General features: G+C 60.1%; 53 protein-coding genes and 1 tRNA gene (2 of these 54 only partly in view). 21 read left to right on the top strand and 33 right to left on the bottom strand.

Going from position 1 to position 57,671, the window contains the following annotated elements:
- On the bottom strand, positions 1-1,910 hold the 5' portion of the coding sequence (locus CHB87_RS11075; RefSeq protein WP_089408483.1) for a TonB-dependent receptor. 1,720 nt of this gene lie to the left of the window's left edge; the window shows 1,910 of its 3,630 coding nt (coding positions 1-1,910); its start codon is at positions 1,908-1,910; its stop codon lies beyond the left edge, outside the window.
- 425 nt (positions 1,911-2,335) lie between these two features.
- Here CHB87_RS11075 and CHB87_RS11070 point away from each other — a divergent pair, with 425 nt between their 5' ends.
- From CHB87_RS11070 to CHB87_RS11060, 3 genes are all read left to right on the top strand, one after another.
- Positions 2,336-3,529 (top strand): hypothetical protein, encoded by a 1,194-nt coding sequence (locus CHB87_RS11070; RefSeq protein ID WP_089408482.1) that lies wholly within the window; start codon positions 2,336-2,338, stop codon positions 3,527-3,529.
- Between the two features lie 104 nt (positions 3,530-3,633).
- Entirely contained in the window at positions 3,634-3,894 is a 261-nt protein-coding gene (locus CHB87_RS11065) for a DUF2277 domain-containing protein (protein WP_089408481.1), read from the top strand.
- Between the two features lie 197 nt (positions 3,895-4,091).
- On the top strand, positions 4,092-5,357 hold the full coding sequence (locus tag CHB87_RS11060) for a glycoside hydrolase family 28 protein (protein WP_176441700.1): 1,266 nt from the start codon (positions 4,092-4,094) through the stop codon (positions 5,355-5,357).
- Between the two features lie 25 nt (positions 5,358-5,382).
- On the opposite strand, the gene CHB87_RS11055 is transcribed toward CHB87_RS11060, so the two are convergent.
- Together CHB87_RS11055 and CHB87_RS11050 are read right to left on the bottom strand one after the other, a co-directional pair.
- Positions 5,383-5,700, bottom strand: coding sequence for a hypothetical protein (locus CHB87_RS11055; RefSeq protein WP_089408479.1), 318 nt, complete (start codon positions 5,698-5,700; stop codon positions 5,383-5,385).
- Positions 5,701-5,787: 87 nt separating this feature from the next.
- Positions 5,788-6,297: a 2'-5' RNA ligase family protein gene (locus tag CHB87_RS11050; RefSeq protein ID WP_176441699.1), complete on the bottom strand. Its 510-nt coding sequence runs from the start codon at positions 6,295-6,297 to the stop codon at positions 5,788-5,790.
- A 308-nt stretch (positions 6,298-6,605) separates the two neighbouring features.
- Between CHB87_RS11050 and CHB87_RS22255 the strand changes: the two genes are divergently transcribed.
- A complete protein-coding gene (locus CHB87_RS22255; protein WP_176441698.1) occupies positions 6,606-6,752 on the top strand; it encodes a hypothetical protein in 147 nt (48 codons plus the stop codon).
- A 16-nt stretch (positions 6,753-6,768) separates the two neighbouring features.
- Here CHB87_RS22255 and CHB87_RS11040 read toward each other — a convergent pair whose 3' ends face one another.
- The 3 genes from CHB87_RS11040 to CHB87_RS11030 all read right to left on the bottom strand — a co-directional run bounded on the left by CHB87_RS11040 (position 6,769) and on the right by CHB87_RS11030 (position 9,725).
- The gene (locus tag CHB87_RS11040) at positions 6,769-8,235 is read right to left on the bottom strand and encodes a PAS domain S-box protein (RefSeq protein ID WP_089408477.1); all 1,467 of its coding nucleotides are present in this window, start codon (positions 8,233-8,235) and stop codon (positions 6,769-6,771) included.
- A complete protein-coding gene (locus tag CHB87_RS11035; protein WP_245817935.1) occupies positions 8,232-9,056 on the bottom strand; it encodes an alpha/beta fold hydrolase in 825 nt (274 codons plus the stop codon). The genes CHB87_RS11040 and CHB87_RS11035 overlap by 4 nt, the downstream gene beginning before the upstream one ends.
- Positions 9,057-9,179: 123 nt before the next feature.
- Positions 9,180-9,725, bottom strand: coding sequence for a TetR/AcrR family transcriptional regulator (locus CHB87_RS11030; protein WP_089408659.1), 546 nt, complete (start codon positions 9,723-9,725; stop codon positions 9,180-9,182).
- 138 nt (positions 9,726-9,863) lie between these two features.
- Between CHB87_RS11030 and CHB87_RS11025 the strand changes: the two genes are divergently transcribed.
- Positions 9,864-10,616, top strand: coding sequence for an SDR family NAD(P)-dependent oxidoreductase (locus CHB87_RS11025; RefSeq protein WP_089408476.1), 753 nt, complete (start codon positions 9,864-9,866; stop codon positions 10,614-10,616).
- 87 nt (positions 10,617-10,703) lie between these two features.
- Here CHB87_RS11025 and CHB87_RS11020 read toward each other — a convergent pair whose 3' ends face one another.
- The gene (locus CHB87_RS11020; RefSeq protein ID WP_245817955.1) at positions 10,704-11,675 is read right to left on the bottom strand and encodes an AraC family transcriptional regulator; all 972 of its coding nucleotides are present in this window, start codon (positions 11,673-11,675) and stop codon (positions 10,704-10,706) included.
- A 150-nt stretch (positions 11,676-11,825) separates the two neighbouring features.
- Between CHB87_RS11020 and CHB87_RS11015 the strand changes: the two genes are divergently transcribed.
- The 4 genes from CHB87_RS11015 to CHB87_RS11000 all read left to right on the top strand — a co-directional run bounded on the left by CHB87_RS11015 (position 11,826) and on the right by CHB87_RS11000 (position 14,709).
- Complete coding sequence (locus CHB87_RS11015) at positions 11,826-12,560, top strand: SDR family NAD(P)-dependent oxidoreductase (protein ID WP_089408474.1); 735 nt, start codon at positions 11,826-11,828, stop codon at positions 12,558-12,560.
- A gap of 121 nt (positions 12,561-12,681) precedes the next feature.
- Complete coding sequence (locus CHB87_RS11010) at positions 12,682-13,284, top strand: NADPH-dependent F420 reductase (protein ID WP_089408473.1); 603 nt, start codon at positions 12,682-12,684, stop codon at positions 13,282-13,284.
- Positions 13,285-13,380: 96 nt separating this feature from the next.
- Complete coding sequence (locus CHB87_RS11005) at positions 13,381-13,797, top strand: nuclear transport factor 2 family protein (RefSeq protein WP_089408472.1); 417 nt, start codon at positions 13,381-13,383, stop codon at positions 13,795-13,797.
- A 138-nt stretch (positions 13,798-13,935) separates the two neighbouring features.
- Complete coding sequence (locus CHB87_RS11000) at positions 13,936-14,709, top strand: hypothetical protein (RefSeq protein ID WP_089408471.1); 774 nt, start codon at positions 13,936-13,938, stop codon at positions 14,707-14,709.
- 297 nt (positions 14,710-15,006) lie between these two features.
- Here the strand turns inward: CHB87_RS11000 and CHB87_RS10995 are convergent, their stop codons facing one another.
- From CHB87_RS10995 to CHB87_RS10980, 4 genes are all read right to left on the bottom strand, one after another.
- On the bottom strand, positions 15,007-15,282 hold the full coding sequence (locus tag CHB87_RS10995) for an Arm DNA-binding domain-containing protein (RefSeq protein WP_089408470.1): 276 nt from the start codon (positions 15,280-15,282) through the stop codon (positions 15,007-15,009).
- Positions 15,283-15,797: 515 nt separating this feature from the next.
- Positions 15,798-16,190 carry a hypothetical protein gene (locus CHB87_RS10990; protein ID WP_217897032.1) on the bottom strand — a complete coding sequence of 131 codons (393 nt, stop codon included), beginning with the start codon at positions 16,188-16,190 and terminating at the stop codon, positions 15,798-15,800.
- 53 nt (positions 16,191-16,243) lie between these two features.
- The gene (locus CHB87_RS10985) at positions 16,244-17,155 is read right to left on the bottom strand and encodes a hypothetical protein (RefSeq protein ID WP_089408468.1); all 912 of its coding nucleotides are present in this window, start codon (positions 17,153-17,155) and stop codon (positions 16,244-16,246) included.
- A gap of 79 nt (positions 17,156-17,234) precedes the next feature.
- Positions 17,235-18,782, bottom strand: a complete 1,548-nt coding sequence (locus CHB87_RS10980) for a Fic family protein (protein WP_217897031.1) — start codon at positions 18,780-18,782, stop codon at positions 17,235-17,237.
- A gap of 212 nt (positions 18,783-18,994) precedes the next feature.
- Here CHB87_RS10980 and CHB87_RS10975 point away from each other — a divergent pair, with 212 nt between their 5' ends.
- The gene (locus CHB87_RS10975; protein WP_089408467.1) at positions 18,995-19,555 is read left to right on the top strand and encodes a metallophosphoesterase; all 561 of its coding nucleotides are present in this window, start codon (positions 18,995-18,997) and stop codon (positions 19,553-19,555) included.
- A 317-nt stretch (positions 19,556-19,872) separates the two neighbouring features.
- Positions 19,873-20,880 (top strand): hypothetical protein, encoded by a 1,008-nt coding sequence (locus CHB87_RS10970; protein ID WP_089408466.1) that lies wholly within the window; start codon positions 19,873-19,875, stop codon positions 20,878-20,880.
- 54 nt (positions 20,881-20,934) lie between these two features.
- Here the strand turns inward: CHB87_RS10970 and CHB87_RS10965 are convergent, their stop codons facing one another.
- The 6 genes from CHB87_RS10965 to CHB87_RS10940 form a co-directional block, all read right to left on the bottom strand.
- Entirely contained in the window at positions 20,935-21,258 is a 324-nt protein-coding gene (locus CHB87_RS10965; protein ID WP_089408465.1) for a single-stranded DNA-binding protein, read from the bottom strand.
- A gap of 357 nt (positions 21,259-21,615) precedes the next feature.
- Positions 21,616-22,701: an SIR2 family protein gene (locus tag CHB87_RS10960; RefSeq protein ID WP_089408464.1), complete on the bottom strand. Its 1,086-nt coding sequence runs from the start codon at positions 22,699-22,701 to the stop codon at positions 21,616-21,618.
- A gap of 8 nt (positions 22,702-22,709) precedes the next feature.
- Complete coding sequence (locus CHB87_RS10955; protein ID WP_089408463.1) at positions 22,710-24,674, bottom strand: Piwi domain-containing protein; 1,965 nt, start codon at positions 24,672-24,674, stop codon at positions 22,710-22,712.
- Positions 24,675-25,092: 418 nt separating this feature from the next.
- Entirely contained in the window at positions 25,093-26,688 is a 1,596-nt protein-coding gene (locus CHB87_RS10950; protein WP_089408462.1) for a ParB/RepB/Spo0J family partition protein, read from the bottom strand.
- On the bottom strand, positions 26,685-26,984 hold the full coding sequence (locus CHB87_RS10945; RefSeq protein ID WP_089408461.1) for a hypothetical protein: 300 nt from the start codon (positions 26,982-26,984) through the stop codon (positions 26,685-26,687). The genes CHB87_RS10950 and CHB87_RS10945 overlap by 4 nt, the downstream gene beginning before the upstream one ends.
- A 134-nt stretch (positions 26,985-27,118) precedes the next feature.
- Entirely contained in the window at positions 27,119-28,087 is a 969-nt protein-coding gene (locus tag CHB87_RS10940) for a LysR family transcriptional regulator (RefSeq protein ID WP_089408460.1), read from the bottom strand.
- Between the two features lie 298 nt (positions 28,088-28,385).
- Between CHB87_RS10940 and CHB87_RS10935 the strand changes: the two genes are divergently transcribed.
- Positions 28,386-28,823, top strand: coding sequence for a helix-turn-helix transcriptional regulator (locus tag CHB87_RS10935; protein WP_342743556.1), 438 nt, complete (start codon positions 28,386-28,388; stop codon positions 28,821-28,823).
- Here the strand turns inward: CHB87_RS10935 and CHB87_RS10930 are convergent.
- A complete protein-coding gene (locus CHB87_RS10930) occupies positions 28,820-30,046 on the bottom strand; it encodes a tyrosine-type recombinase/integrase (RefSeq protein ID WP_089408459.1) in 1,227 nt (408 codons plus the stop codon). The two genes, CHB87_RS10935 and CHB87_RS10930, sit on opposite strands and share 4 nt — an antisense overlap.
- Positions 30,047-30,300: 254 nt before the next feature.
- Positions 30,301-30,374 (bottom strand) — tRNA-Gln (locus CHB87_RS10925).
- A gap of 153 nt (positions 30,375-30,527) precedes the next feature.
- Here CHB87_RS10925 and CHB87_RS10920 point away from each other — a divergent pair.
- Complete coding sequence (locus CHB87_RS10920; protein WP_089408458.1) at positions 30,528-31,628, top strand: acyltransferase family protein; 1,101 nt, start codon at positions 30,528-30,530, stop codon at positions 31,626-31,628.
- Between the two features lie 68 nt (positions 31,629-31,696).
- Here the strand turns inward: CHB87_RS10920 and CHB87_RS10915 are convergent, their stop codons facing one another.
- The 13 genes from CHB87_RS10915 to CHB87_RS10855 form a co-directional block, all read right to left on the bottom strand.
- Positions 31,697-32,215 (bottom strand): Uma2 family endonuclease, encoded by a 519-nt coding sequence (locus CHB87_RS10915; protein ID WP_089408457.1) that lies wholly within the window; start codon positions 32,213-32,215, stop codon positions 31,697-31,699.
- A 50-nt stretch (positions 32,216-32,265) separates the two neighbouring features.
- Complete coding sequence (gene murA, locus CHB87_RS10910) at positions 32,266-33,558, bottom strand: UDP-N-acetylglucosamine 1-carboxyvinyltransferase (protein WP_089408456.1); 1,293 nt, start codon at positions 33,556-33,558, stop codon at positions 32,266-32,268.
- Between the two features lie 78 nt (positions 33,559-33,636).
- Positions 33,637-35,061: an oligogalacturonate lyase family protein gene (locus CHB87_RS10905; protein ID WP_089408455.1), complete on the bottom strand. Its 1,425-nt coding sequence runs from the start codon at positions 35,059-35,061 to the stop codon at positions 33,637-33,639.
- Positions 35,062-35,273: 212 nt separating this feature from the next.
- Positions 35,274-35,714, bottom strand: a complete 441-nt coding sequence (locus CHB87_RS10900) for a GNAT family N-acetyltransferase (RefSeq protein WP_089408454.1) — start codon at positions 35,712-35,714, stop codon at positions 35,274-35,276.
- A gap of 2 nt (positions 35,715-35,716) precedes the next feature.
- Entirely contained in the window at positions 35,717-36,865 is a 1,149-nt protein-coding gene (gene mqnE / locus CHB87_RS10895; RefSeq protein WP_089408453.1) for an aminofutalosine synthase MqnE, read from the bottom strand.
- A gap of 30 nt (positions 36,866-36,895) precedes the next feature.
- Positions 36,896-38,938 carry a WD40/YVTN/BNR-like repeat-containing protein gene (locus CHB87_RS10890; protein ID WP_176441697.1) on the bottom strand — a complete coding sequence of 681 codons (2,043 nt, stop codon included), beginning with the start codon at positions 38,936-38,938 and terminating at the stop codon, positions 36,896-36,898.
- 157 nt (positions 38,939-39,095) lie between these two features.
- Positions 39,096-40,625 carry an OmpA family protein gene (locus CHB87_RS10885; protein ID WP_342743555.1) on the bottom strand — a complete coding sequence of 510 codons (1,530 nt, stop codon included), beginning with the start codon at positions 40,623-40,625 and terminating at the stop codon, positions 39,096-39,098.
- Between the two features lie 324 nt (positions 40,626-40,949).
- The gene (locus tag CHB87_RS10880; RefSeq protein WP_089408451.1) at positions 40,950-41,567 is read right to left on the bottom strand and encodes an NADH-quinone oxidoreductase subunit B; all 618 of its coding nucleotides are present in this window, start codon (positions 41,565-41,567) and stop codon (positions 40,950-40,952) included.
- Positions 41,568-41,712: 145 nt separating this feature from the next.
- Positions 41,713-42,402: a hypothetical protein gene (locus tag CHB87_RS10875; RefSeq protein WP_089408450.1), complete on the bottom strand. Its 690-nt coding sequence runs from the start codon at positions 42,400-42,402 to the stop codon at positions 41,713-41,715.
- Positions 42,403-42,412: 10 nt separating this feature from the next.
- Positions 42,413-45,067 (bottom strand): [protein-PII] uridylyltransferase, encoded by a 2,655-nt coding sequence (glnD, locus tag CHB87_RS10870; RefSeq protein ID WP_089408449.1) that lies wholly within the window; start codon positions 45,065-45,067, stop codon positions 42,413-42,415.
- A gap of 164 nt (positions 45,068-45,231) precedes the next feature.
- A complete protein-coding gene (locus tag CHB87_RS10865) occupies positions 45,232-45,570 on the bottom strand; it encodes a P-II family nitrogen regulator (protein ID WP_089408448.1) in 339 nt (112 codons plus the stop codon).
- Positions 45,571-45,628: 58 nt separating this feature from the next.
- The gene (locus tag CHB87_RS10860) at positions 45,629-47,008 is read right to left on the bottom strand and encodes an ammonium transporter (RefSeq protein ID WP_217897030.1); all 1,380 of its coding nucleotides are present in this window, start codon (positions 47,006-47,008) and stop codon (positions 45,629-45,631) included.
- Positions 47,009-47,205: 197 nt separating this feature from the next.
- Entirely contained in the window at positions 47,206-48,138 is a 933-nt protein-coding gene (locus CHB87_RS10855; protein ID WP_089408446.1) for an alpha/beta hydrolase, read from the bottom strand.
- Between the two features lie 179 nt (positions 48,139-48,317).
- Here CHB87_RS10855 and CHB87_RS10850 point away from each other — a divergent pair, with 179 nt between their 5' ends.
- From CHB87_RS10850 to CHB87_RS10820, 7 genes are read left to right on the top strand one after another with little or no spacing between them, the layout of a single operon-like run.
- Positions 48,318-49,115, top strand: a complete 798-nt coding sequence (locus CHB87_RS10850; protein ID WP_089408445.1) for an aldolase/citrate lyase family protein — start codon at positions 48,318-48,320, stop codon at positions 49,113-49,115.
- 11 nt (positions 49,116-49,126) lie between these two features.
- On the top strand, positions 49,127-49,870 hold the full coding sequence (locus CHB87_RS10845) for an SDR family NAD(P)-dependent oxidoreductase (protein ID WP_089408655.1): 744 nt from the start codon (positions 49,127-49,129) through the stop codon (positions 49,868-49,870).
- On the top strand, positions 49,854-50,975 hold the full coding sequence (locus CHB87_RS10840; RefSeq protein ID WP_089408444.1) for a 3-dehydroquinate synthase: 1,122 nt from the start codon (positions 49,854-49,856) through the stop codon (positions 50,973-50,975). Before CHB87_RS10845 ends, CHB87_RS10840 begins: the two co-directional genes overlap by 17 nt.
- Positions 50,972-52,741 carry a thiamine pyrophosphate-binding protein gene (locus CHB87_RS10835; RefSeq protein WP_089408443.1) on the top strand — a complete coding sequence of 590 codons (1,770 nt, stop codon included), beginning with the start codon at positions 50,972-50,974 and terminating at the stop codon, positions 52,739-52,741. Before CHB87_RS10840 ends, CHB87_RS10835 begins: the two co-directional genes overlap by 4 nt.
- Positions 52,742-52,776: 35 nt before the next feature.
- Complete coding sequence (locus CHB87_RS10830; RefSeq protein WP_089408442.1) at positions 52,777-53,817, top strand: NAD-dependent epimerase/dehydratase family protein; 1,041 nt, start codon at positions 52,777-52,779, stop codon at positions 53,815-53,817.
- A gap of 2 nt (positions 53,818-53,819) precedes the next feature.
- Positions 53,820-54,350, top strand: coding sequence for a GtrA family protein (locus CHB87_RS10825; RefSeq protein ID WP_089408441.1), 531 nt, complete (start codon positions 53,820-53,822; stop codon positions 54,348-54,350).
- Positions 54,351-54,386: 36 nt separating this feature from the next.
- Positions 54,387-55,346: a glycosyltransferase family 2 protein gene (locus CHB87_RS10820; RefSeq protein ID WP_089408440.1), complete on the top strand. Its 960-nt coding sequence runs from the start codon at positions 54,387-54,389 to the stop codon at positions 55,344-55,346.
- Positions 55,347-55,608: 262 nt separating this feature from the next.
- Here the strand turns inward: CHB87_RS10820 and rfbH are convergent, their stop codons facing one another.
- A complete protein-coding gene (rfbH, locus tag CHB87_RS10815) occupies positions 55,609-56,958 on the bottom strand; it encodes a lipopolysaccharide biosynthesis protein RfbH (protein WP_089408439.1) in 1,350 nt (449 codons plus the stop codon).
- A gap of 134 nt (positions 56,959-57,092) precedes the next feature.
- Between rfbH and glgX the strand changes: the two genes are divergently transcribed.
- Positions 57,093-57,671, top strand: the beginning of a protein-coding gene (gene glgX / locus CHB87_RS10810; protein WP_089408438.1) for a glycogen debranching protein GlgX. Its footprint extends 1,548 nt past the window's final position; 579 of the gene's 2,127 nt are visible here — the first part of the coding sequence; its start codon is at positions 57,093-57,095; its stop codon lies off the right edge, out of view.

The raw sequence follows: 57,671 nt of genomic DNA, 5'->3' as shown, positions 1-57,671 counted from the left end.
CCCTGGAGAAAGTTTGCAGCTCCATTGGGGTATTGATAGGTAGTTCCGCTGACCGCATTGGTCGTTGGAGCGAAGTTGAAGGTGCCGTAGGAACTATTCACGTTGTCGACATCGAACTTGCTGAGTTCAAGCTCCGCGCCGAATGCAACGTTGTGTCCTCGCTTTACCCAATCCACATCGTCGTGAAACGTATAGTTGTTGCGGAGCCAGCTCGCGAACGCTGATGAAGAGACCTGGAAGTATCCACTGACGATGGCTTGCAGGTAGGGGCCGGTGTCTGGTTGCCAGAGGTTCTTGACGCCAAAGTCCGTGATGTAGGGGCTTCCCGGAGGTCCGCCACGCAGGGCTACCTCGCGCTGATAGCTGGCCGTGAAGTTGTTCAGCAGGTTCGGGGTGAAGGTATGAGATTCGGAGATAAGTGAATTCTGGTAGCGGGTGTTGAAATACGACCGGTAGGCCTGCAGATTGTTGATGCTCAGATTGGGGTCCTGCTGAAACCAATCGTAGTAATAGCGGACGAAGAGATGATCGTTCGCGCCGAACTGGTGGTCGACCCGTCCGACGTATTCATTGAATGCCTGGACGGTCGGCAGCGTGTAGCTCACCAGGCCGCCGATCTTGCCTGGCGCCTCGGTGCCCGCGTAGGTGGGAAAGTCTTTCTGGAGCGCAAAGGCGGCCGGGCTGATATTGCTGCTCGGAATCTGGTTCAGGGCATACGGAGCATTCGTAAAAGGATTTCGGATGATCTGGTTTGCGGTCTGGCAGATGTTGCTCGAATTGTAACCGCCGGTGCACAGATTGCCGTAGTCGGCATAAGCAGCCGCGGCTCCGGTCGAGGTTCTTCCCTCTTCGGCAAGCGTCGGTACGGTCACGGTATTGGCGTTCGAGAGGGAGTGCACCAGCGTGTGCTGGTAACCGAAGAAAAACTGGGTGGTCTTACCGGTTGAGAGGTGCGGGATCAGCACCGGCCCGCCAATGGTGCCGCCGAACTGGTGGCGGTGGAGGTTGTCGGCTGTGTTCGCGAAGTATGGCTTCGCATTGAAGTACCCGTTTCGCAGAAACTCGAACAGATCGCCGTGGAACTTGTCGCCGCCCGATTTCGTGACGATATTGATGACAGCGCCGGCCGAATGACCGAACTCCGGCGCGAAGTTGCTTGTTTGAACGCTGAACTCCTGCAACGCATCCGGAAATGGGTACGGCGCATTTACGTTGGTCATCTCGTCGGTGTTGTTGCCGCCGTCCAGAAGGTAGTTGTTCTGGCCGTTCTTGAGACCATTGACGCTGGCCAGCACGACCACCGGAAACGTCTTGCCGACGCCTTCATCCGTTCCATTGTTCGCGCTCGAACCGTCGGAGACGCCGGCGGAGAGAGTGATCAGGGATGCGGCGTTTCTCCCGTTGAGCGGGAGGTCGACGACCTGCCGCTGGTTGATCACCTGTGCCAAGGTTCCGGTGCTGACATCCACCTGTGGCGCCTGGGACGAGACGGTGACCGTCTGGCTTTCGGAGCCGACCTGAAGAACGAGACCGATGGTGAGCGATTGATTCGCCTGAAGGGTGATGCCGGTCTGGGTCGTGGTCTGGAAGCCCGAGGCGCTGACCGAAACGGTATAGTCGGTCGGGGCGAGCGTAGGAAAGGTGTAAAGGCCGTCCTTGCCCGAGGTCGTCTCGATCTTTCGATTGGTCTTCAGATCGACCACCGTCACCGAAGCGGAGGGGATGCTCGCTCCCGTGCCGTCGGTCACCGTGCCCGTGATCGTCCCGTAGCCTTGCGCATGTGCCAGCGTGGAGACGAGGACGAGGAACGCCAGAGCGAAAGCGCTCCTGAAAAATTCCCGCGTGAAAAGCCGGCCCGGCCTAACTATATGCTGCAGACCCTTTGCCAGGGTCAGTCTATGAAGCTTCATGTGCGTCTTCCTCCGAATCGTTGCGCTTCGAAATCGATGAATCGTTGTGTCGTCTTTGAGGTCGCGAAGCCTGCCTGAGCCGCTTCTCGCTGACGGGCTCTTCCGGGAACTGCTCCGGAATTTGAACTTCACGTCCCCTTTGAACGAGCGAGACCCTTCCGTGGCGCCGTTGCTCAGATACGCGGCGAGTTCTCAGAACCGCGGAACCCACTTTGCTGAGGCGGCAGCCACTGTCGACGTTCCGGGAGAAGCAAGGCAAGGTAAATACGGCCTGACTACAGTAGGAAGGACGTAGCACTACGGGTCGCTACGCAGCTCTATCTCGTTGATGGGAAATTGGTTAGAGGTGTCTCCGCAAACGGCGGCCACGGACGTGGCGCGTAGCGTTCCAGTGACGTACAATTCGACACGTTGGGAGGATCACCGTGTCGAGCGTCGCCGACGATACCGCGCAAGGAGCTCAGAATCATCCAGTCGATCGGGACCTGGTCACGCTGGAGCTCGACGCTATTCTCGGCAGCTCGTTCTTCCGAGGCAGTAAGCGGTATCCGGCTCTACTGAAGTACGTCGTGGTAAAGACACTGGAAGGACAGGCCGACGATCTGAAGGAGCGAACGCTTGGAGTAGAAGTGTTCGGCCGTACTCCGTCCTACGACACCAATGCGGATCCTGTCGTCCGTTCGAGCGCGAGCGAAGTCCGTAAGCGTCTTGCACAGTACTACAAAGATCACGCGGAAGAGTGCCGCCTGAAGATTGATCTTCCTCTGGGCAGCTATGTTCCGGAGTTCAGGACGATGGCCGCGCCCCCGGAAACACCGGTGCTGCCTGAGGCACTCCCTGAACTTCCCATTCAACGGACGAATCATTCCTTCTTGTGGATCGCTGTCGTTGCAATCGTCGCCGTCGCGTTGACCTCTGCGATCACGGTCTATCGATGGCACAGGCCGGCGCCGGCGACCGTGACCGACAAACTTTGGGGTCCGCTTTTGCACGCACCTACACCGGTTCTGATCGTCGTCGGCACGAGCGATTTTGGGGAATCTCACGAACGGCCGCCGGAGGCCGGCTCAACGGACCGCCTGCGGTCGCCGTACCATCACGTCAGCATGTCCTGTGCGCTCGCGCTTGCGCGCGTGGTGGGCTTTCTCCAGTCAAACGGAAAAGCGTACGTCATCAAGGACGACCGCGAGGTCAGCCTCACAGACTTCCGCTCACGTCCAGTCGTTCTCATCGGCGCCCGCAATAATCCCTGGACGATGCGATTGACGGATCCGTTGCGCTTTCGATTCGACTATGGCTCTCTTTCGAAGGTGGAAGATCGGACGAATCCCTCTGCGAGCGACTGGGGTCAGCATCCGAGCACAGACTCCTACGACTACGCCATATTCGCTCGGTACCATGATGCTACGACCAACGGAACGGTCATGGTGATTGCAGGGCTCGGTACGTTCGGCACGGAGTCCGCAAGCGAATTCGCCGTATCGACACAGTATCTCGATCAACTGACGACGAAGGGTCCTGCCGGCTGGGGGGAGAAGAATCTTGAGCTCGTCATAAAAACCGAGGACATCAGCGGTGAGGCCGCCCCTCCTCATGTTGTCTCCGCTACATCCTGGTGAGGGTTGAGAAGACGAAGTGAGAGGTCATACCTCTTAAGAAATATGCCGCGGCGCGAGGCTGCAATTTGCCGTTAGTGATCGCATCTGACCAATAAAATATTAAGATGCTGTTCAACTTCGATCCGCCCGTCACTCCGGATGAGATCCATGCGGCGTCCCTCCAGTTGGTACGCAAGATCAGCGGCTTCAATAAGCCATCAAAGGCAAACGAGGCAGCATTCCTCTCCGCGATCAGCGCGATCTCCGGCATATCGGCGGAGCTGTTGAGTTCGCTTGAGACGAACTCGCCGCCGAAGAATCGCGACGAAGAAGCGGCGCGGCATAAGGCTCTGAGCGCAAAGAGATTCGGAGACAGGAAGGACTGACCGCTGCAGGATTCAACCAAGCCGCTCAACGCTCTGCGCCGCTATCCCGAGACATTTCGCTGAGCATAGGGCACGAGGTTCCCGGCAGTCATGGCATCTGCTTCCCTCTCTCGATGTTGTAGACTTCTCGCGGATCGTACTCGTAAAGGAAGTCCTGAAAAATGCGCTCAGATCGCCGCAACAGACGAAGAGAATTTTTGAAGCTGGCTGGCGCCAGCGCCGCCGCGACCATGCTCGCGCTCATCGGCCCGCTGGCTGCGCAGACCTCACGGCGCGTCTCCGCCGTCAGCGCGGGCGCGACGGGCGATGGCGTCGCACTCAACACGGCGAAGATCCAGGCCGCGATCGATAAGCTTGCCGCGTCTGGTGGCGGAACCCTCGTCCTTCCGCAGGGCGTCTTCCTCAGCGGCGCGATCTTCCTCAAGCCCGGCGTGAACCTGCACCTCGAACCCGGCGCGGTTCTCAAGGGCTCGACCAATACGGCCGACTACCCGAAGCGCATGACGCGTGTCGAGGGGCACTTCGAAGAGTGGCTGCCTGCGTTGCTCAACGCCGACGGTTGCCATGGCCTGCGCATCACCGGTTCGGGCACGCTGGACGGCAGTGGCGCACCCTTTTGGAAGGCGTTCTGGGATGCCCGCGCCAAGGATAACAAGACCAAGAATCTCGACGTGCCGCGGCCGCGACTTGCGCTGATCGAGAACTCGAAGGATGTGCAGTTGAGCGGTCTAACGTTCAAGGATTCTGGCTTCTGGAATCTGCACATGTACCGCTGCCAACATGTGCTGATCGAAAACATGAGCTTTCAGGTGCCCGACAATCAACGCTGCCCTTCGACCGACGGCACCGACATCGACAGTTGCCAGTACGTCACCATACGAGGCTGCAGCTATCGCGTGGACGACGACTGCGTCTGCCTCAAGGGCTCGAAGGGGCCGGCCGCTATGGACGATAAGGACAGCCCGGCTGTCGAGCATATCCGCATCGAAAACTGCACGTACTATCGCGGCGGCGGCATCGTCACGCTGGGCAGCGAAGCCACGATCGTCCGTGACGTGGTGGTCGAGAACTGCACCATTAAGGGCAAGGTCAACGTGCTACGCCTGAAGCTACGCCCCGATACTCCGCAGCTCTACGAAGACGTTCACCTGCGCAACATCACGCTCGAAGGCGGCGGCGCGCAGATCGTCAACTGCGCGCCCTGGAAGCAGTACTTCGATCTGCAGGGCGCGGCTCCGCCGAAGTCAACGGTACGCAACGTCACCTTCGAAAACATCAAGGGCCACGGCAGCGCCTTCGGCCAACTGGCTGGAAATGCCGGTCAGAGCACGATCAGCGACATCACGTTCAAAGACATCGACGTTCAACTCGACAGTCCAAAACTGATGGCAGAGCGTGGCATCAACATCGCGATCCAGAACGTGGTGATCAACGGAAAGCCATACGAGATGGCGCCTGGCTAGTCGGGTCCGCAGCTAGTTACTGCAGTTATTCGATCGCGTCAGCAGCCCAGTCGGCATATGGGCTGTTGTGCGCCATGCGCCTATTCCAGTCCGGTGCGCCATCCTGCCACCAGACTGCACCGCGTTCTCCGAGCGCTGTCTTCGCCTCGTCCACCTGCCGCCTTGCCTGTTCTCGAGCTTCGGCATCGCCGGCCCGCATGGCGCGTTTCTTGTCGCGCCTTGCGCTCATCAATGCCTTTGTCAGCTCTGACCGTCGCTCCGGCGACAAGCGTGGGTCGGAGCAACGCCACAGGCGACCGCGCACGAGAAAATACCGTCCATCGGGTGTGACAGGGTAGTTCATAGGCTCCCACTCTGGAATGCTATCGTGCGACGCTGCCCCTTTGGATGCGCGCACCGCCGTGACCTGGATCGATCCGTCCCGACGACGCTAGCGAGGTTGCCCTGAGTTGAACGGATAGTCTACGAGGTGCTCCCAGGGTCCGCCGAGATATCGCCAAAGAGAGAGGCCTACCCCTTTCGGCTCGATCAAAGAAGCGACCTGGAGCTGAGACAATGTGTGCCGCGCGATTTCAGCCTCCACCTTGTTCTGAACCACAATGTGCGGCCTGAAAGGCTGACGGTCCTGTGCGATGAGAGATGCCTGAAAGACCTTCGACAACGTAGCATGAAGCACGGTCAGGCTTTCGGATTCAAGGAAGACAGCGACCCCATGTCCGATGGAGCGAGGTATGCACTGCGTGAGACGGAAAGCTGGAGTGGCGTAAGCCAGTTCGCGGATCGCGTCATAAGTAAACTCTTCATCGGGAAGCTGGTGAAAGAGGCTCAGATGAGCGGGTATATGATTCCGTTCCCGCGGGAAATAACGAACCCGCAGGTTCTCATAGAAGCTCTGTGCCAACTCGTCGATTTGCAAGGTCAGAAGAAGGGGTTGGCTCACAGAGTCTCCCGCAACCATCTTACCGCCACACATACGGCCGCGGTTCGTCGCCTTCGCCTACTCTTTCTCGCTCTGAATAGAATGCCTGGAGGTACGAAAAAAATCGGGACTGGTCCGAATGCGGAGGCGATCTCTACAGCAGCTTTTCGAGAGATGCACTGCTAGCCAACGTCACCCTCTACTGGATGACACAGACGATTGCTTCTTCGTTCCGCATGTATCGTGAGGGACGCCGGACTCCACTTCATTTTTCGTCGACCGACTACGTGCGAACTCCCTGTGCAGTCGCCTGCTTTCCGAAGGAGATCATGATGCCTCCGCGGAGCTGGGTGGAGCGAGGCTACAACGTCGCGCGATGGACGACCATGCCCAAGGGCGGCCACTTTGCGGCGGCTGAGCAGCCGGCGCTGCTTGCCACGGACCTCCAGGCATTCTTCGGCAGCCTGCGCGGGTAGGTTCGTGCGCGGAGAATCAGCGGAACGGGAAGAACAAGCTGAAGACCGTTCCGCGAGGGATATGACGGTTTGAGCTTCGCACCGCCATACGGCCCTTGTTCTTCTGCACCAGGTCCTGCGTCACCCACAGGCCCAGTCCCGTGCCGCCAATGCCCTTCGTCGAGAAGAACGGTTCGAAGATGCGCGCCAGCGTGGCTTTGTCCATGCCCGTACCGCTATCGGCAATGACGATGCGCACTCCGGCCTCTCCGGTGCCCCTGTGCTTCGAGTCCCGGCACCTCAAGTGCAGCACTCCCCCATTCTTCATGGCATCGAGTGCGTTCCCCACGATGTTCAGCACGATCTGCCGCAACTCGCCCTCGTGACAACGAAGCTCGGTCGCTGCCCGGTCGCCGATCTTCGCCACCACATTGGAGTTGCGCAGCCTCGCGCGATAGAGACCCACTACCGATTCGAAGAGCTTCGTCACATTGAGATCCGCCGGGCTGCTGCTTTGACGATGGAACCGCAGCGTGTGCGTGGTGATCTGCGAAACTCGCGCAAGCTCCTCCTGAGCCGTCGTCACCAGCGCCTTCAGCTCCGGCGTTGGAACCTGCAGATCGAGGATGTAGAGCAGATTCGTCACCGAGGCCAGCGGGTTGTTGATCTCGTGCGCGATGGAGCTTGCCAGCCGGCCCACCGATGCCAGCTTCTCGTTCTGCAGCAGAGCCCGTTCCGCGCGTTTCTGGAGCGAGATGTCTCGCAACACAGCGGACGATGCGACGAAGGTTCCCGGGGCCTCCATATGGGGCGTCAGCTTGATCGACGCTTCGAACTGGGAGCCGTCCTTGCGGCATGCGACGATCTCGCCGGCGTATTCGCGACCACGTTCCACCTCGCGCATCGCCTTCGCCAGCGACTCGCGTTGATCCGCAGGAAGGATCAACTCCGCGAGCAGCCCGCCGGTGGCTTCCCCGGAAGAATAGCCGAACATCTCGGAGGCGCCGTTATTCCAGTTGCGAATCCTTCCATCGACGTGCGAGGTGATGATCGCGTCCGACGAGTGCAGGATCACCTCGGCCAACTGCTCGGCCTCCTTGCGCGATCGCAGCAGGTTGCGTTCGAACAGCCGGCGCTCCGCCGCATCGAGCAGCACGGCGCGGATCGCGGCAGGTTCGCCTGCGGCATACTGAACCGTAAAGTTCACCAGAACCGGCACACGCCCCTGGCTGGTCCTGAGGTCCAGCGCGATCTCCTTACGCCTTCCGCTCAACAGCAACGTCGGCAGCAGATGGGTATCGAAGAAGAGGGCGCCCGCCGCACCCAGCAGATTGCGGAAGCTCGCCCCGATCACCTTGCCTCCATCGAGCCTGGCAAGCTCCCGAAACGCGGCGTTCGCCTGGACGATCTCTCCATCGAGATTCAGAACGGCATAACCGCAGGGAGCATGCTCGAAGAGGTCTTCGAACGAAGCGGGATCATACAGCGGGTCCGCAGGCTTCATAGGAAATTATGAATCGCTTCCGTGACGACGCCCGGAGCGCTCAGATGCGGACAGTGGCCGGTCGCATCCATCACGATCAACTCGCTATGAGGAATGCACCCCTGCACATACTGCCCGACCGCAACGGGCGCTATGGCGTCCTTGTCGCACTGGAGGATTAGGGTTCTGGCTCGGAGCTTCAGCAGGTCGACGCGGTTGTCGGAGAGAAAAGTGACGCGCGCAAAGTGCTGCGCGTGGATTGGATCGGTGCTGCAGAAGCTCGCTTCGAGCTCGTCCGCAAGCTCGGGACGGTCGGGGTTGCCCATGATGATCGGCGCCATCATCGCCGACCAGCCGGAGTGATTGTTGTCGAGCATCTCCAGCAGATCCTCGATGTCGGACCGCTCGAAGCCGCCCACATAATCGCCATCGTTGATGTAGCTCGGCGAAGGGCCGATCATCACCAGATTTTCGAACAGCTCAGGGCGTTCGATCGCGGCCAGCGCACCGATCATCGAGCTGACCGAGTGACCGACGAAGTTGACCTTTTCGAGCTTCAGCTCTTCGATAATCTCGATCACGTCCAACGCGTACCCGCGCAGCGTGCTGTAGTGCGTTCGATTGAACGCGGTCGGGTCCGAGTGCCCTGCTCCGACATAATCGAAGAGGATGACCTTGTAGTCTTTTTCGAAGTTTGGCGCGACCGCTCGCCACATGGCCTGGTCGCACCCATAGCCGTGGGCGAACATGATCGCCCTGGAACCGTTTCCGCTGATTTTGACGTTGTTGCGTTGAATCGAGGTCATGGAGCCTTGCGTGCCGGTCGAATGCTCGAAAACCAAACGCCGTCGCTCCATTAGATCATTAGAACCAGACCTCCAGACGCACCTACGATCTCTTGCCGGACGAAGCTACAGGCATGGCGCCGACGAAGATGCGTCTCATGAGGACTGATGAACGCTCGATCAATTGTTCAGAATGGCGCTGGCGATGAGTTGAAAGAGATGATCGGCCCGCGGCGCAAAGGAGGGCTGGTCGACTGCCCAGCCGAGAGCCGTCATCAGCGCAAAGAGATCGTCTCCACTCATGTCCGCACGGGCCGACCCTGTGGCCTGCGCACGAGCCAGCAGCCGCGCACTCGCAGAGTGGATCGCCGCACAGGAAGCATACAGAGCGGAGTCCGGGTTCGAGTGCGCGGAAGCCATGAGGGTGACCACGCCCTTATAGCTTTGAGCGAACTCTAACCACTCGCGAAGCCAGGACACGAGCGCCTCGCCTGGTGAACCGGCCGTTTCAAGCTCGCTTGCCTTCTGCGTCAGCGCGTCCAGATTCGTACAAAGCAAAGCCTCGTACAGGGCTTCTCGCGTCGGAAAATGACGAAGCAACGTCGCCAACCCCACGCCGGAACGACGGGCAATATCGCGCATGGAGGCATTGACACCGTGCTCGGAAACGACCTCGCGAGCCACGGAAAGTACGTGGCTGTAATTCTTTTTGGCGTCGGCTCGCATGGACTCCTTGACAAATGGATCAGTGATCCACATACTTGGATTGTGCAAGTGGATCACCGCTCCAGATGCTTTCTGAATGATACAGCTCACTGCACTATTCAGGAAACACAAGAAGAACGGCGATCAAAGGAAGTCATCATGGGAAAGCTTGAAGGCAAGGTTGCGGTCATCACCGGCGGAAGCAGCGGGATTGGCTTAGCTACAGCCAAGCGCTTCGTGGAAGAAGGCGCCCACGTAGTGATCACGGGGCGGCGTGAGAAAGAGCTGAAGGAAGCAGTGACCATCATCGGGAAGAACGTTACAACGGTCATAGGGGATGTTTCGCGCCTGGAAGATCTGGACCGCCTCTATGCGGTTGTGAAAGAGAAGCACGGTCACATCGACATACTCTTCGCGAACGCGGGCGCGGGTACGATTGCACCACTCGCGATGGCTACGGAGCAGCACTTCGACCAGACCTTCGACGTCAACGTCAAGGGAATGTTCTTCACCGTGCAGAAGGCCCTTCCCCTCTTCAACGACGGCGGCTCGATCATCCTCAACTCCTCTGTCTCGAACGTGAAGGGTCTCGCGGGCTTCACCGCCTACGCCGCAAGCAAGGCGGCTGTACGCAACTTCGCGCGCGGCTGGACGATGGAGTTGGTAGGCCGCAAGATCCGGGTGAATTGCCTGAGCCCCGGAGCCATCGAAACCCCGGCGCTGGAGACGACGACGGGCCTCACCCCGGAACAGGCCAGGCAGGCCGCCGAACAATTCACCACGATGATTCCGATGGGTCGCAGGGGCAAACCAGAAGAGATCGCAGCGGCCGTCACGTTCTTGGCGTCCGATGAAAGCTCCTACATCACCGGCATCGATCTCGCCGTCGACGGCGGCATGGCGCAAGTCTAAATTCGGCGCGGTCCTGTGGCTAGCCCTTGCAAGTCACGGGACCGCGTTACTGAAAGCCTGCCAACGCTGAAGGCACGTGGCCCGCTCTCACAGGCTTGGCGATTCGGCCCTATCGGGGTCCCTCTGCCCTGCCAAGCCACGTTTGATGTACTCCCCAGTATTGGCCCCGACCACTCGCTTGAACGCCTTACTGAACGCCGCATCGGACTCGTAACCGACCAGCCGAGCAACATCAATGAGCTTTTTGTCGCGCTGTTCGAGCAACTGAATTGCTTTCTGCATCCGCCAACCGGTCACATACTCGAGCGGTGTCTGTCCAAGGAGTTCCTTGAAACGCGCCGCGAACGCGGAGCGAGACATGCCTGCCGCTTCGGCAAGAGACTCGACCGTCCACGGTGCATGGACTCTCTCGTGAATCGCACTCAGGGCAGCGCCCAGTTGAGGATCGAACACGGAACGGAGCCAACCTTTGTTACGTTCCGGCTCCGAAGCGATATGCGCGCGCAGAATCTGGATGAACAGAACCTCCGCAAGCCGAGTCGCGACGACTCCCGATCCCGGCGCCTGCTCTGCCATCTCGGACGCCAACGCCTGTACCGTGCTGTGAAGAGCAAGCGTGCGTGCCTGATCGGACTTGATGAGAATGAAGTTGGGTAAGAGCTGAGTGATGGGTCTCAAGCTGGCGCGATCGAAGCTGAAGGATCCACAGACGATGGTCGTTGGTGTACCACCGCCTCCGTAATGAGCGACATGGCCGTTCGCCCTGGCCGCGACCTCTTCGAAGGTCGACCTTGGGCGTGTGCGTGGGCTGTCGCGCATGACGATCGAAGTGTCGCGATCCAACAGGAAGCAGTCGCCGCCGGTGAGGGGAATCGGGTCTGAAATGCCTTCGACGCTGAGCCAACAATTACCCCGCGACAACATCGCGAAGTGAGCTACGTCTGATGGCGAAATCCTCTTGCCGGAAGGTGGGAGCCGCTCGTTTGCCTGTTTCGCCTGGATCAAGCCCCACGGAGCTGTAGCCTCCAGCCTGTGCTGACCGAAAGCTGTGATGTGCATCGTTCTGAAGATGTCGCTGATGGGATCCAAGCAGTATTCCTTTTCTGGACGAATAGACAAAATCCTTGGACGCGCGAGCAGTTCCCGTCCACACATAAAGAACTCTATTCCTCAGGAGTGGATGCTGGACATCCACCAAAGGGAGCAATCATGGGAAAGCTTGAAGGAAAAGTCGCAGTCATCACGGGTGGAACCGACGGCATGGCGTTAGCAAGCGCCAGACTGTTCGTCGAAGAGGGCGCCTACGTCTTTATCACGGGACGGAAGCAGGAGACGCTCGATAAGGCCGTCAAGTTGATCGGCCGGAACGTGACCGGAGTACAAGGGGATGCAGCCAACCTTGACGATCTCGACCGTCTTTTCAAAACGGTCAAGCGAGAGAAAGGCAAGATCGACGTTCTGTTCGCAAGCGCCGGCATCGGTGAACCTGTCCCGCTGGGACAGATCACCGAGGAGCACTTCGACAGGACCTTCGACCTGAACGTGCGCGGGACCCTCTTTACGGTGCAGAAGGCATTGCCTCTGTTCAACGACGGCGGATCGATCTTCATGACCGGGTCCAACGCCGCGGCGAAGGGTTTCCCCGGCTTCGGCGTCTATGCAGCGAGCAAGCTGGCGCTGCGCTCTTTCGCGCGCACCTGGCTCAACGAACTGAAAGAAAGAAAGATTCGTGTGAACCTGTTGGTCCCCGGCGCCATCGCCACAACGATGCAGGAGTCGGTTCTGACCCCGGAGGCGAAGCAGTACTTCGAATCCCTGATCCCGCGCGGCACGATGGGCCAGCCCGAGGAAGTTGCAACGGTTGCGCTGTTTCTTGCTTCGAATGATTCCAGCTTCGTGAACGGGCAGGAGTTGTTCGTCGACGGCGGCATGACGGCGATCTAAACGTCTGCCGACCTGTCTGTGGCTGACACCTTCCGGCTACCGGGGAGGCCGTCACAGCACAGAACTTGATAGAGCAGCCAACGAAGGTTGGAAGTCATAGCAACACTGATGGGAGAAACAGATGAGCTACGCAATCGTAGGATTCGGAAAGATCGGCCAGGCGCTTGCCCAAGCCTTCGCCCGCAAGAACATCAACGTGACCGTCGCAAGCCGCCGGCCGCCCGAGGAACTGGCGCCGCAAGCTCAAGCAATCGGGCCAACCGTGACTCCGAAGTCGCTCCAGGATGCGCTCCGGGCCGACATCATCTTCCTGGCGATTCTGTTCGAACAACATCCCGAAGTTGCAAAAGCCATGCGGAATTGGCAGGGTAAGACGATCATCGACACGACGAATGCCTTTGGCGTGCCTCCCGAAGATCTCGATGGCCTCCCGTCCTCTGCCTTCGTCGCGAAGGCGTTCGACGGCGCCAAGCTCGTCAAAGGCTTCAATCATTTGGGTGCGGGCACGCTCGCAACAGATCCAGCCGTAGAAGGCGGCCACCGCGTCGTGTTTTTGTCGAGCGACGAGGAGGACGCCATTGTTCCCGTGGCGAATCTGGCCAAACAACTTGGCTTCGCGCCTGTCAATCTGGGCAAACTCAACGAGGGTGGCGCACTGGTGCAAGCGCGCGGTCGTACCTGGGGTCCACTCATCTTCCAGGATCTGTTCAAGAAACAACAGTGATCGATCTACGACCGCGTGTTTCCACCGAGAACTGCGATTTCGAAGATGTCCCCTTGGATCGAACACGTTCCGATCCAAGGGGACGGAGGTAATTCGATGAGCACAGAAGAGAATATCGAAAGTGTGAAGAGCTTTTTCGCAGCAATGGGCAGCGGCGACAAGCAAGGTCTGCTGGCGTTGTCAGCCGAAGATATCGAATGGATCATTCCAGGCGAGGACTGGCCGCTTGCTGGCACGCACCGTGGGCATACTGGACTAGAAGCCGTGTTCCAGAAGGCATCCAAAGAGATCGAAATGACCTACCCAAAGCCTCCTGAATTTGTGGCGCAGGGAGATCGCGTTCTTGTCATCGGCGTTGCGATAGGAAAGATCAAAGCCACGAACAAGCCGTTCAAGGACGACTGGGTTTTTGACATCATCGTTCGAAGTGGCAAGGTGACGAAGATCCGCGAGTATATCGACACCCAAGCCCTGGCGCGGGCCTCGGAGATGGACGCGATTCCCAGGCTTTAACCATCTCAATCGCTGCATGGGTGAGTGCATTTTCGTCGATGCACTCACTGAGGGTATGACTATCGAGAGGCTCATCGTCATTCATTAGCTAAACTGGCCACAACGGCGTTTATCGGGAGTAATGAAGTACTATGCGTCATGCGGCCTTTCTGCTCATCATTCGTGCTTAGCCTTTGCGCCGTGTCTTGCCACGCGCAGGCAGCGGTCAGTGTTCCCGATCTAAACCAGATCCGGGCGAAATACGACACTCCGTTTGAAAGGAACCTCCAGGCCTTCACCTGCACTGTAGAGTTCAACTGGAAACAGCACTTTACTGAAGTGATACGCCTCGGAGACGAAGGGACTGACGAGGAGATCGCCCAATCCATTCAGCCCATCAGGACTCGCGTCACGGTTACTCGACAGAACACTGTAGTGTCATCGGGGATGACGGAAGATGAAGAACACAAGCTCCCTCATGGAGGCATGGCAGAGGGCCTTCTCAAACATGCAGTGCAGTACAGCTTGAACAACTGGTTGGCTGCAAGCGGCACTGCACTGCTTCCACCGGCAGGCGCCTCCGCGCATATCGAACCGTCGGCTTCAGGCTACAAGCTCGGCCTCAGAATTCAGACCTTCGATGTCGAGATGCTGTTCACACCCGATTTAGGTCTTCAGAGTGAAGGAGTGAAGGGATCGCCCTCGGATACGCGTGAGACAGACTTCCGCCCGGGACCACAGGGTTTTCTCCTGAGTTCATTCAGACAAGGCGAAGATGGAGATTTCAGGCTAGGCAATAGAGTCGTCCTCACCTACACATATCAAAACGTGGGCGGGTTTCAGCTACCAGAACAAGTGGCTATAAACCGAGAAAGCCATCACGAAAATTGGCACTACAAACTGACTAACTGTAGTATTCAGGCGGCAAAGTAATTCAGCTAGCAAAACCCATCTCCGTCACGCGGCAGCCCAGTTAGTCCTCATAAGTCGGCTTGTCGGAAGCTATTTATCCGGCGCTCTCAATCGACAAAACCCGGAATAGGCTCATGGACCTCCGGCATGATCGCCTGCAGAACTAGGAAAATGTACTGCGCCGCGAATCTTGAACTATTCCAACGTGGAATAGCCATCGGCCAGATTTTCATTGGAAAGTTTTGCGTGTCGGGAAGAAGTTGGAGGGTACGAGAACGGATTCTGACCCTAGAGGTTTCTCAATGACCGGCGCGCCCCTTAACTCAAGAACGCATTCGGGAGCTCCGCCATCGGATCAATGCCACTATCCAAAGTCTTTCGAGCGGCGAAGTGCAGCTCACGAGCTTCCTTGAGCGTGACCAGCAGGTACTCCCCAAATGCCATGTTCTTTTCCGCGCCGCCGATTCGGTAGCGCCAGACCCAGAGCTTCGCACCGGACGGTGAGATAAGCAGACACACCCCTCCACCATCGGCCATCTTGTATCTCTTGTCCCTTGGCTTTGCGTTTTCGATTTCCTTGATGGTTAGTTCCATGACGAGCGCTCCAGAGTGGGGGAATTCTCAGCCCCCACACTTTGGCTGGTCGTACCCCACAATAGCCCCCACAGAAAACCCCGGGTATCGTCGCACAGTCTCGCACTTCTTCAGACACTATTTTCGCGTGAGTCATTGAAACGAAAGAACCTCCCCATGTTCGGGGAGGTTCAGGGAAGTGCGAGGAAGTGTCACCTGCGCGAGTTGTGGTTGCCCCCCAGGGATTCAGAAGCATTGCAAGTAAGGGACTTAGCCGTATTTTCCACAGCGATACCCGCATAAATACCCTACGCTGAAAAGGGGATTCACACGCCGATTACTTCTGCACCTTCACGCACTTCTCGAAGCCGCTTTGGACCATTGGGATCTGACTTAAAAATGGTGTTGCGATCAGCACCCGTTGGCCCACCCTTCAATCGAAACCTCAGTCCCAAGAGCTGGGTGCTCGCAGCCGGTTTCTTTCGACACCTAAGCAGAAGCTGATCGTTCCGAACGTTGTTGAATGAATCGCTCGCCTAGAGCAGCGCGAACACTGCGTGAAGATCGCTTAGGGTTGTGCCGTTAGAGAAGGAATGGAGGATGGCCCCCCTTGTTGTCCCCTCGCGCATTTCGATCGCCTTGGCCGCGTGATTATAGGAAAAGGCGTAGCGACTTCCATGGATATAAACCCAGAGAACGTTCTTCGTCTCTCCCTGTTGTTGCATGACCTCAATATCTCGATCCGCGTCTTTTTTCCAGATGATGGCACCAGTAAGCGCCAACGCTATCATTTCGACCTCGTTCGCATGGTGGTCGGCACGCTGCATCACTCCTGCCAAGTAAGCTTTCAATAGCGTCACATCTGTCACTGGAAGCGGCATCTGGGCTACTCCTTTCAGTATCTGGACTTGATTAGTGAAAACGCTCACGCACCCCCTCCCAAATCAGCACCAAGGAGATGCAGCTTTGCTGTCCCACAAGCCTACCTTAGCTGAGGTTGGAGCAACATTTTCCCTTCGCGCCAAGAAGAACCCAACTCAATGAGCAGACCGTCTCTTCCGAGATAGGTTGTATCGTCAAGCATTCTGCCTCGATCAAGCATTTGGTCTTCAGGAATGCTTAGAAATAGGTCTGCTTCGGGGTATTCAGCTCCGAGGTATTGATGCCCAGCTATTCGGCGGCTGGCATTCGGTGTTCGGGTTTGGATGAGTCGGCGGAGAGCGCTGTCGTACCTCATCGCGAATTTGTCTTGAGTGATGTCAACTTTCCGGCTCCCGCCTCCAACAGGATCCTCGACTGAAAACCTCAGCCCGCTGGGAGCAAAATACGCGGCCATTCCAACTCTGCAAACTGGAGGCAGGCCGTCGATTGTAAGAATCTGTAGCGACTGCAGCTTTGCGGTTGCAACCACCCCGGCTTCGAGTGCATTTGATCTTCCCTTGGCTTCAAGCACGACCCAATCGCCGGTGGATGTTAGCCCGATCAGGTCGGGGCGCGATCCTCCCGCTCCAGTCGTGATCGCATACCCCCCTGCATAGGTTGCGTAGTGAAGGAGGCGTGGCGTTGATAGTAGGAGCTCGCTGTATAGCTTCGCGACGGTCATGCCAAGCGAATAAGAGATGTTTCCCTTCTCGCTGGGATCGGCTCCTAAGTAGGTATCAGCTTTCATAATCGCACCTGAAGGTGCCTCTACCAGGTAGGCGTACAACAGAGAGCTGCGATGTATGCGCTCGAAAGTTGAAAACACGCCGAATGCTGCCTCATCGCCAAATGCCTTCCCGACCGTAACCGCAGCCCAAACTAACTGAGGCCAAGTGCATGTGAGAACGCCACCGCCGTTGAGTCCCGCTAAAGCTGGTTGAAAGCCAGCGCTTTCATATCCGATGTTGGGCATCTGACTATTCCACCACGAATGTCAACCGCAGTGGTGGACATTTGGTATTCCTGAAAAGAGGCACTTGTTTTCATTAGGCCTAGAATCCCTCGAAAGCTTCTCGCACAATGACCTCAATGGAGACGACTTCATCATCGGTCAACTTCTCAAACTCGCCTTCACGCCGTTTGCGGCCTAGCTTGCCTTCGTTTACGCGAATCAACCTGACTAGGTTTTCCGTCATGCGATCCGGCATCTCAACCAGATTCATGATGCGACGCTTAGCTTCGTCATTGCGGCGCAGGAAGTCGATCTCGTGAGGCAGGTCCTCGTCGATGGCGTGTGCAACACAGCCGTAAAGAAACTCTGCCGCCCCTGTGCAATCGAAGTACCGATAGAGGTCGGCAGTGTCGTTCAGGACCTCGACGTTTCTTTCGGGCGTCGGCCTCCATTCGATGAAGTTCATCAGGGGGCCCGAGTGAGCTCGCAGGGTGTCGCGGTAGGTTTCTATTCGATCAAGCATGACCGGCGAAACCGGGAACACCATGCCCGGTGGCGTGAACTTTCTTTCGGCCAAAACGTGATGAATGAGGCAGCGGTGGAGACGACCGTTGCCGTCCTGTAGCGGATGGATATAGACGAAACCGAAGGCGGTCGCCGCTGCCTGGAGAACTGAGTCAAGTGTTCCTTCTCGCATCCTCTCGTTTGCGTCAATCATGCCCTGCACCAAGGATTCCAGATCTTGAGGGCGAGCGCCGATGAACTCGGGAAGTGGGTCGCCTTCATGGTCTCGCTCGCCCAGGAATACGCCGTCTTGTCGCAAACCCGGTTGCGTGAAGCGCGTGTCCTCAATCAAGACTGTATGCAAGCGAACGATTTCATCAAGCGTCAACGGATTCTTGCCGGCCTGTAGAACCGCCCTCCCCCACCGCTCCAATCGGTTGCGGGGAGGCTTCTCGCCCTCAATCTCAAAACTAGCGCGGCTGTCTGCCAGCAAGAGGAAGCTCGCAGCGCGAGAAACGATACTGGCTCCGGTCTGTCCGATCACTTCATTCGCTTTACTTCCGAGAGAACGCGCGCTGAACTCTTCGAGCGTCTTCGTTCTACGAATGATCGGACAAAACGCCGGGGTGCCGAGCAGGTTGTCCCGGACTTTGTGGCGGCGGGAAGGTCGCGGCGTGGAAGTGAAATAGCGACTGGCGTCGAGCAGATCGGTGAAACTCGGCCCCACTGCATCGGGAAGATCGAGTGCGTTGCCGGTGAGAAATTCGTACAAAAACCATGCGCGGCGATTGGAGGTGCCGTTCGGTGCGCTAGTCACGAACGCAGTGATTGTCTCCTGTGGAATTGCCTCGAAGAGACGCTTGAGAGCGAGCAAGTCGAGGTCTTCGTTGCGAAGCGCGAAGTCGAGCTGTTCGGCTACGGAATCGCCCGGCCAGTACCGCTTGTCGAGGACAGTCCACTCCCCCTCGGTGCGGCGGCTTCCCTTAATGTGCTGCTCCGATACTGCGGTCGGATGCCGAACTGGAACCTGGAGGTGAAAGGTTTCGACAAGGGCAGCCCAGCCAGCAAGTCGGGTCTCACGCGGCACAGTCCTTTCCTGAAAGATTGCAGCCCGAACTTGGTCGGAATGATTTTTGGTCGCCACGGTCGAAAAGCTCCTTGTCTGGTCGAAAAACAATGCAAATAGCATTGCGAGGTCGAAAATCAATATACACCCGCAGCGGTCGAAAATCAGCGTTAACTGGTCGAAGACCTTTCTTCTTGGGGATACTGGGTCGAAACTCGCTCTGGCTAAAAATGATGGAGTCTTGAAAAGCGGCTCGTCACCCTGCTATCCGAACCCTGCTAGATAATTTGATGATGGCCGATGTTTGGTTCACCTCCGACTTTCACCTTGGGCACTTCAACATCATTCGCTACTGCAATCGTCCGTTCGCGGACACGCAGGAGATGAACGCGGCCATCTTGGAGCGCCTGAATGCTTCGGTGAAACCGAATGATGTGCTCTATTTCCTCGGCGACTTTTGCATGGGTGGACCGAAGGCCGTAGCCTCCTTTCGCGAGCAGATTGCCTGTAAGGCGGTTCACTTCATCGACGGAAATCACGACAAAACTGCGCGGAAAGCGCAGCATCTCTTCACGTCCTGGAGTTCTCTCTCTGAGATCAAAGTGGGCACACAAGGGATCGTCCTTTGCCACTATGCGATGAAGGTCTGGCCGCATCACTCGGGCGGAGCCTGGCAACTCTACGGTCATTCACACGGCAACCTGCCGGACGATCCGCTAACGCTTTCAATGGACGTTGGAGTGGACAGCCACGACTTCCGACCTTGGCATTTCGATGAAATCCAAGCCATTATGCGGGTAAAGGCGGGAGCGCAAGCACTGCACCGGCAGCAACCCGAAGCAACAAGATAAAACTCGTACAGCAGAAAAAGATAATTTACGTGCAGCAGGAAAAGATAACGAAGCAACTTGGCCAAACCGTCCGAGAAACTGGGGCATTCAATGGATGCCCACTTGCCAAGCTCCAGAAGCCTTCTCCGTAAGGGCTCGCGGGAGTGCCGTTGCCGGCTGTGCCGAAGTCTTCCTGATGCTGGATGCAGGCAACCTGACGCCACTCCGTCAATATCGTTCAATTGTTGAACGATATTGACATACTCAGATGAATCAGCGGGGAACTCGGCAATTTAGTACCCGGCGGGGGGACGCGTTACCATCAGAGCGGAGGATTCATGAGCGCTTTGCGATGGTTGCCCGGCGCGGCACGTACGAAATGGAAGTTAGAGGAGCGCCGTGCCGAGGCGCTATCCAGCATCACCGGCGACCGGGTGCATGTCCAACTGATGGCCCAGCGTCCGAGGAAGCCTGACGATCCTCAAAACGATGCGTTGTTAGCAAGGGTGTTGGCGCAAATCGACGATATTGAGCAGAAGGCCAGAAATGCAGCTCATGCTGATGAGCTGGATGACCTCAAGGCTGATGGGGTGTTGCAGGGATTGTTTGCGGCTTATTTCTGCCCGGTGGACGATATCCAAGACGAAGGCACCCTAGTCATCGACAATCTAGAGGGTTGGGGAATCCCGAAATCTGCGGTCAGGAAACTGCGCGAGCTGTTCACCGACCGCTTGAAAAATGCGAGCAAGAACCCCGAAAATGCGCGCTCCGCCTTGCACGCCATTTTCTCTGAACAGGACTCATGGAGTGATTACGTTGACGGGTATGCCGACAGTTCGAAGTCATATCACTGGCAACTCGGCGGCATTGCGATCATTCTGGTACTGCTGTCAATGACGGCTCTTTACTGCGCGCGGTATTTTTCTCCTTTGCTTTGGCTAGGCCTCTTCTTTGCGGGTGGTGCGGGCAGCTCTATTGGCACCGTAGCGAAGCTTCCAGCACTGGACGAGAGCCTCTCAGGAGAACTCGATACCTTCGAACGGCGGATATTCAGTGGCACTGTTGCGGGTGCTATCGCCAGCCTCATCGGCTGTGCGTTCCTCGGGTGGGGGGTCTTCCCGGTTGCGATACAGAATCAAACCTTTACAGACGCTCTGAATGCGTGCGCTGCGCCTTCGACCTTGCCCGGATCGGCGGTCAAAATTTTGATCGCTTTAGGCGTGGCCATGATCTTAGGTTTCAGCGAACGGACGTTGCATTCTTTGGAACGACGGCTGTTGGGCGTTCACAAGCCTGAAGAAGAGAGACGCTTCCCCGAACCCCGTAAATCGTCCCGTAAAAGCTAAGGATTTCGAGGTCTCCGAGAACTGCAGTCTCTCGGGCATGTGAACCTCCGAAATCTAAATAGAGAACCAGGGAGAGGGTGGAGTTGCAACCGGACGAACCGGTCGCACGAAGGCTGCGGTGAGAAGTGGGAGAGTGGCGATGTTGTCTGGCTGAGATTGCGCTTGGACTACCAGCTTGATACGAGTGCCAGTCTGGAAAGGCTTGGCGAAGTGGCCCTGCTTGCCGAAGGCAACGACGTTGTAGTGAAAGGCTTCGTGGTTGCGGTCTGAGATGATGGCGACTCCGAAGGCGGTGTACTTGCGGCCGTTCTTGGAGATGCGGCTGGTGGCTGAGTTGCTGACGGTGCCGAAGAGGGTGATGGTCTGTTGAGTCTGCATGGTGTTTCTCCTTTTTGCCCGGTCAATCGGGACACATCCCAAAGGGCGCGAAGGTGCGCTGCTCCCAAGTCGCGGCATGCCCGCGTTGCCAAGAGAAGAAGTTTTTGGAAAGGGACCCGGAGCTTGCGAGGGGGGAGGAGTCCGAAACCCGGAGGGCGCGGCACGCGAGTTCTGAACGCAGAGCCGCAGGGCGCAGCTCCTGCACCGAAGCGGTGGCCGAATGAACGTGCAAACAGGAGATCGTGCAAAACTACCTCTCTCGTTCTGGGGCGACAGAACGAGAGAGTGATTCTGAGCATCAATGCGGACAGGAGGAGATCGACCTGAAACGGGCAAGCGACCGCATCAAGGATTGGATCAGAACGGAACGTCTTCACTCCGTGGGATGTATGAGACGAGCAATTCTGCAAAATTTGCCGACTCCAAGAAATCCTTTGCGGAGCCCGCGCGCACGACAACCTGCTCTGTCTGGTTAGGATCGAGTTCTAAGAAGCTGACAACCTCACCTACTTTTGCCGCGCAATCGTTCTCCGTGCAGCGCTGTATGACGAGCAGCCGACGCTCCGGGTCGTTTCGTAGGCTCTGTGTCAGCATTTTATTGATGTGCCCGTCTCCAAAGCCATAGCCAAGCGTCACAATCAACTTGCTCTCCAGGGAGAGATCACGAAACTTGTATGCAAAAAACAGGTAAGGATCGGCGGCTTCCAGCTTGAACTCACGACCGAAGATCAATTCCATCTTGTCCGCATCAACGGTTTGTATTTGCTCGACGGAAAACAGCTCCTTGGTCGCCGGATTCCGCTTCCAGTTAATTGAGCCGTGCAGTTTGTAGAGAACAAGCTGTGGGGCAAGATTGTTGCTGCTTTCCAAATCAACAAACCGCTCCCAGTCCCATGAGTAATCAGGTCCATAGTCCTCAAAGCCCGTCTCGACTCTAAACTCTGATTGATTCAGGCGTTCAACGCATAGATCGTAATTGAGCGAGAAGACATGCAGAGGATAGTTCAGTTCCTTCTGAAGGGTGACAAGACCGCGATAGTAGTTGCCTTTGTTCGCATCTTCGGGGCACATCCATTTCTTCAGAGCATCCAAAATACGCTGCCGAAACCGACGCACTTCGCTGAAGTCCGAGCCTGCCAGCGCAACGAATCGTGAATTCCACGAGGCGATGAAGGGATAAAGGGGATGCTCTTCGTTTCGCTCCAACTCGTATAACGTGTTGACAAGAATCTCGATGTTGAACGGCACAGCATCGCCGAAGCGGCCCTTGAGTCCAGCCGAAAAGTGAATTGCGCTCTTGACGTGGTTGTAAAGCTCGCGCTCTGCCTTCCCGTTCAGCATCTGTTCTACATGGCTAATCATCTGCGCCGAGACAGGGATACCCGCCTCAGCGCTCGCGCCTGCCCCGAGCAGGAAAATGATGTCTTTAGAGCGGCTCATCATAAGATGACTCACAAGAACCAAGGTTGAATGTCCTGCACCGCAGGCATCGGAAGTCCGCGTTCATGGAAATTATGAACAAGGTCGGCGACTAAATGACAATAGAAAACAGATACGGGTGAACTCTTTGCATTGAATCCCCGCCAGTTTGCGCCAGAGAGATTCACAAGATCCTGTAACAGCTCCCGCTCCTCCGCTGGCTCAGTTGCTTCGTCATTCACGCGAAGAAACTGAAGGTGTGTCGGTCCGGGAAAAGCTTTTGTGACTGTGGGCTTGTCTGGATAGATGCCTTCAAACCAGACAAGATACTCGTGAGGTCCCAGTCGGACCTTGGTGGCTTCGTAGGGAACAAGACTGTTGACGGAGCGGTTGATCCCGAAGAATCGGCTCTTGTGATTAACCTTGATGACGGAAAACCTGCACTTGGATTTATCCGTCGCAGCAGCGACCTCACGGGTGGTCTGTTCGATCGCTCTGATTTCCTCATGTTTCAGCTTGAACGACGTGTGGATGACCACTCGATTGAATGCACCTGCGTTCGCCTCTAAGACCTGTTTGAGGTTGGCACGTAAGGCCGAAACGTAGGAGTTGTGGTCGGGCGAATCCCCCAACACCTGTATCTGCTGGAATAGGCCGCTGCTATCAGTCAAGACCGAGAAGGCAAAATACTTATCGACATGCGCTTGGTCATCCGTAAATCGGATTTTGTGGGATTGGCTTATGCCGATGATGAGCGACCGTTCGGCAGTAGGGCGTACCTTCCAAGGCCTGCCTCCCGCCTTGCAGAATATCTGGAGCGCCAGATTGGCTACGGCCCATTTCAGGGACTCTTCATCCTCAAGGATTCTGAGGGTACAGACCTGAGTGGGCATCCCTGCATGTGAGAAATGCGCCTTCTGGGCGAGGTATCCGTTGTCGTCGCCGTTAGGCAGAACGATAACGGGCAGGATGTTCGGTGAAGCCTTCGCTGCCTCTGTGGCCTGCTGGAGTGCAGCTTCCATAGAGGCAGAACTAAGGTCGGGTAATACTATCGGGTTGGCATCGATCTCTAGTGTTGTCTTGAATAGCTCATTGAAACCAGGGAAATTGTATTGCCCGCGTTGCTTGAGGCCCTTTAGAGCGAGCGCAAGGCGGCGAGCTGGGAGGCGATCTTGCTCACGGAAAACAAAGAGCAGTCGGGGCGGTCGTTCGAGCGCCTGAAGCGGACCAAAATCACGTAGCCCCGTGAACTGACTTCGAGATTCTTTGCCGCCTGCGAAGACGTAACTCTTGGGACGGAGACGTTCAGCCGTAAGCGATACGAAATCTTTTGATATTGCCAAGGGGCCTGCCGCGCCGGGAAGTGACATGTTCTGTAGAACGGACCATCTGGATTCAAGAAACTTGCGCACCCTTGAAGAACGGTCAACATAATAGTCTACGTTCCGTCGAAAATTCCTATCGAGGCTGAGACTGAGTTGCTGAATTCTGCGGCTAAAGGGAACATCCTGGCCCAGATCAAAATGAAAATCAACGAGAAGTCCAATCTGACGCGATGCCTTCAAGAAGTATGGCTGGATCACCAGCGCTTCATTGCCTTCAGGATAGTTCGCCATAATCAGCGAAACCTCCTGAATGAAATTGTTCTGCGGGAAGCGATATTGCTGAGGCGAGAGCGATGCCATCACCGAACGGCGCAGACACTCAAAGAGGATGCGTCGTGACACATCTGTGCTCCAGCTTGCCTGATAATCAAACGGAGCAAACCCTTCTGCCGGTTCATGAAGTACCCAGTAAGACTGCCACTCTACCTCGGTAGGGGACAATACCGGCAAGCGATGAGCGGTTGCCAGAGCACTCGGACGTTCCTCTTGGGCGGATGAACAGAGCCGTCGATAAATTGTGCATGGACTTGCGCTCATCTCAACCGGCAGGAAATTGAGGTGAATCAGGTAATCGTCTTTGGCTGGGCTCGGCGGTTTGTCAGTGCTCGTCATGGGCAACTCGTTCTCATCGCTACTTTGGCACAAAGCAACTGCACGGGCGGTCTTGCGACTTTCTCTTTGCCATTGTGGAGAACAATAAATGTTCCGGTTCAGCGGCAAACAATGCTAAACCGCGCGACGCCAATTCTGAAATCATGTGACTCGCGAATGTTCGCCTATTCTACGCTATTTAGTTGTGGGCGCGGGAATTCATTCGAGTAGACAGTGTCGCTAACGCTTACCAAAATGATTATCTGCCGGGGCAGATGTCCCGAGCATTCCTCCAGAGTTTGCGTTGATTGGCTACTGCCCGTCGGGTGGGCAGAACATGACGCTCTCGCACTTCGGAGAGCGACCTTCAGGGTGGGAAAGACGGGCCGACAAAAGAGATGCGCCTGTCCGAAGACAGGCGCATTCGAGAGTATGTCGCTCAAGCAGTTTTCTTCAATGCTTTTGCTGCTGGCTTCGGCTCTATCTTTGCAGCGGACCTCGCTTTCTCCTTGGCCGCGACCTCATGCCTTACCTTGAGGGCAATCGCATCGGTGTCCACCTTGTACGCCTGGGCTGCGGCACGGATAACCTTACCTCCATCCGCTTGCTTGCTGGCTGAAAGCAGGATGACGGCTTCGACGATCAACTTGCCGATAACGCCTTCCTCGGCCTTACGGAGAAACGCGGATAGCAGCTTGGCTGCGGATTCGCCTTCCTTCGCTTTGATGCCTTGGTTCCGGGCTACCATCTCCCGCCGCTTGTCGTCAAGCAACGGGAGCATCTGTTCTGCGATGAAGAGAAAATCCCGCTTCATCAACCGGACTGGAACGGCGGCGACGATGGTTTGCAGGACACGCATTCCGGTGGCGTTCGCCAGTGCTTCTTCTCTGCGGCGTTTGTCCTGCTCCGCCTTGAAGCTGGAATCGGCCTTGGTGGATTGCTTCTTGGGGTGATGAATCGGGCAATCCGCTTCGGCACAAACCTTCCGCAATTCGCCTTTGTCGATGCCCTCGGAGACGATGGCCTCAGTGGTGTACCTGCACGTCTTGAACTCCGGCCACTTCGCCTTCTCCGGCGTATCGGGCTTCTCCGACTTGATCTCGACGTACTTGCTGCGGGTAATGATCTTGCTGCCTTCCTGCTGCTGGCCGTAGGCTGTGCTGATCTGCACAAGCTCCGGCTTCGTTGCGATCTGCTTTTGCAGGAATGCTTCGACCTTCACGGCATAGCAGGTTGGATCGGTGCATTGCGATTCATTGTCGGACGCCCACTCTGCGAAGAGCAGCTTATTGTTTCCGGTGCGTTTGGGGCAATCGACACAGCTTCCGGCTGCGGGAACGAGTTGGGCATCGCGCTTGTTGAACGGTGCCTGTTTCAAGAGCAAGAGGACGTTATGCTCTATCCAGAGTTGGAGATGCCGCACGGGAAGCAGGATGCGCTTGGCTTTGCCGCTGCTCCCACCCCAATCCTCACGGAAGCAGTTGGGCAGAGCTTGCTCCTGCTGGGCTGGTTGCAACTTCGCCAGTAGCAGCGCGTGTCCAACGCCGATCTCCTCGCGGTAGAAGGCTTCGACGATCAAAGGTGTAAGCTCGGTAAGTCTTAAACGAGCGGCGATGAACGTAGCACTTTTGCCGGTGCGGGAAGCAATTTGTTCAATGGAGTATTTCGGCTCCTCCAAGGCGAGAAGCGCAAAGAAGCCGTTGGCCTCTTCCATCGGATGCACATCAGACCTAATGAGATTTTCCACCAAGGCCGCTTCTAAGGCTTCGGCATCGGTGAGGTTGACGATACGAACCGGAACGGTAGCGGTCTCGGCGATCTGCGCTGCGCGGTAGCGTCTGGCTCCGGCGACGATCTCGAAGTTCTGCCCGGTGAGAGGCCGAACAAGCAAGGGCGAGAGAACGCCCTGGACTTTGATACTGGCTGCCAATTCCTTGAGAGCGGCATCCTCGAATATCCGGCGCGGGTTGGTGGTGGACTCGGTGAGGACATTAAGGGGAAGGTTGCGGTACTCGGTTGCGGTGTTGGGGTTCATGGTGACTCCTTGTGCGGGTAGGCGTTCGGTTGCGTTTGAGCGAACGGCGTGAGGCCGTCCGCCCGTAGAGAAATTAGCGTTGGGTATCCGCCGATCACGATGGCGATGAGGCTGGCGGCCTTCGCAATCGTTCCGGTAAACAGTGTTTGGATTGAACTGATGCCGCTATCGAACGGCGACGCGTGAGCGGCGAGTGGGAAGATCAATACGCATAGGAGCAGGACTGCTCCGCGTACAAGATAGAGCTTGGTGCGCTCAATCGTGGCTGCTGGGATGATGATTCGGATACGTGTCATTGGCACCTCCAACGACCGGGATGGTCGTGATAGCCATGACACTAGGCCGCGATTCCTCTCGCGTCCAATACATATATCCGATACCGATTTAGGCCAAAAGCGACTTTGCTATCGGGAATCCCGATAGCAAATGTTTAGGCGAAAAGTGGAAGGATTCTGTCGCGCAATGATGGTCGAACGGAGCGAACCGGTTTAGCTGGTGGCAGCTTGATTTGCAACCGGAACCTCCTTCGCAGTTCCTTTATCAACTGCGGCAACGTCTTCTGCGATGTTGACCGACCCAGGATGAGCGCACTATCGACTGTCCAGGTCACACCAGCGATGGGCCGCGTCACGAGGCCCTTCTGCAAAGCCGAACCTTCCGGTATGAGCGCATAGCTGTAGCTCGATTCGACCATCCATTGGAGTTCGTGAGGGGTCTTGTTGGTGCTGGCAACGTCGCCTGTAATCCCGACTTCGTTCAGCATCTCAATCAACCGGTCGTGCGCTTCGGGATGCTGTTTCGGTTCACGGAAGATCGTCAACTTCGAGCCAAGATCAGCCGGTGTAATCTCCTTCAACTTCGCCAAGGGATCGTCGGCTCTCATGCACACAACGAGACGGCTATGGGTAAATGGATATGTCTTCAAACCCGCACCTGATACGGGAAGCGTCAGCAACGCGGCGTCGATTTCGCCTCTGTCGAGCAAGGACAAAAGTTCTACGTTGTCGCCGCCTTGCGACTTGATCTCGCACGTCGGGTAGAGAGCGGTGTGAACGGAGCAGACCATCTCGTACAGGTCATGGTCCACGAACGAAGAGAAGCCGAGGCGCATGGGGAGAACTGCTACGGTATCGGCGGAGCGCGTAGCGATCAGCAGGTCGTCACGCAGCTTGAGAATATGCTTGCTGCCGGCAATCAATATCTGTGCGGCTGGTGTCGCCTGGACTCCGCCACTGTGCCGCACCAATAGGCAGACCTGAGCAGCCTCTTCAAGCTGCTTCATCTGTCCGCTGAGGCAAGATTGCGATATGAAGAGGTTTTCCGCTGCGCGGCTGATGTTGCCCGCTTCGGCAACTGCGATGAAGTTCTTGAGGTGCCGGAGTTCGATGAGGTCTGACATAGTGGGAGTACCTCTCTGATAGCGCCGTGCGCGATTCGGAGAGCGGCTCAATCCACAATGCAAGTCAGGTCCGAAGTCAATCTAATTGTGGGCGCATGTACCAATGAAGTCAATGCAGTGCATTGCCGCGAGGGGCAAATCTGAGTCGAAACGCCGCTATCGGAAAAGCCGATACCAACCCGGAATTTGCCATCGGATATATGTATTGGACAGCGGCGTTCCGCGGCCCCATCCTTGAAACATCCTTCCCTGGGTATCGCAGCACTCGATACCGCAGGAAACCCCTGGAGTCCCGCCAATGGCAGAGAGAAACGCAACCGAGCGAAAGAGACCTGGTCGTGCCAGCGTACCTGCCGATGAAAAGCTGCTGGTTGAAGGGGATGAGGCCGCTGAAATGCTTTCCACCAGCCGAGAGACCGTCGATTACCCTGCGGCGAATAAGCAGCTAATCACGCCACCGAACCTTCAAGATGAAGTTAGTTTCCTGCGTCTACCAGAATTGAAGTCAGTGACCGGACTATCGAAATCCAGCCTCTACGCATTGATCCGGGCGCACAGTTTTCCTGCGTCGGTTCAACTAGGACCGCGAACGGTCGCTTGGGTAAGGTCTGAAGTCAGACAATGGGCCGCAGAGCGCATATCCAAGTCACGATCCGAGTCCCCAGGCACCGGGGACAGACGGGCACCGCAACGCGCGCATGGGGAATCTTGGGCAATATCAAAGAAGTATGCTTAGGCCGCTAGTTTCTTCCTGCCCTTAGCGAGCTGTGCGTCCAGATAGTCCGCCCACCATTGCATCATCTCTGTGCGCTGCTTCAGGTACTTCGCATGGTTGTAGGCGGCAGCGACCTTGTTGCGTTTCGTGTGGGCGAGCTGCAACTCGATGTGCGCCTCATCGAACTCATGCTCATTGAGAATGGTTGATGCCAGTCCACGGAATCCGTGCCCAGTCATCCGGTCGCGATAGCCGAGCCGGTAGAGAGCATAGAGAATGGTGTTGTTGCTGATGGGCTTTTTCTTGTCGCGAGAGCCGGCAAATACAAACTTGCCGTTGCCTGTGATCTGCTTGAGCGCCCGCAAGACTTCCACGGCTTGACGGGACAGCGGAACGATATGCGGGGTCTTCATCTTCATGCGCTCCGCCGGGATAGTCCAGCGAGCCTCGTCCAAATCGAACTCCGGCCAAGGGGCCTCGATCTCTTCGCTGGTACGGACGAATGTGTACGCCATTAACTTGATCGCTAAGCGCGTTATTACGTCGCCGTTGTAGTCGTCGATCTTCACCAGCAGTTCGGGCAGGTCCTTGGCATCCACACGAGCACGGTTTTCTGTCTGGGCTTCGGCCAGGATGTCTCTCGGCTTGAAATCCGCCGCCGGATTCCGACTTGCAATCTCGCGAGCAATCGCAAATCGAAAGATCTGCGATGTCGTCTCGTGGATACGTTTGGCAACGTCGCGGGCATCCCGTTTCTCGACGGCGATCATGAGTTGGCGCACGTCAGATGCCGTCACAGCATTAATGGACTTGTGTCCATACGCGGGGAACACGTCAGCTTCCATGCGCCGCATCGTGGTGTCAGCGTGTCGAGGCGACTTGCCGATCAACCACCACTTCCACCAATCGCGGGCGACATTCTCGAAGCTGTTTTCCTCTTCACGCTGCTTAGCTTCGGATTCCTTCTGCTTGGCCTCGCCTTCAGACTTGCGTTCGGCCATTGGATCGGTCCCGTTCGCCAGCGCCTTACGCGCATCTGAGTGACGCTCGCGGGCGTCCTTGAGGGTGACGACGGGGTACTCTCCCAACGCCATCATCTTCTCCTTGCCATCGAAGCGATAGCGCCAGCGCCAGAGTTTGGCACCGGAAGGTGCGATAAGGAGACAGAGGCCGCCACCATCTGACAGCTTGTAAGGTTTGCCGGTCGGCTTTGCGCCGTCGATTTCTTTGATGGTGAGTGCCATGGGCGCTGCTCCAGGAGGGGGTACGGTTTCCGTACCCACAAATTCTCCTAATGATACCCGCAACGGTACCCACAAAAAGTCTTGGCTGTCCTCGCACCGGCTCGCACCTCCTCGGACGAGAAATCTCGACGGCGGCTAGGCAACGACAGGCCTAAACTATTCATTTACATTGTCTTATATGCGTTCTGCGAGGTGCTAGGAGGTGCCAGAAGGGGCAAAGAAAAACGCGCCTCGTGGGCGCGTTTACATGCTTTTGGTTGCCCCCCAGGGATTCGAACCCCGATCGAGCGAGTCAGAGTCGCTAGTCCTACCATTGAACGAGGGGGCAACAAACTTCAGGTGTCGCGACTGGTAGCGCGCTGACAACCTGTACTGACTATACGGTTTAGCGGCCTTCCGGTCAACCCCGGCGGACGTGGCGGCGAAGTTGTATCGCCCCGCAGTGCGACTTGAAACTACACTCGTTGCAAGGGAGATCGGAATGGCCTCGCGGGCCGTCGTACTCGAACAGACAGGTCAGCATGCGGTCGCAGCCAGCCGGCGCAATATCGGGCTGGACGTGCTGCGTGCGACGGCGATCTCGATGGTCTTCCTGGCGCATGGCGTCGGACTCGAAGGCAAGCCGTTCGTTGGCGAGTTCGGCACGGGCGTCGACCTCTTCTTCGTCCTCTCGGGATTTTTGATCGGTCGCATTTACTTTCGCTCTTCGCGTAAGGATGCGGCGACGCACTTCAGCCTGCTCGGCTTCTGGCGAGCGCGCTGGTGGCGGACTCTGCCGCCGTATCTGGTTGCGCTGGCGGTGTACGCCGCCGTCCGGGCGACGGTTGCGCCGCAGCAGGCGCCGCTCGACTGGCACTACCTCTTCTTCCTCCAGAACTACTTCGGGGTGCCCGCCTTCGGACCAAGCTGGAGCCTATGCGTCGAGGAGCACTTCTACCTGCTCCTACCGCTGCTGGCCTACGCCGTCGAACGCACGCTGGGGCGCGAGGCCTTTCGCTGGACGCTTCCCGTAGCCTTTTTCGTCCCGTTGGCGCTGCGGATCCTCACGCTGAGCGCCACGGGCGCGCTCCCGCCATTCTGGTTCTGGATGAGCCACCTGCACTGCGAGGGCATGGTCGAGGGACTTTGGCTGGCCTATCTCTTCGTCGAGCGCCGCCAGCAGTTCGACCGGCTGAAGCCCGTGGCGCTGGCGCTGCTGCCGCTCATTCCCCTGCTGCTGATCGTTCTGCCGGTGTGGAAACGCAGTCCGCAGGTGAACGTCTTCGTCTTCACGCTGCTGGCTGTGGGCTATGCGGCGTGGCTGCGCGTACTTTACGACCTGCGCTGGACTCCTGCCGGAGCCCTTGGCCGCTTTGCATACAAGGCCATTCAGGGCCTCGCGCTCTGCGCCTACAGCATCTACCTGACGCACACGACCTTCGACCAGCCCATCCGCATGGCTCTGGGCGAGCATATGGCGCGTGGCGCGGCGAGGACCGGGTTGATCCTCGCTGCGACGCTGGGGATCGGCGTCGTCTTCTACTTCCTGGTCGAGCGGACCAGCATCCAGACGCGCGACCGGATGCTGGGGCACGGGCGCTGATCCCCTTCACTGCGCTCCGGTCGAGATGACGAGCCTTTGTGGCTCGGCATAGCCATCAGGAATCTGCGTTAGTCGAGATTGGCGAAGAGCGCCGGCAGGTCGACGTAGATAGGAGTTCCAGGAATGCTAAGGCGGTCGCTGGTCAGTCGCAGCTCCCCATCGCTCTTATAGACATAGGCCACCCGTTCGATAGGATCGAGAATCCAGAGATTCTCGACTCCCATGCGGGCATAGTCTTCCATCACTTTAGCCGCGCGAGGCAGACGGTCTTCAGGAGATAAGATTTCTACGCAGAGCAAGGGTGGTGTGAGCGTGACTCGCTCACGCGGAGCACTTGCTCGGATAAGGCATACGTCTGGTACTCGTACTCGCATGTCGGAGACGCGCGTCCGAAGTTCTGTCACAACCCGAACGTGCCACTCGGACTCTCGGTTCCCAAACCAGATCGTCAGAAGAGACTGTAGACGGCTGTGTTCGTACTCGCCCACGTTACGCTCCTCAAGCTGTCCGTCAACAAATTCACAGTCGGGATGATAGGGCGTCTTGAGGTACTCGTCGATGGAGATGAGCGTGACTGCAGCCGCCATGATCGATACACCTCTGAACTCAGTATGCTCCCGCCTGCAGCGCAAGTCAGCTATTTTTTGCCGAAGACGTCGCCCATGCGGCGAATCTGCGCGCCCACTCCGCGCAGCTTCTCTTCGATGCGCTCGTAGCCGCGGTCCATGTGGTAGACGCGGTCGAGGATGCTCTCGCCATCGGCGACGAGCGCGGCCAGCACCAGCGAGGCGCTGGCGCGCAGGTCCGAGCACATCACAGCGGCGGACTCGAGCGGCGTGCGCCCGCGCACAGTTGCGGTGCGGCCCTGCACGGTGATGTTCGCGCCCATGCGGTTCAGCTCCTGCACGTGCATGAACCGGTTTTCGAAGATGTTTTCGGTGATGGTGCTGGCTCCGTCGGCCTGCGTGGCCAGCGCCATGAACTGCGCCTGCATATCGGTTGGAAAGCCGGGGTACTCCTCGGTGGAGATGTTGACGGCCTTCAACTGGCCGCTCGCGGCGCCTTCGGAGCGCACGCGAATTGCATCCTTGCCGACGTCCAGCCGCACGCCGCACTGCTCCAGCTTCGAGAGCAGCGAGCCGAGATGGCTCGGGTCGCAGCAGTCCACGTTCAGGTCGCCGCCCGTGATGGCGCCCGCGATCAGAAAGGTTCCGGCCTCGATGCGGTCGGGGTTGATGCGGTGGCGCGCGCCGTGCAGCTTCGCGACGCCCTGCACCCGGATGGTCGAGGTGCCGGCGCCTTCGATCTTCGCGCCCATGGCGGTCAGCAGAGCGGCGAGGTCGGTAACCTCGGGCTCGCGTGCGCAATTCTCGAAGAGCGTCTCGCCGTCGGCAAGCACGGCCGCCATCAGCAGGTCTTCGGTGCCGGTGACGGTGATCTTGTCGAAGACGATGTGCGCGCCCTTCAGGCGGTCGGTGCGGGCCTCGAGGTAGCCGTGGTCCTGGGTGATCTTCGCGCCCATGGCTTCGAGGCCTTTGATGTGCAGATCGATCGGACGACCGCCGATGGCGCATCCGCCAGGCATGGCGACGCGGGCGATGCCAGTGCGTGCGATCAGCGGCCCCAGGACGAGCGAGCTGGCGCGCATCGTCTTTACAATCTCGTACTTGGCGACCGGATCGGACAGAATGGCGCACTGAATGTGCGTGCGGTGCTGCGCGCGACCGTAGCCCAGTTCCACCTCGGCGCCCATGGACTCGAGCAGCTTGCGCTCAGTCTCGATGTCGCGCACCTGGGGGATGTTTTCGAGGATGACCTCGTCCTCGGTCAGAATCGCCGCCGCCATGCAAGGGAGCGCTGAGTTCTTCGCTCCGGAGACCTTGATCGTGCCGAGAAGGGGGTTGCCGCCGCGTACTACAAACTTGTCCATCCTACGATTTTACGGAGCTTTGCGGTGGATAGGGGTGGCGAGGTAGATACTATGCACGTATCCCCCCTCGCCACCACCTTACTTGTCGTTCGGCGTGGGCGTCGGCTTCGACGGATTGAACCGCGACGCCAGCTCGGGCGTCGATACGACTTCGTCCGGCTTCGCATCCATCGCCTTCGCCACATCGACGCCGATCACGTAGCTCGCGCCGAACATATTGCTGGTGAAGATCACCATGCTCTTGTCCGGGGTGAAGCGGACGTTGGGCTCCAGCTTGTAGTTGTGGTGCGCCATGTTGACCAGATGCTCGGACTCGAAGACGCCGGGCTGCCAGAAGTTCGGATCGTCGAGCGCGCCTTCGCCCCGGATCTCGCGCGGGCGGAAGAGCTCGATCCACTCGCCGTCGGGCGCCTTGGCTACCTGGCCGGGATCCCCGCCGTCGCCGGTGAAGAGGCTGAGGTCGTGCGTCAGGTTGAAGTGGATGGACCACTCGTTGCGCTGCATGTGGTACGCCGTGCGACGGTGCGTCTCCAGGTTGTAGCCGGCGAGGAAGAAGTCTTCGCCTTTGGGGTACTGCCAGTCGTACCAGATAGTCCGTCCGTCGAGCCCCCAGAACTCATGCCCGGCGATCTCCATCAGCATCGTCCGCTTGTGGATGAGCGTATTGTGCGTGCCGTCGGTGTGGATCATCCAGATGCGGTCGACCTTCTGCCACGGGCCTTCGTGGCAGTACATCAGCAGTTGCGGGTCGGTGGGAGAGAAGAGCAGGTGGCCGATCCAGTCGGTCGAGTGCAGCAGTTCCTTCACGGAGCCGGTCTTCAGGTTGATGGTGTACAGCACGACCGGAATACGCGAGGCCAGGCGGCGCTCCATCATCGCGCCCTTCCCCTCCGGCTGGACGAGGTTGCCGGCCTGCGGCGGCGCGTTGTTCGGCGCCCCGGGGGTGGTCAGCGGGCGATTGCCGCCGTACTCCTTCGCCACGTCCTCTTCGTTCTCGTCGTAGGTGCCGGCGGCGAGCGTCTCGTCGGCATTCACGCTGGTGATGCTGGCGCGCGGCGGCAACGCCACAAGCCTCGTCACCGCACCCGTGATCAGATCCGCCTTGTAGGCCGTATTGGCCTCGGTCTCCGGGTCGAACTTCGTAAAGAAGACGCTGTTCGTCTTGCTGCCAACGACGATGGTGCGGACGCCTCCGCGAAAGCCGGGCCGGTCGCCGGTCGCGGGACGTGGAGCGTTTGCGACCAGCAACCGCGTCTTCTTCGTCGCCAGTTCCAGCGTGTGAATGCCGTCGGGCGCGGTATAGACCATCAGCTTCTTGTCGGGCGAGTAGGCGTTCACGTTGAAATAGAAGCCCGAGGAACCGGGCTCGTCCGACAGGCGATAGACGCGGTGACCGGTGTCCTTATCCACCCATGTCCGGGGCGGCGTGGCCTGGGCGACCGCGAGCGACGAACCCAGCGAGAACACGCCGAGCAGTGAGACGATGCGAAGAGCAGACAGCACGTTGAATCTCCTGGCTCCGAGTGGAGCGGCATCCGATCCGGCGCCTCGGCTGACTTGACTGTTCGCCGCCGGCCACAAGGATACGCCGGGAGAGTTATACACCCAGCGATATACAAATTGGAAATAGTTCCCAGACAGAAACTACAAGTGCTTCAGAATGAGGTTTGCGGGCAATCGAGAATTTTCACCGGCGAGGCTCTCTCGGGGCAGCGTTACAACCGCCCGCGACGGTAGAGATACGCCTGCAAACCGCGACCGTAGAACCCCGGAACGACGCCTTGACGGAGGTATCCGCGACGTTCGTAGAACGCAATAGCGGCGGAGTTTTCCGTGAAGACATGCAGCAGAACATCCGCGTCGAGCGCGATGGCGCAGGCCTCCACATGATCGATCAGCGCCCCGGCGATTCCCTGCCGGCGCTGCTCCGGCGCCACATCCAGCGTGACGAGGTAGACGCCCTCGGGCTCCGGCTGCGCGATGACGAAGCCAGCCATTTCGCCGGCCTGCTCGGCGATACGGACGATCGCGCCAGGTTCCTCGGCGAACTCCCGCATCGACCTCAGGCTGAAGCGAAAGCGCGCGTCGAAGCAGACACGGTCGAGAGCATACATCGCCGTAGCGTCGCCGGAAAGATAGTCGCGGTACGTGACCAAGGCTAGACGCCGACCGTGAAGGTGTCCTCGCTGCGGGTGATCTTGCGATACATCGTGTCGCGCTCGAAGGGCACACGGCCCGCCTCAGTGATGAGCCGTACGAGGTCGGCGCGGCGCATGCCCTGCGGCGTCGTCGCTCCAGCGTCGTGGTAGATCTTCTCCTCGATCACGGTGCCGTCGATGTCGTCCGCGCCGAAGCGCAACGAAATCTGCGCCATCTTCGGTGTGACCATCTGCCAGTAGCTCTTGATGTGGCTGAAATTGTCGAGCATCAGGCGGCCGACCGCGATCTGCCGCATGTCGAGCATGCCGGTCGACTTCGGAATATGCGCCAGCGCGGTGTGATCCGGGTGAAACGAGAGCGGGATGAAGGTCTGGAAGCCGCCGGTCTCATCCTGCACCTCGCGCAGCTTGACGAGGTGGTCGACGCGATCCTCTTCATTTTCGACATGGCCGTAGAGCATGGTCGCGTTCGAGCGGAAGCCCATCTGGTGCGCCATCCGCGCCGTGTCGAGCCACTCGCTGCCGTCGATCTTGTGGTCGCAGATGATGTGCCGCACGCGGTCGGCGAAGATCTCCGCGCCGCCGCCGGGCATCGAATCGACGCCCGCATCCTTCATCTTCTGCAGCGCCTCGGGGATCGTCATCTTGCCGCGCTTGGCGAGGAAGGCGATCTCGACCATCGTGAAGGCTTTGACATGGACCTTTGGAAAGCGGACCTTCAGCCCCTTGACCAGGTCCATAAAGTACTCGAAGGGCAGGTCCGGGTGCAGGCCGCCGACGATGTGGAACTCCGTCACCGCCTCGGTCAGGCCGGTAGCCGCGGTCTCCCACGCCTCTTCGAGCGCCATCGTGTAGGTGTCCGCCGCGCCCTTCTTGCGGCCGAAGGCGCACAGCCGGCAGGACGCGACGCAGACGTTGGTCGGATTGATGTGCCGGTTCACGTTGAAATAGGTCGTATCGCCGTGCAGGCGCTCACGGACGAGGTTCGCCAGCCAGCCCACGGCGAGAATGTCGCCGCTGCGATAGAGCGTTACGCCGTCTTCGAAGCTGAGCCGTTCGCCGGCCTGCACCTTTTCGGCGATCGGCAGCAGCCGGGCATCATCGGTCTGGAAGGAGTGGCGCGGCTTGCTCGTCAATGCGTTGTTCATAGCTCTATTCTATTCCTCCGTGCGCCCTCTTTACCGGCTCGCCGTCTGCGCGGTATTCATGGGAGAGGCGACCATCTTCGGCTGGACGACGATACCGTCAAAAAGCGTCGCGCCCACCAGGTGATCGCCCACCGGGCGCACGAAGCGCAGGTTCCAACCTGTATCGACGAAGCTGACCTTGCGCTCCGGCATCTGCACCGAGAAGGCCATGGTCGTCGCGCCGAGCGCCGTCAACAGAATGCGCTTGTTCTGCCCGTCGTAGAAGATGCTATTCACACCGCTGATGAAGAGGTTCTCGGGCACGCTCCAGCTTGCGCCGCCATCGGCTGAGACGAAGACGCCCTCGCGACCGCCGACCCACAACTCGCCCGTCGTCTCGACCGCGACCGCCGCGACCTGCGTGAGTTTTTCGGGCAGCTTCGCGGGCTTCCAGGTGGCGCCGCTGTCGACCGAATACTCCATGCCATGCAGCGTCGCGGCAACCACCATGCGGTGCGATGCGGCGACGAAGCGCCAGGGTTCAGCCGACGTCCCCTTTGCCGTCGCCCAACTCGCGCCGTCGTCGTCGCTAGTCAGCAGACCCGCGCTGGTCGCGGCGATGACGCCGATGTCCGTCGCGGCCAGAGCGTTGACGCTGGGGTCGAAGCTCTTCGCCGCGGGGATCGGAATGACCCGGGGTTCAGGTGCGCGGTGGGTCACGGCCTTGCCCTTCGCCGTCTTCCTGGCCGCAGGCTTCGCAGCGGGAGCCTTCTTCGCCACGGGCATGCCATCCACGCGCGTCCAGACGCCTTCCTTCAGGACGAAGATGCCGTGCGCGGTTCCCGCAAGCAGCGTCCCGGTGTGGCTTTCGACCAGGCTGAAGACATCGCGCCCCTGCAGGCCGACGCTTTGCTGCTGCCAGCGTAGACCGCCGTCGGTGCTCTGAAAGACGCCGCCCCAGTCCTTATCGTTCACCACGCCGACGTAGACCGTTGCCGGGTGCTTCGCGTCCGCGGCAAAGGTCGTAATCTGTCGCGCGGAGAAGCCGTTGTTCGAGGCGCGAAAGCTGTCGCCGCCGTCGTCCGATGCCAGCACGCCGCCGCGATCGGTCGCCAGCAGCACGTGGCGCGGATCCTTTTCGTCGATGTAGACATCGTTGACGATCACCTCCGGGCCGGTCGTCCGAATCCAGTTCTTGCCGGAGTCGTCCGAGCGAAAGAGTCCCTCGGTGGTGCCGGCGAAGACCGTCGCCTGATGGCTCGGGTCCTGCATCAGCACACGTGTGCGTCGCGCGGACGACGGAATGCCCTGCACCTTGACGAACCGGCCGCCGCGATCCTCGCTCTTATAAATGCCCGAGCAGGCGCTGAGATAAACGTTCTGCGGAGTCACCGGATCGACGATGATCGAGAAGACATCCGAGTCCTCGATGATGCCTTCCTTCATATTCGCCCAGTGCTCGCCGCCGTCGGTCGACTTCCACGGCAGATGCCAGGTGCCGGCGTAAAGCGTGTTGGGATCGGCGGTATCGATCGCGACCGACTCCACCTCGTGCAGCTCCTTCGAACCCACAGGGCTGATCTGGCGCCAGTGCCGGCCGCTGTCGACCGAGCGGTAGACGCCTTCGAGCGTCCCGGCCAACATGGTCTTCGGATCGGAGTGCGACTCCGTCATCGAGCGGATCGACTGACCGCGCATCTGCGGCAGATTCTCCCAGGTGTGGCCGCCGTCGTTGCTGACGAAGAGGCCGCCGTCGGGATGATCGAGCACCCATGCGCCGACCAGGATGTGCTTCGGATTCAGGGGGTCGACGAGGATGTTGTCGAGCGCAAGATCGTCGCGTTTGCCGACATTCGCGAGCCGAATCCACTTTGCGCCGGAGTCGTGCGACTCGTAGATCCAACCGTTGATCGTGCCGAGAAAGATGTGCTGGTGATCCTGTGGATCGGCCGCGAAGGAGCGCGCGTCGCCACCATCCGGACCGAACGGAAACCAGGAGACGGCATGCGCCGCTCCAGGAATCGCCAACGCAAACAAGACAGCCGCCGCCCGTGCCACATTCAACCCAAGATTACGCAGTGTCAACCTGTCCATCCCTCATTCCGTACCGCAATTTGTGTCGCAGGCCGCTTGCTCTCTTCGGCGGCGATGAGATCTTCGTTACATCCAGAATACCGGGAAATCCGGTTTTACAGCACAAAGGCTGACTGGGCTTGTTGCCCAGTCAGCCTTGGCGCTTACTGCGTTCCGACTACTTCTTGTGGTGGTGCTTCTTCGCTGCCATGGCCTTGCGGGGCTGGGGCTTGACGGCTGCCTCATCCACAGGGGTCGTTCCAGTGCTGTCGAGGGTTGCGCCAGCCGGAACCAGGGTGGTGGTGACGGTCTTGGCATCCTGGGAGCCGGTGTAGACCTGGATGCGCGAAGCATCGATGCCCTTCTCGGTAACCAGGTAGTCCTTGGTGTTGACAGCGCGCTCAGCGGCGAGCTTCGCAGCGGCCTTCTTCTCGGAGGTTGCGCCGTTACCCACAACAGCCAGCTTCGAGTCGGTGGTGCGCTGCAGGTTCAGTGCGAGGTCGTCGAGGCAGGCCTTGCCCTCGTTGTCCACGCGCGCCGGACGCTTCTTATCGCGCTCGAAGCTGACGGAGCAGAGGCTGCTGGTCGTCGGAGCAGGCGGTTTCGGCGGAGCAACCACGGTCACCGTGGTCATCTGCGTGGCGGTCTGGCCCTTGTCGTCGACGACGTTGCAGGTGACGGTGATGGTGCCAGGAGCCGCACCAGCGGTCGACAGGGTCGCCGTGTTGGTGGAGCCGCTGACGGTGCCGGCAGTCGCGCTGTAGCTGTAGGTCAGCGGACGGTTCTGCGGGCTCACACCGGTTGCGGTGATTGTCGAGGAGTCGCCGGGGTTGACGGTCGACGGGTTAGCCGAGCAACCGATGGTCGGCGGCTCGAAGGCCTTGACCGTGAAGTCGCCGGAGCAGTCCGCGAACTGGCCGATCTTCGCGCCCTCGGAGACGTGGCCCTTGACCGTGTAGCTGCCAGGCGCCAAATCCTTGGTGTCGACGTTGGCTACGCTGGACGAGCCAGAGACCGTGCCGCCGGTCGAGGACCAGGTGTAGGTCGCCGTCTTCTTCGGATTCAGATTGACCGCGGTGCCGGTGACCGTGACGGGGTCGCCCGGGAAGACCGTGGTCGGCGCAACCGCGCAGGTGTAGGTGACCGGCGGCGGAGGGATGATGTGGCCGAAGTGAGCGACGAGACCCGTGCTCAAAACGACGCCGCTCATGTTCGTGCGTCCGCCCACGGACTGGCCGATGGCGTCGGTCTCATACGGACCGAAGTCCGCGTGAATCCATTGATAGTCGGCCTGGAAGAGGCGAAGCGAAAAGCGGTTGTGAAAGAACGGCAGATCGTAGTCCATGCCGCCGCCGGCCTTGATCACCGGACCCCAGGTGTAGGCCTCGTGATAGATCACAGGGCCTTCGCTGTTCGGACCGCCGATACGCCCACCGCCGACCAGACCGTGCGCGAAGAGGGTGAAGCCCTGCATCGGAGCGCGGAATACCGGACCTGCGACACCCGTGAACAGAGCGTCGTTCTTGCCGTCCGGGTGCGCTGCGCCGTCAATCTCGAAACCGGCATACTTGTTGAAGTAGTACGCGCCGCTCAGGATCTCGCCTTCGTTGACCGAGGAGTACGCTACGCCCGACGGCTTGACCACGCCGTGCGCGCCGAAATAGGAGTAACCGGCGAAGATATCGACGCGCGACGGGTTAGGCCCCATCGGGGCAGCAGTCTGCGCATTCAGGCTCGCAGCACCAAGGCTGACTGCGCATGCAGCCAGCAAAAACCGGCCAATACTATGAAACGGGCGATAAACCATTCGACTTCCTCCGCGAAACGTGTAACTAAATTTTTTGATCTCGGCTGGATCAACTCTGCTCTAGGTTGCTGGGTCCATCAAAGTCTATCGCAAGTTCCCCGGTTTGCCAGAAAACAAATTTCCCTGCTGACCTGTTCATGCAATTTATCAGCAAAGCGATTCATTTGTACTCTCTGACGAGGCCTTGGAACCTGCAAAGTTATTCTTAACCATCAGTACAACAGTTCAACTCAGGTTCAACGTACGGCGAACCGTACCCTTCTCCTGCTGAATCTTCTCCTGCAAAAGCGTGATCGCATACAGCAGTTGTTCCGGGCGAGGCGGACATCCAGGCACATAAATGTCCACCGGAATCACCTGGTTCACACCCTGCAATAGCGCGTAGTTGTTGAACACGCCGCCCGAGGTCGCGCATGCGCCCATCGAGATCACCCACTTAGGCTCCGGCATCTGCTCGTACAGCCGACGGATCACCGGGGCCATCTTCTGCGAGACCCGCCCGGCAATGATCATCAGATCGCTCTGCCGCGGCGACGGACGAAACACCTCCGCGCCGAAACGCGCAATGTCGTACCGCGACCCACCCATCGACATCATCTCGATCGCGCAGCACGCCAGCCCAAAGGTCATCGGCCACACCGAGTTCTTGCGAACCCAGTTGATGGCCGCGTCCATCGACGCCAGCACGATCCCCTCCGGCTGGTCATACCCCCAGCTCACCTCGTTCAGCTTCTCGCGGTTCTTGCCGAAGCTGTCGAGTGTGCCGAAAAAATACCGGTCGTCTTTCTGCGGTCCGTCCGAGGGGCGGCCGTTGGCTGTCGTCTGTTGCGCAGGGGTGGTCATAAAGTAATGATAGTGCCGTTCGTGGTTTGTTGAACAACGATTGCAGGTTGCAGCCCGGAAAAATGTGCCCACTCGTAATGCAGATATTCGGTTCGATGCACTGTTTCCGCTGCTGGTTGGTTCTATTTCGGCCGCCGGCCCATCACTAGAACGGACAAGGCGCCGATTCGAGCTTCAGCGTACGGTCCGGCTTCAGCACCGAGGCCGGAGGAAGATCTATCCGCACGCGAAAGCGCAGCCACAGCAGCTTGCCTAACGGAGTCGTCTTGCCCTCGGGCGCATCGACCACGGTATGCGCCGTGGTGGTGAAGTGCGAGGCCACCGCGCCTGCCATCTGCCACTGGTCCGCAGTGCCGCCGATCAGGCGCGCATCCACGATCTGAAAGACCGCACTCGTCGCGCTGCTCAAAGCCGCGCTCAACCGCTGTTCCTCTGCCGGGGTTGGCTTCGACGCGGCGCTCTCATAAGGCTGATAAGCCGCGCGCAACGCCGCGTACGTGGCCGCATTCGGCGCGAAGCGGAAGCGTCGCGGATTCCAGCCCACCGCATCCTGCGCGCGAAAGGCGAAGTCGGTGCTGATGAGCAGGGGGCTGACCGAGTGATACGGCGGCGTCGCCAGCTCGGCGTAGTCGTGATCGCCGCGCTGCCCGGCCGTGGGTACGACCCGCAGGATCCAGCCCGAAGCCAGTGGCTCGAGCTTCAGCTCCAGGCCATTGCCCAGCGGCCGTGTGAAGCTCTCCCCTGCCTTCACCTCGCCCTCGATCACACCGGTCCGGCAGACAGCGGGCGCGGCCCACACCACCGAAGCCGACCCAAGCGCCAACGCGAGTCCCATCGCCAATCCACTACGAACGTGCATTTTCCTCCATCGCCTGCAACAGCTCCTGCCGCATCGACTCTTGTTCGGCCACGTCGAGCTTCGCGCCGGCGCGCCGGATATAAAAGACGTCGATCGCCATCTCGCCTTCGGTATCGACCAGCGCCACCTCGATATTGCAGCCGCGTTCGCCGATCGTCAGGCTGAGCGCGCGCAGCAGACCGGGCGTATCCTGCGCGACGACCTGAAGCAGCGTGCTGTGCGAGGAGGCCTCGTCGTCGAAGTCGACGCGCGCCTCCACCAGCACCTTCGGCGCCTTGCGCTTGGTTCGCCGTCGCCCGCCCAGCAGACGCTCGACCGGCACCTTCCCGGTCATCACATCGTGGACGCTCGCGACGAAGCGCTCATGCTCGGATGCGTTCATCTCCAGCGTCTTGAAGCTGTCCGTGAAGCGAAAGCTGTCGACGACGATCCCCTGCCGGTTCGAGAACGCGTCGGCCGAGACGATATTCATTCCCCAGCCCGCCAGCGCGCCGGCCACGCGGGCGAAGAGCAGCTCGCGATCCGGCGTCACCAGGGTGATCTCGCTGATGCCCGGCGCGTAGCGAAAGTCGAGCTGCACGGACTCCTCGGCGAGCTTCTGAGCCATGAGGAAGTGCGTGCGCACCTGCTCCGGCGTGCGCGTCAGCACGTACCGCTCCGGGAAGCCTTCGAGGAACTCCATCACCTGCGTCTTCTGTCCAGGCAAGAGCGCCGTCAGCCGATGCACCAGTTCGCTCTCCGGCTGCGCGCCCACGCGCTCGTCGTCCACGCTGCGGTCGAGGAAGTTCGCCGTCGTGATGTAGAGCCGCCACAGATTCTCGGCCTTCCACGGCGTAAGAGCATCGGGATGCACGGCGCAGATGTCGGCATAGGTGAAGAGCGCGAGCATGCGCAGCGCCTCGGGCGTGGGCACCTTGGCGGCGAAGGCGCGGACGGTCTCCGCGTCGAAGACGTCGCGACGCAGGGCGGCGGGCATCTCCAGATGGTTCCGGATGAGCGAGAGCACCAGGCCGCACTCATAGGAGTCGAGTTCCAACCGGCTCAGCACGCTCTCGGCCATGCGCGCGCTCTCATGCGGGTGGTCGGTCGAACTGCGTCCCTTGCCCGTATCGTGGAGCAGCGCGGCCAGGTAAAGCAGCTCCGGGTGCGGCAGCTCGCGGAGGACTCCGCCGAAGCGGCTGGCCCATTCGCCGATGCCCGGCCCGGGCTTCGCGGCCAGCTTGCCGTTCGGCTCGGGCGCGGTGTCCAGCCCGTGCAGCGTGTCGATCAGGACGAAGGTGTGCTCATCCACCGTATAGCGGTGGTAGGCGTCGCGGATGACCAGCGCGTCGATGCCGTGGAACTCGGGAATCAACAACTCGAGGATGCCGAGCGCATGCATCGCGCGGAGCGATTCGCCCGCATGCCGGCCGGTGAGGATCGTCTTCAACTGGTGCCACAGCGCCGGCCCGTCCTCGAGATTGGCCGAGATCAGCGGCAGCCCATGCGCCAGCCTCGCCTCCGCCGCCGAACCCAGTCGCGAACCCGTCTGCGCCATCACGGCAAAGATGCGCAGCACCACGTCCGGATCGTGCGCGGGATCGCCTTCGAAGCCTGCCGTCGCGGGCGCCAGCTCCACGCGCCCCTGGGTGATCTGAAAACCGCGCTCCTCGGGCGCCGCGACCCGGCGGAAGATCCGCCAGCCGGGCAGAGCCTTCGAACCCGCTCCGGCAGCAGCCTCGTCCATCGCCAGCGTCGCGCGGCGCTCGACCGAACGCGCGTGGCGGAAGTAGAAACGCATCCAGTAGGCGGCTTCGGCATGTCCGGGACGTCCGATGCCCACGCCCGCCGCGGCCGCCGCATCCTGCGCGTACCAGTCCAGCATGTTGTCGTCGCGCTCGTGGCGCAGATGGAGAAAACATCGCACCAGGCACAAAAACTCGCGCGCCTCGCGGAACTCCTCATTCTCGACCTCAACGATCCTGTCCTCGGGCGAGAGCTTCGCCAGCCACTCGCAGACGTGGATGTCGCGCAGGCCGCCGGGACACTCCTTCACATTCGGCTCCAGGTGAAAGAGCGTGTCGCCGTACTTGGCATGGCGGGCGCGCGTGATCTCCAGCAGACGCACGACAATCTTCTTCCGGTCGCGCGCGATCAGCTTCGGCAACACCTTGTCGGCGAGCTTCGCCTGCAACTCCGCGTTGCCGGCGATCGACCGCTGGTCCAGCAGGGAAAGCGTGAACTCTACGTTCTCGGGATCGAACTGATCGCACTCGGCCAGCGTTCGCGTCATGGGCGAGACGCGCAGCCCGGCGTCCCACAGCGCCTGATTCACGGTTCGAATCGCGTCTTTGACATCTTTTTCGGCCAGCTTGCCGTCGAGCAGGAAGATGACATCGACATCGGAGTAGGGAAAGAGCTGACGCCTCCCATAGCCGCCCACGGCCAGCACCGCCACGCCCGCGGCCAGGCGCGCATCGCGCTTCACCGCCTCCGCCCAGAGCTCGCGCACCAGCTCGTCGACGGCGAAAGAGCGCGCCGCGACCGCGGTCATCCCGGCCTCGGGCGAACCCGGGCGGCCCGTCAGATCCGTACGGATCGCGGCCATCGCGCGCTTGTACGCTTCGCGCCTGTCGAGTTGTGAGGGCTCTTCCTGAATCATGCTGATCTGCTCGTTGAAACTAAAGCATACAGCCTGTCTGGACTGGAAAATGCGGAATCGCCATCAAGGCCGGCAAGAGCCTCTGAAACGTTCTATTTTTCAAAACGAAAATCTTTCGAACGAAAATCGAACGCCCCCGCACCGGACCGGGGCGGAGGCGTCGGTTAGACCGCGATCTCGCCGCGCTCGTCGTTTCGAATCCGGATCGCTTCGTCGATCTTCGAGATGAAGATCTTGCCGTCGCCGATCTTGCCCGTACGCGCCGCGGTGATGATGGCCTGCACCGCCGGCTCGACCAGTTCGTCGCGCACGACCAGCTCCAGCTTCACCTTCGGCAGCAGATCCACCGCATACTCGCGACCGCGATAGAACTCGGTATGACCCTTCTGGCGGCCATGTCCGCGCGCCTCCAGAATCGTCATGCCTTCCACGCCGATTTCGAGCAGCGCGTCCTTCACCTCATCCAACTTCGAGGGCTGAATCACGGCTTCAATCTTCTGCATCTTTAGATCCCTCTGCGTCTAGCGCATCTTACCAGTCTCTTCGGCTACGCGGCCAGGCTTAGTGAGCCCAGTCGTAACCCTCTTCGCCGTGCTGCGAGAGATCCAGCCCCTCGCGCTCGTCCGCCTCGCTGACCCGCAGGCCCAGCGTCTTGTCCACGACGAACAATATCACCAGCGTACCAACAATGGATAAACCCCATGCAATCGCGATGCCCACAACCTGGTTCACCACCTGATGCGCGTTGCCCTCGAGCAGGCCCGTCGCCTTGCCCGCGCCGAAGATCGGGTTGATCGCGCTGTTGGCGAAGATGCCGGTCAGCACCGCGCCCAGCGTTCCGCCCGCGCCGTGTACGCCGAACGCGTCGAGCGAGTCGTCGTAGCCGAAGATCTTCTTCACGAAGAAGACCATGAAGAAGCAGAAGACGCCGACGATCAGGCCGATCCAGAGCGCGGACATCGGGGAGACGAAGCCGGCGGCCGGCGTGATGCCGACCAGACCCGCCACCGCGCCCGAGATCGCGCCCAGCGCGGACGGCTTGCCGTGGTTGATCCACTCCGCGATGCTCCACCCGATCGCGGCGGCGGCAGCCGCGAAGTGCGTCGCCACGAACGCCGAGGTCGCGAGCGTACCGGCAGCCAGCGCGCTGCCGGCGTTGAAGCCGAACCAGCCCACCCACAGCAGACACGCGCCGATGAAGCTCAACACCATCGAGTGCGGCGGCATGGGAATCTTCGGGTAGCCGATGCGCTTGCCGAGATAGAGCGCCGTCACCAGCGCCGAGACGCCCGACGTCACATGCACGACCGTTCCGCCGGCGAAGTCCAGGCACGGAAACCTGCCGCCGAGGGTCGCATTCAGCAGACCGCCCTTGCCCCAGACCATGTGCGCCATGGGGCTGTAGACGAGGAACGCCCACAGGATCATGAAGACCAGCATCGCCGAAAACTTCATGCGCTCGGCGAATGCGCCGGTGATCAGCGCCGGGGTGATGATCGCGAACATCAACTGGTAGACCATGAAGGTCTGAAGCGGAATCGTCGCCGCGTAGTCCTTGTCCGGCAGGAGGCCGACGCCGTGCAGAAACGCGTTATGCAGTCCGCCGATAAACGCATTGCCCGTCCCGAAGGCCAGCGAGTACGTCACCAGCGCCCACAGGACGGTGATGACGGCCATCATCGCGAAGGTCTGCATCATCGTGCCGAGGATGTTCTTTTTGCGCACCAGACCGCCGTAGAAGAGCGCAAGTCCGGGGCCGCTCATCATCAGCACCAGCGCGGCGGAGACCAGCATCCAGCCGTTGTCGCCCGCGCTCTGCGCGGCGGCGACCGCCGTGGCGTTATCGGCTACCTGCTTTTCCAGCGCGGCGATCCGAGCGTCCTGACTCGCGGGCGCCGCAACTGTCTGAGTTGCAGCCGGGGCCTGAGCCGCCATTGGCATCGGCCGCACTCCGGCGGCCATCGCAAGAACCAACGCCAGACACAGCTTCATCCAGCAAGAACGCCTCGACAGTGCTGCAAAACGCATCCAAATCTCCCTGTGCAACGCACGGCCACAGGGCTCTGTCTCCGTTCGCGCAGTTCTGTTGCCTTTTCGCCTACTCTACACAATGCCCGCGCGAGAACCAAACCGGGAGACTACGGCGTCGTCACGTTGGCCGCCGCAGCTGGGTCCATCCATCCGTTGCCCGCCAGCCACTTCGCCAGCACATCCGGCCAGCCCTTCAGCAGTGGAAAACCCGCCGCCAATCCCGTTCCATGCGGACCCTGTTTATACAGATGCATCTCCGCCGGAGCGCCGGCCTTCACCATCGCCTCGTAAAACAGCACGGAGTTCATCACCGGCACGGTCTTGTCGTCGTAGGTCGCGTAGAGAAACGCCGGCGGCGTCTCCTTCGTCACGTGCTTCTCGGCGGACATGGACGCCGCAAGCTCGGGCGTCGCGTCGTCGCCCAGCAGGTATTTTCGCGAGCCGGCGTGCATGTAGGGCGGCTCGAGCGTGATGACCGGGTAGGCGAGCACGAGAAAGTCCGGGCGGCTCGACTGCCGGTCGATCGCGTCGGAGGCATCGGCCTTTCCAGCATCGAACTGCGTTCCGGCGGTCGCCGCCAGATGTCCGCCCGCCGAAAAACCCCACATGCCGATGTGATCGGTCGCCACGCCGTACTCCGCCGCATGGGCGCGAACCGTGCGAATGGCGCGCTGCGCGTCCTGCAGCTCGACGGGGTTGTGATACCTCGGCCCCAGCCGGTACTTCAGCACGAACGCCGCGATGCCGCGCGCGTTCAGCCACGCGGCGATGTCGGTTCCCTCTTTCTTCATCGACAGGTTCAGGTACCCGCCGCCCGGCGCGACGATGACCGCCGTCTTCGTCGGGTTCGACGTCGGCAGAAACGCCGTCAGGGTCGGGATGTCGACCGCCTCGGTTCCGAGTGCGCCCGGCGCTGCGCCCGCCCAGAGCGGCTGGGGCGCCGGAGCCGGAGCAGGGCCTTGTCCCTCGGCCGAACCCGCCAACGTCAACGTCATCGCCAGCAAGGCGCCCCGCAGTACCTCGAATCCGCTTCCCGACATGCGCACGACCCCTCCGGCGGGCGCCCTGAAATGACCGGCGCCCGAACGCGCCCATTCTACCGCAGGGACACGCCCTCTGTTAGGCACTCGACCACGCCCCGCCCAGGCCATCTATACTGAGTCATCGGAGACGCACTTGCGCGTCGGCGTTCGGCCCAAACTTCAGAGTCAGGAGCTTCATGAACACACGCGAACGCAAGATGCTCGAACTGCTGAAGACCGGCAGGGAGGAGTTCGGCTACGTCGCCGTCAAGGCGGAGTTCGAGGCCGAGGGCACGCGGGTCGACGAGCTGCTGCGGCTGGTCGAGATCTGCCGCAGGGCCGACCTCAAGCTCGGCCTCAAGATCGGCGGCTGCGAGGCCATGCGCGATCTGATCGAAAGCAAGCAGATCGGCGTCGATTACATCATCGCACCCATGATCGAGAGCACCTACGCGCTCAGCAAGTTCGCCGAAGCCGTCGGCAAGGTCTACAACGTCGACGAGCAGATGGGCACCGACTTCCTCTTCAACCTCGAGACCATCACCGCCTACCAGCAGCTCGACGCGCTGGCCGATGAGACTCTGCGCGCCGAGGAGCTCGCCGGCGTAGTCTTCGGCCGGGTCGACTTCTCGCTTTCTGCCGGCCTTGGCCGCGACGCGATCAACGGCGAAGAGGTGACCGAGTGCGTGCTCGCCACGGCTGCCGCCTGCAAGGCGCGCGGACTCGACCTCGTCGTCGGCGGCGGCGTCTCGTCGGACTCCATCCCGGTGCTGCGCCGCATGGTCGACGTCCACCTCACCCGCTTCGAGACCCGCAAGGTCATCTTCGACGCGCAGGCCGCCAGGGAAAAACACATCGGCGAAGGCCTGCTGAACGCCGTCCACTTCGAACTGCTCTGGCTGCTCAACAAGCGCGATTACTACGGCCGGATCCAGCAGGAGGACGCCAAACGCATCGATATGCTGGAGCAGCGCTGGTCGGTGCTGAATCGCTGATGGCCCCATCGATGCCCCAGATTGAGACCCAGATCGACCCCACGGAACACCTGCTCGTCCTCGGCGCATCGGGCGCGATCGGCCATGCCGTCTGCCTCGCCGGCCTTGCGCGCGGATGGATGGTCACCGGCGCCGCGCGCGCCATTCCGGAGATCGCGCTCGAAGGCCTCGAAGAAGTCACCTACCTCGCCGTCGATCCGCTCTCAAAACACTTCGAGCCGGAACAACTGAGGACGGACACACCCTACACCGCTGTCTGCTGGGCGCAGGGCGCAAACCTCAACGACAGCGTCTACAACGTCGACCTCGACAAACACCGCCAGATCTACGAGGCCAATGTCGTCTACATTCTCGCAACCATGAAGGCGCTGCTCGAACACGATCTGCTGGCGCCGAAGGCCCGCATGGTCGTCATCAGCTCCATCTGGCAGAATCTTGCCAAGCAGTCGAAGCTGAGCTACTGCGTCTCGAAGTCCGCGCTGCAGGGCCTGGTGCTCTCGGCCGCCGCGGATCTCGCCGTCGACGGCCATCTGATCAACGCCGTGCTGCCCGGCGCGATCGACACGCCCATGACGCGGCACAACCTCCATCGCGACCAGATCGAAGCTCTCTCGGCCGCCACCGGCTTCGGCCGCATGCCCACGCTTACGGACGTGTCCAGTCTCGTCTGCTTCCTCTGCTCGCCCGAAAACACGGGCATCACCGGCCAGTTCATCGCGGCCGACCTGGGGTTCAGCCATGTCCGCATACTCTGATCCAAATGTATTGACCATCACGAGCTCGACCGGCAGCTACACCGTCGCGGTCGCCAGCCGCAGCTTCGCCGGGACGCTCGCCGAGCTGAAGACCGCGGGAGCCGGCACGCTGCTGCTGGCCGATGCCTACTTCCGCCCGGCCATCGAGGCTCAGGGCCTGCCCGCTCTCTTCGTCGAAGCCACCGAGGCCAGCAAGTCGCTCGACGCCGCGCCCGCGCTGATCGAACAGATGCGCCAGCTCGGCGCCAACCGGCAGACCCACCTGATCGCCATCGGCGGCGGCGTGATCCAGGACCTCGCCGCCTTCATCGCCAGCATCTACATGCGCGGGCTGGAGTGGAGCTACATTCCGACGACGGTGCTCGCCATGGTGGACTCCTGCATCGGCGGCAAGTCGAGCATCAATGTCGGCCCGTACAAGAATCTCGTCGGAACTTTTCATCCGCCGCAGCGCATCCTGATCGACCCCGGCGTCGCGGCGACACTGCCGCGCGACCAGTTCGCCGGAGGCCTGATCGAGGCCGCCAAGATCACCTTCTGCCGCGGACCGGAGTCCTTCGCCCGCTACCTCGCGCAGGACCCCGACGGCGAAGACGCGCTCGAAGCCATCGTGCTCAACTCGCTCGGCGCCAAGCAGCACTTCATCCAGATCGATGAGTTCGACAAGAAGGAGCGGCTGCTGTTGAACTTCGGCCACACCTTCGGCCATGCCATCGAAGGCGCCTCGCACTACGCGATTCCGCATGGCATCGCGGTCGGCCTCGGCATCCTGTGCGCGCTGGCCTTTCAGCGACTGCGCGGCGTCTCCTTCGCGGCATCTCCGCGAGTAGCCCAACTGGAGCATCACCTGGCCTACATGGTGCAGGCGCTCGACGACCTGCAGCACTACGTCCGTACGCTCTCGCTCGACGAGGTGCTCGAACGCATGGCCAGCGACAAGAAGCACACCGCCAGCCACTACACCCTCATCCTGGTCGATAGCGCCGGGGAGGTCATCCTCGACCGCGTGCCGCGCACGTCCGAGACCGACGCCCAGCTCAAGCATTCGATCGAACTGATGATCGATCGCATCGCCGCCGCGCAACTGGAGCGACCCATCGCATGACCAAATACTCCGACCTGCTCGCCGACTGGCTCGTCGATCTCGGCTACACCCACTGCTTCTTCGTCGCGGGCGGCAACATCATGCACCTGCTGGAGTCGTGCAGCCACAAGCTGACCTGCATCCCTGTGGTGCATGAGGTCGCGGCCGGCATCGCCGCCGAATATTTCAATGAGCTGGGACTGGGACATAAGGCCTTCGCGCTCGTCACCGCCGGACCGGGCCTGACCAACATCGTCACCGCGATGGCCGGCGCGTGGCTCGAATCGCGCGAGCTGCTCGTCATCGGCGGGCAGGTGAAGACCACCGACCTCTCACGCGGCAAGGTTCGGCAGCGCGGCATCCAGGAGATCGACGGCGTCGCCATCGCGACGCCCATTACCGAGCGCGCCGTCCTCTACACAATCGTGTCCGACCAGACTATCTTCTCCGCGCTCACACGCTCCGGCGAACGCGGTCGCAAGGGGCCCGTTTTCCTGGAGATTCCGCTAGACATCCAAGGGGCGCAGGTGGACGCGGCGTCGCTCAGCGAACCCGTCCCCGCCTTCGCACCTGCTTTTGCACCTATCTCGCCCGAGGCCATCGAAGCTCTGCTCGAACAGATCAAACAGGCGGAGCGGCCGGTGATCCTGCTGGGAGCGGGCATCGACCGCGCCACCACGCAGGCGCTGCTCGCCGACGGTCGCCTCTCGCGCCTCGGCGTGCCCATCATGACGACGTGGAACGCCATGGACCGCATCCCGGCCGATCACCCGCTCTACTTCGGACGGCCCAACACCTGGGGCCAGCGCTATGCGAACATCCTCGTCCAGCAGGCCGACCTGCTTATCGCGCTCGGCACACGGCTCAGCCTGCAGCAGAGCGGCTTCAACTGGCAGCAGTTCATCCCCGCCGGCCGCATCGTGCAGGTCGACTGCGACGCCGCCGAGCTGACCAAGGGACACCCCGCCATCGCCACCGCGCTCCGCGGAGACGCGAACGAGGTGCTCGATGCACTCGCCGACTTCAAGCTCGGCGACCACACCGCGTGGCTTGCGTTTTGCCGCCAGGTGCAGGCCGCGCTGCCGCTCGTCGAGCCCGTCAATCACACCGGCGCGGGCTACCTCAGCCCTTACGTCTTCGCCGAAAAGCTCTCCACGCTTGCGACCGAAGACGACATCGTCATCCCCTGCTCCAGCGGCAGCGCCTTCACGGTCATGATGCAGACCTTCGCGCAGAAGCAGGGCCAGCTCATCGTGACCAACAAGGGCCTGGCCAGCATGGGCTACGGACTCTCCGGCGCCATCGGCGCAGCCTTCGCAGCAAGGCCGCGCCGTACGATCCTCGTCGAAGGCGACGGCGGCTTCATCCAGAACCTGCAGGAGCTCGGCACCGTCCGGGCCAACGATCTGAACCTGAAGATCTTTATCTTCGACGACAACGGCTACGCCAGCATCCGCATGACGCAGATCAACTACTTCGGCGGACGCTACGTGGGCTGCGATACGCAGACCGGCCTCGGTATTCCGAAGTGGCGGCATCTCTTCGCCGCCTACGAGATCCCGGTCCAGACCGTGTTGCCCGGCTTCGAAGCCGACCCGGCCTTCCTTGAGGCCTTCAACGCGCCCGGCCCCGCAGCCTTCCTCGTCCACATCGACCCGGCCCAGACCTACTTCCCGAAGATCACCTCGCGCATCACCGCATCGGGCTCGATGGAGTCGAACCCACTCCACCGGATGACCCCGGACCTCGACGACGAAACGGCGGCGACGGTCTTCCGCTACCTGTAAGACCGTCGCTCGGGCTTGCGGTTAGACTACGAAGGATGCCGCCACTCCCCCAGGAAGACCTCGACCTGATCCTCCGCGAGACCGCCCCGCTGTGGGACGAGCTGCGCAGCCAGCGCATCTTCCTCACCGGCGGCACGGGCTTCTTCGGCTGCTGGCTGGTCGAGAGCTTCCTCCACATCAACCGCGCGCTGCGTTTGAACGCCAGCATCACCGTGCTGACGCGTGGGCCGGAGGCCTTTGCGCGCAAGTGTCCGCATCTGGTCCTCGACACGGCGCTAACGCTGGTCAAGGGCGACGTCCGCACCTTCGATCCGCCCATCGGCAGCTACGCCTACGTCATCCACGCGGCGACCGCGGCCTCCGCCGCGCAGCTCGCCGAGGAGCCACTGGCGATGCTCTCGACGATCCTCGACGGCACTGCCCGAGTGCTCGAATTCGCCGCCACGCACGGCGCTCGCAAGCTGCTGCTCACCAGCTCCGGCGCGGTCTATGGGCGCCAGCCCGCCGGCCTCAGCCACATCGGCGAGGACTACACCGGCGCGCCCAACCCGCTCGATCCGGCCAGCGTCTACGCCGAGGGCAAGCGCACCTCCGAGCTGATGTGCGCGCTCCTGGCCAGCTCCGTTCCTGTCGAGATCAAGATCGCACGCTGCTTCGCCTTCGTCGGCCCGCACCTGCCGCTCGACACGCACTTCGCCATCGGCAACTTCATCGCCGACGCGCTCGCCGGCCGGCCTATCCGCATCGCCGGCGACGGCACGCCCGCGCGCTCGTACCTCTATGCCGCCGACCTCGCCATCTGGCTCTGGACGATGCTCTTGCGCGCGCCGTCGCTCGAGGCCTTCAACGTCGGCTCGGAGGAGGCGCTCAGCATCCGCGACCTCGCCCGCTCGGTCGCCCAGATCCTGAATCCGGCCACCGAGATTCACGTCGCACGCGCGCCCGGCGCCGGCCCGCAACATCGTTACATCCCGTCCACCCAAAAGGCGCAAACGAAACTAAACTTGAAACAACACGTCCCCTTCGAAGAGGCCATACGCCGAACGGCGGAGTGGCACAGCGCGCAGGAAAGATAACCATGAGCACATTGAACCAACCGATTCCCGAGCAACAGGTCGAACCCAACGCCACCGGCCCTTTCGGCAGCATGCGCCGCCTCATGCCCAAGGGCGAGGTCGTTCGCTTCCTCGCCGTCGGCGTCTTCAACACCGTCTTCGCCCTCGGTTGCTACATGGTGCTGGTCACGGTCTACGGACACCTGTTGCCGCACAAGTGGATTCTCGCCGTGCCGGATCTCGCCTCCATCTCGGCCAAGCCCATCGGCATCACCGTGGCCTTCTTTTGTTACAAATTCATCGTCTTCCGCACCAAGGGCAACTACCTGCGGGAGTGGCTGCGCTGCTTCGCGGTCTACGGCGTCGGCATGATCCCGGAGTTGATTGCGCTGCCCCTGATCACCAAGGGCCTGCTGCACTTTCAGATGTTGGGCCTGCAGCATCTGCTGCACCTTCCTCGACACCCGGCGCCGTATCTTGCAGGTCTCATCGTCTCCGTTCTGACCGCTATACTGAGCTACCTGGGGCATAAGAAGTTCTCTTTTAAAACCTAGCCTTTATCTCATCGACTACCCTGCAAAGGGGGCAGCTTGAACAGCCGCAGACCCGACAGCAAGCTCAGCATCGTCACCGCCTGCTACAACGAAGAGGCCAACGTCGAGCTTCTCTACAGCCGCGTCCGCGCGGTCATGGAGACGATGCCCTACGCCTACGAGCACATCTTCATCGACAATAGCTCGGCCGACGCAACCGTCTCCATCCTCAAGCGCATCGCGGCCGTCGACGCCAACGTCCGCATCATCGTCAACGCGCGCAACTTCGGCCACATCCGATCGCCCATCCACGCGCTCTTCCAGGCTACGGGCGACGCCGTCATCTCCATCGTCGCCGACCTGCAGGACCCGCCCGAGCTCATCCCGACGCTGGTCCGCAACTGGGAAGAGGGAGCCTTCATGGTGCTCTGCATCAAGCGCGCCAGCGAAGAGAACTCGCTCGTCTTCTGGCTGCGCAAGCAATATTACAAGGTCGCGGAGCGGCTTTCGAGCATCGAGACCTTCCAGAACTTTACCGGCTTCGGACTCTACGACCGTCGCGTCATGGACATCGTCAAATCCTTCGGCGACCCCTACCCCTACTTTCGAGGCATGATCGCCGAGGTCGGCCTGCCCTTCGTCAAGATCCCGTACGACCAGCCCAGTCGCAAGTTCGGCATCACGAAGAATAACTGGTACACGCTCTACGATCTCGGCATGCTTGGCATCATCAACCACTCCCGCGTACCGCTGCGGCTGGCCGTCTTCGCAGGATTCATCGGCGCGGCAGGCTCGTTTTCGATCGCGATGATCTACCTGGTGCTGAAGCTCGTCTTCTGGAATACCTTCAGCTTCGGACTGGCGCCCATGCTCATCGGCGTCTTCTTTATCGCCAGCCTGCAGTTAGTCTTTCTCGGAATACTTGGGGAATATGTCGGCGCTATTTATACGCAGGTGCAAAAACGGCCTTATGTTGCGGAGCTGGAACGGGTCAACTTTGAAGATATCAAGGCTTAACACCGATCGTCACGGATAGCAGCGACTCAAGACGAAACGGATCATCGCTGCATACCTTAGGCCCACCGATGATACTTGTCATCCTGAGCATAGCGAAGGATCTGCTTTTCCGTTCTTGCCGTGCTCGTCTTTCGCTTCGAGCTATAGCAGAAACAAGCAACGACAAAAGCCAAAGCAGATCCTTCACTGCGTTCAGGATGACAAGCGTTGTGATCGAGTACTTGATCCATAAAGACAATTCGCTCTAAGTTTTTATTTGTACTTATCTTTTCATCGGTGCTATCGGCGTTAGGCCTTGCGGATTAGCGACAAACTCAGTCGCACAAGCCGCAATATAATCCAGCATCTCCTCCGTGAGTCCCGGAAAGACTCCCAGCCAGAAGACCCGGTCCATCACATAATCGGTATTCTTCATGTCGCCGATCACGCGGCATGCGATGCCCTGGTAAGCCGGTTGCCGCAACAGGTTTCCAGCAAACATCAACCGTGTAGCGATCTTCTTCCCATCGAAGAAGCGCGTCAGTTGATCGCGTGTGAACGGCGCGTCCTCTCTCACCGCGATGGGAAATCCGAACCAGCTTGGCTCCGAGTCTTCGCCGGCCACGGGGAGAACGAGCACGTGGGACAGCGGCTCCAGCGCATTTTTCAAGTAAGTGAAGTTAGCCTTGCGCTTCGCAATAAACTCGGGCAACTTAGCGATCTGACTTAAACCCAGCGCGGCCTGCATGTCGGTCGCCTTCAGGTTGTAGCCGATGTGCGAGTAAGTGTACTTATGGTCGTATCCGCAGGGTAGTTCGCCTAATTGCCAGTCGAAGCGCTTGCCGCAGGTGTTATCCACGCCAGGCTCGCACCAGCAATCGCGGCCCCAGTCGCGGAAGCTGTCGATCAGCACCTGCAGCGCGGGCTTGTCCGTCAGCACCGCGCCTCCCTCGCCCATGGTGATGTGATGCGCGGGATAAAAACTCACCGTCGCGATATCGCCAAAGGTTCCGACCTTCTGGCCTTTATACGTCGAGCCCAGCGCATCGCAGCAATCTTCGATGAGCCACAGGTTGTATCTCTTACAAAAATCCGTAATCGCGCCCAGGTTGAAAACATTGCCCAAAGTGTGCGCGATCATCACCGCCTTCACCTTCGGGCTATAAGCCGCCTCGAGCTGCGTCACGTCGATTTCGAAGGTGGGCAGCGTCACATCGAGAAACACCGGGACGAGCCGGTTCTGAATGATCGGGTTCACCGTCGTCGGAAAGCCCGCCGCGACGGTGATGACCTCGTCGCCTGGCCGTAGCGCGCGCTCGCCCAGCTTCGGCGAGGTCAGCGCGCTCAGCGCCACGAGGTTCGCCGACGAACCCGAGTTCACGAGACTCGCCGAGCGCACCCCGAAGAACGCGGCCAGCTTCTTCTCGAAGATCTTCGACCAGCGTCCGGTCGTAAACCAGCCGTCGAGGCCGGCCTCCACCACCGCGCACAGGTCGTCCGGGCCGATCACCTTGCCCGACACCGGCACCGCCGACCGCCCCGCCTCGAAGACGCGCTCCGGAAACGCCTCCGCGTGGTACGCCGCTGTCAGCTCCAGAATCTGCCGCCGAATCTGCTCCGCTCTTTCGGTCATCGTCCTTCCAGAGTACAGCCGCCCGCAAGACATACATCACAAAGCCAAAAAATCCCCAGGCCGCTTCCCTGCATCTACATTAGTTGTCACGCCTCGCGCGTAAAATCGATCCGCTTCATGCCTGGAGGCAGCCTTTGTCCCGCACCGTACTTCCCGGCCGTCCCTACCCCCTTGGAGCCAAGTGCAACTCCAGGGGGACGAACTTCGCCCTCTACTCCGAGTTTGCCACCGGCGTCCAGGTCTGTTTCTTCGACGAACAGGGCAACCAGACCGACGCCGTCGACCTGACCGAGCGCACCGCCTTCGTCTGGCACGGCTTCGTCAACGGCGTGCCCCCCGGCCAGCGCTATGGGTACCGCGTCGACGGGCCCTGGGATCCCGCCAACGGCCACCGCTTCAACAAGGCCAAGCTGCTTGTCGACCCCTACGCCGAGGCCATCGAAGGCCGCGTCGACTGGGGCAAGCCCATCTTTCCCTACAGCCTCGCCTCCGGCGACGACATGGTGCGCTGCGACGAGGACTCCGCCGCCGGCGTGCCCAAATCCATCATCGTCAAACACGACTTCGACTGGTCCGGCGACTGCCCGCCCGAGACGCCGCTTGCGGACTCGGTCATCTACGAGGTCCACGTCAAGGGCTACTCCATGCGCAACCCGCGCGTGCCCGAGCATCAGCGCGGCACGTACGCCGGACTCGCACACCCGGAGAGCATC

The sequence above is a fragment of the Granulicella rosea genome (assembly GCF_900188085.1).
Lineage (GTDB): Bacteria > Acidobacteriota > Terriglobia > Terriglobales > Acidobacteriaceae > Edaphobacter > Edaphobacter rosea.
This window is presented reverse-complemented; position numbering and strand designations above follow the sequence as displayed.

Coding starts and splice junctions, on each gene's coding strand:
- CHB87_RS11065 (WP_089408481.1), top strand. CDS start 3,634: ATGCTGTTCAACTTCGATCCGCCCGTCACTCCGGATGAGATCCATGCG.
- CHB87_RS11055 (WP_089408479.1), bottom strand. CDS start 5,700: ATGAACTACCCTGTCACACCCGATGGACGGTATTTTCTCGTGCGCGGT.
- CHB87_RS22255 (WP_176441698.1), top strand. CDS start 6,606: ATGATGCCTCCGCGGAGCTGGGTGGAGCGAGGCTACAACGTCGCGCGA.
- CHB87_RS11040 (WP_089408477.1), bottom strand. CDS start 8,235: ATGAAGCCTGCGGACCCGCTGTATGATCCCGCTTCGTTCGAAGACCTC.
- CHB87_RS11030 (WP_089408659.1), bottom strand. CDS start 9,725: ATGCGAGCCGACGCCAAAAAGAATTACAGCCACGTACTTTCCGTGGCT.
- CHB87_RS11025 (WP_089408476.1), top strand. CDS start 9,864: ATGGGAAAGCTTGAAGGCAAGGTTGCGGTCATCACCGGCGGAAGCAGC.
- CHB87_RS11020 (WP_245817955.1), bottom strand. CDS start 11,675: ATGCACATCACAGCTTTCGGTCAGCACAGGCTGGAGGCTACAGCTCCG.
- CHB87_RS11015 (WP_089408474.1), top strand. CDS start 11,826: ATGGGAAAGCTTGAAGGAAAAGTCGCAGTCATCACGGGTGGAACCGAC.
- CHB87_RS11010 (WP_089408473.1), top strand. CDS start 12,682: ATGAGCTACGCAATCGTAGGATTCGGAAAGATCGGCCAGGCGCTTGCC.
- CHB87_RS11005 (WP_089408472.1), top strand. CDS start 13,381: ATGAGCACAGAAGAGAATATCGAAAGTGTGAAGAGCTTTTTCGCAGCA.
- CHB87_RS11000 (WP_089408471.1), top strand. CDS start 13,936: ATGCGGCCTTTCTGCTCATCATTCGTGCTTAGCCTTTGCGCCGTGTCT.
- CHB87_RS10995 (WP_089408470.1), bottom strand. CDS start 15,282: ATGGAACTAACCATCAAGGAAATCGAAAACGCAAAGCCAAGGGACAAG.
- CHB87_RS10985 (WP_089408468.1), bottom strand. CDS start 17,155: ATGCCCAACATCGGATATGAAAGCGCTGGCTTTCAACCAGCTTTAGCG.
- CHB87_RS10975 (WP_089408467.1), top strand. CDS start 18,995: ATGATGGCCGATGTTTGGTTCACCTCCGACTTTCACCTTGGGCACTTC.
- CHB87_RS10970 (WP_089408466.1), top strand. CDS start 19,873: ATGAGCGCTTTGCGATGGTTGCCCGGCGCGGCACGTACGAAATGGAAG.
- CHB87_RS10965 (WP_089408465.1), bottom strand. CDS start 21,258: ATGCAGACTCAACAGACCATCACCCTCTTCGGCACCGTCAGCAACTCA.
- CHB87_RS10960 (WP_089408464.1), bottom strand. CDS start 22,701: ATGATGAGCCGCTCTAAAGACATCATTTTCCTGCTCGGGGCAGGCGCG.
- CHB87_RS10955 (WP_089408463.1), bottom strand. CDS start 24,674: ATGACGAGCACTGACAAACCGCCGAGCCCAGCCAAAGACGATTACCTG.
- CHB87_RS10950 (WP_089408462.1), bottom strand. CDS start 26,688: ATGAACCCCAACACCGCAACCGAGTACCGCAACCTTCCCCTTAATGTC.
- CHB87_RS10945 (WP_089408461.1), bottom strand. CDS start 26,984: ATGACACGTATCCGAATCATCATCCCAGCAGCCACGATTGAGCGCACC.
- CHB87_RS10940 (WP_089408460.1), bottom strand. CDS start 28,087: ATGTCAGACCTCATCGAACTCCGGCACCTCAAGAACTTCATCGCAGTT.
- CHB87_RS10935 (WP_342743556.1), top strand. CDS start 28,386: ATGGCAGAGAGAAACGCAACCGAGCGAAAGAGACCTGGTCGTGCCAGC.
- CHB87_RS10930 (WP_089408459.1), bottom strand. CDS start 30,046: ATGGCACTCACCATCAAAGAAATCGACGGCGCAAAGCCGACCGGCAAA.
- CHB87_RS10920 (WP_089408458.1), top strand. CDS start 30,528: ATGGCCTCGCGGGCCGTCGTACTCGAACAGACAGGTCAGCATGCGGTC.
- CHB87_RS10915 (WP_089408457.1), bottom strand. CDS start 32,215: ATGGCGGCTGCAGTCACGCTCATCTCCATCGACGAGTACCTCAAGACG.
- murA (WP_089408456.1), bottom strand. CDS start 33,558: ATGGACAAGTTTGTAGTACGCGGCGGCAACCCCCTTCTCGGCACGATC.
- mqnE (WP_089408453.1), bottom strand. CDS start 36,865: ATGAACAACGCATTGACGAGCAAGCCGCGCCACTCCTTCCAGACCGAT.
- CHB87_RS10890 (WP_176441697.1), bottom strand. CDS start 38,938: ATGGACAGGTTGACACTGCGTAATCTTGGGTTGAATGTGGCACGGGCG.
- CHB87_RS10885 (WP_342743555.1), bottom strand. CDS start 40,625: ATGGGGCCTAACCCGTCGCGCGTCGATATCTTCGCCGGTTACTCCTAT.
- CHB87_RS10880 (WP_089408451.1), bottom strand. CDS start 41,567: ATGACCACCCCTGCGCAACAGACGACAGCCAACGGCCGCCCCTCGGAC.
- CHB87_RS10875 (WP_089408450.1), bottom strand. CDS start 42,402: ATGGGACTCGCGTTGGCGCTTGGGTCGGCTTCGGTGGTGTGGGCCGCG.
- glnD (WP_089408449.1), bottom strand. CDS start 45,067: ATGATTCAGGAAGAGCCCTCACAACTCGACAGGCGCGAAGCGTACAAG.
- CHB87_RS10865 (WP_089408448.1), bottom strand. CDS start 45,570: ATGCAGAAGATTGAAGCCGTGATTCAGCCCTCGAAGTTGGATGAGGTG.
- CHB87_RS10860 (WP_217897030.1), bottom strand. CDS start 47,008: ATGCCAATGGCGGCTCAGGCCCCGGCTGCAACTCAGACAGTTGCGGCG.
- CHB87_RS10855 (WP_089408446.1), bottom strand. CDS start 48,138: ATGTCGGGAAGCGGATTCGAGGTACTGCGGGGCGCCTTGCTGGCGATG.
- CHB87_RS10850 (WP_089408445.1), top strand. CDS start 48,318: ATGAACACACGCGAACGCAAGATGCTCGAACTGCTGAAGACCGGCAGG.
- CHB87_RS10845 (WP_089408655.1), top strand. CDS start 49,127: ATGCCCCAGATTGAGACCCAGATCGACCCCACGGAACACCTGCTCGTC.
- CHB87_RS10840 (WP_089408444.1), top strand. CDS start 49,854: ATGTCCGCATACTCTGATCCAAATGTATTGACCATCACGAGCTCGACC.
- CHB87_RS10835 (WP_089408443.1), top strand. CDS start 50,972: ATGACCAAATACTCCGACCTGCTCGCCGACTGGCTCGTCGATCTCGGC.
- CHB87_RS10830 (WP_089408442.1), top strand. CDS start 52,777: ATGCCGCCACTCCCCCAGGAAGACCTCGACCTGATCCTCCGCGAGACC.
- CHB87_RS10825 (WP_089408441.1), top strand. CDS start 53,820: ATGAGCACATTGAACCAACCGATTCCCGAGCAACAGGTCGAACCCAAC.
- rfbH (WP_089408439.1), bottom strand. CDS start 56,958: ATGACCGAAAGAGCGGAGCAGATTCGGCGGCAGATTCTGGAGCTGACA.